Consider the following 55299-nt stretch of genomic DNA (forward strand, 5'->3'; position numbering starts at 1 on the left):
GCGAGCGCGACAACCGCTTCCGCCGCGACGACAAGCCGCAATGGCATGATCGCGCCCCGCGCGAAGACCGCCCGGCACGCGAAGAGCGCGCCCCGCGCAAACTGTTTTCCAAAGCGGGAGAAGAGGCGCGCGACAACCGCTTCCGCGACGAAGCGCGCGGCCTGCAGCCGCTGAAGGACAACCATCGCCTGGATCACCCGCAACGGCGTTTCGAGCAACATTCCTTCGACCGCCAGCAAGAGCAGGAGCAGGCGCCGCGCATCGAACGCAGCGTAACCGGCCGCATGGATAGCCGGTTGGCGCTGTTCGCGCCTTGCCCGCGCGGCCTGGAGCAGGTGCTGGCCGATGAGCTGCTGGCGCTGGGCGCCGGCGACATCGCGCCCGCCGACGGCGGCGTGGCCTTTGCCGGCGACGCGCGCCTGATGATGGCGGCCAACCTGCATTGCCGCACCGCCAGCCGCATTCTGCTGCGCCTGGCCCACGGCGGCTACCATGCCGAGCAGGACATCTACCGGCTGGCGATGAGCGTGGACTGGCCACGCTGGTTCGATGTATCGCGCACCATCAAACTGAAGGCCGACGGCATCGCCGCCCGCGTCAAGAGCCTGGACTACATCGCGCTGACGGTGAAGGACGCCATCTGCGACCGTTTCCGCCAGGCGCAGTTGGGCCGCCCCAGCGTGGACACCCGCAATCCGGACGTCCGCATCAATGTCTTCCTGACCGCCGATACCGCCACCGTTTATCTGGACACCAGCGGCGAGCCGCTGTTCAAGCGCGGCTGGCGCGAGGAAACCGGCGAGGCGCCGCTGCGCGAAAACCTGGCCGCCGGCATCTTGCTGCTGGCTGGCTATGATGGCAGCCAGGCGCTGCTGGACCCGCTGTGCGGCAGCGGCACCTTCCTGGTGGAGGCCGCCGACATCGCGCTGAACCGCGCGCCGGGCCGCAGCCGCCGCTTCGGATTCGAGGCGCTGTCGAGCTTCGATTCCGCGTCATGGGAAAAACTGCAACTGGGCGCGCGCAAGGCAGAGTTGCCGGCGGCATCGTTACCCATCCGCGGCTCGGACCGTTCGCAAGCCATGGTCAACATCGCCCGCGCCAATCTGGAACGCGCCGGCCTGGGCGACCTGGTGGAAGTGAAGGCGGCCGACGTGGCGGACACCCGCCCGCACGCCGAACACGGCCTCATCGTCACCAACCCGCCTTACGGCGTGCGGCTGGAAGAACAGGATCAGCTGGCCACCTGGTATCCGGAACTCGGCGACTGGCTGAAGGCCCACTTCGCCGGCTGGACCGCCTGCCTGTTCAGCGGCGACCTGCGCCTGGGCAAGCTGATCCGCCTGGCGCCGAAGCGCCGCACCCCGCTGTTCAACGGCTCGCTGCAGTGCCGCCTGTTCGTCATCAATATGGTGGAGGGCAGCGCGCGCAAGCAGAAGGACGGCGAAGAAGCCGCCGACGTTGAAAGCGGCGGCGACGAGCAGTAAGCCACAACCGCTTCAGCCACGAAACCCACGAAAAACACGAAACAACAGGCACTCCACCGATATTTTCCGTGTCGTTTCGTGGGTTTCGTGGGTTTCGTGGCGCGAATCACGATGCCGAGCGCCGCAGCACAACACCATCTTTTTACCACGGGCCGCACGAAAAACACGAAACAACGGGCACTCTACCGATATTGTCCGTGTCGTTTCGTGGGTTTCGTGGCGCGAATCACGATGCCGAGCGCCGCAGCACAACACCATCTTCTTACTGCGAGACGCACGAAAAACACGAAACAACAGGCACTCCGCAAATATTTTTTCGTGTCGTTTCGTGGGTTTCGTGGCAAATGATGAAGTTGGACAAATCATGTCGTCGCTGCTCGCCGGAACCCCATCGGCATGCGATAATCGCCGGCTGCTCCACCCACCTGGCAATACCGATGCAAACCTCCTTCCTGTCCGCCACCATTCTGCTGATCCTGATCACCGACCCGCTGGGCAATATTCCGCTGTTCATCGCCGCGTTGAAGCAGGTCAAGCCAGAGCGCCGCAAACGGGTGGTCTACCGCGAATGCCTGATCGCTTTCCTGGTGCTGACCATCTTCATGCTGTTCGGCCGCAACTTCCTGGACCTGATGCACCTGACCGACGAATCCATGCGCATCGCCGGCGGCGTCATCCTGTTCCTGATCGCCATCAAGATGATCTTCCCCGGCGAGGGCAGCGTGTTCGGCGGCGACAAAATGAGCGGCGAACCCTTCATCGTGCCGATCGCCATCCCGCTGATCGCCGGTCCGTCCGCCATGGCCACCGTGCTCCTGCTGTCCACCCGCGAACCCGGCCGCATGCTGGAATGGATGGGCGCGCTGACCATCTGCATGCTGGTCACCACCGTGGTCTTCCTGTTCTCCAGCCGTCTGCAGAAGCTGCTGGGCGAACAGGCCATCACCGCGCTGGAACGCCTGATGGGCCTGGTGCTGACCGCCATCTCCGTCGAGATGCTGCTCAGCGGTTTCGCGTCCTATCTGAAGCAGCTGCACTGAGCAAGACCGATTTCGCCACGAAACCCACTATAGAGCCGCTAACGAAACCTCGTTAGAGAACCTGAGCCAAGGCGCGCCGACGCAGACAGTACTTGAGTACGGCAAGGAGGCGCAACGCAGGATCAGGGGTTTTGTTAGCGGGTCTAAAAACACGAAAGCCTCTCGCAGCTCGCCACAATCCAAGCTCCCTTGTTTCGTGTCTTTCGTGGAGTTCGTGGCAAATGGCTTTTTATCATGCAAATCAGATATCGCATCAGGGTTATCCCCGATAGGGATATCGCCTATGCCCCCGGCTGACGACAGTTGTTAGCATCGGATGCAAATGGACCGTCCAAGAGTCCGCATCCGAAGCAACCAACGCCAGTCGGGAGAACCATGCAAACCAAAACCCCATTCTTTTCGCGCCTGTACGTGCAGGTGCTGATCGCCATCGCACTCGGCGTCACGCTCGGCGCCGTCGCGCCTGACCTCGGCGCCAAGATGAAACCGCTGGGCGACGCCTTCATCAAGCTGATCAAGATGATGATCGCGCCGATTATCTTCGCCACCGTCGTCGTCGGCATCGCCAAGATGGGCGACATGAAGGAAGTGGGCCGCGTCGGCGTCAAGGCGCTGTTCTACTTCGAGGCCGTCACCACGCTGGCGCTGGTGATCGGCTTGATCGTGGTCAACCTGCTGCAGCCGGGCGCGGGCCTCAACATCGACCCGCACACCCTGCACGCCAAGGACATCGCCAAGTACACCGCCGGCGCCAAGGAAATGAACACGGTGGACTTCCTGCTGCACATCATCCCGGATACCGTCGTCGGTGCCTTCGCCAGCGGCGAGATCCTGCAGGTGCTGACCTTTTCCGTGCTGCTCGGCCTGGCGCTGACCAAGATGGGCGACAACGGCAAGACCATCGTCCACATCCTGGACGAGTTCTCGCACGCGCTGTTCGGCGTGATCAATATGCTGATGAAGCTGGCCCCGATCGGCGCCTTCGGCGCGATGGCCTTCACCATCGGCAAGTACGGCATAGGCTCGCTGAAGCAGCTGGGCTTTTTGATGGCCTGCGTCTACCTGACCTGCTTCGCCTTCGTCTTCATCGTGCTGGGCGCCATCGCCCGCTTCTCCGGCTTCAGCCTGTGGCGCTTCCTGGTCTACATCAAGGAAGAAATCCTGCTGGTGCTGGGCACGTCTTCGTCCGAATCCGCGCTGCCGGGCATCATGAAGAAGCTGGAAAACCTGGGCTGCGCCAAGCCGGTGGTCGGCATGGTGGTGCCCACCGGCTACTCCTTCAATCTGGACGGCACTTCCATCTACCTGACCATGGCGGCGATCTTCATCGCCCAGGCCACCAATGTGAACCTGACCCTGGGCGAGGAGCTGGCCATCATCGGCGTGCTGCTCTTGACCTCCAAGGGCGCGGCGGCGGTGACCGGGGGCGGCTTCATCACCCTGGCCGCCACGCTGGCGACGCTGGGCGGCAAGCTGCCGGTGGAAGGCCTGGCGCTGCTGATCGGCATAGACCGCTTCATGTCCGAAGCGCGCGCCATCACCAATCTGATCGGCAACGGCGTGGCCACGGTGGTGATCGCCAAGTGGGAAAAAGCGCTGGACGTGGAGCAAATGAACCGCGTCCTGGCCGGCGACCAGCCATCCGAACCGCCGCCGCAACCGCGCGAGCAGCCGGTGCCGCAACTGAGCTAAACGCAACACCCCGCCCCCCGCCAAGGCGGGGGTTTTTGTTGGCATTAGGATCAATACTTGATTTTGCCCCTCCCGCGTCCACGATGAATACTGAGGAGGGGTCACATCATGACTGATTTCTGGCTGCAATACGGCGACGAGATGCTGCCGGTGATAGGCGACTTTCCCAGGGTCGGCGACTATCTGCCGAGTTTCATGCTGGTGGATGACCAAAAGCGCGACGCGGCGCTGGAAAGCTACCTTGGCCCCAAGGTCATCGTCACGCTGCTGTCTGTCGACGAGGAGGAGCACGGCGGCATTCTGCTGCTGCGCGAAACCCGCCGCTGCCTGGATCGATGGCCGCACCTGAAGCTGATCGTCATCACCGTGGACTCGCCATCTTCGCTGGCCCGGGCGCGCCACGAGCACGGCCTGCCCCACACCACGCTGCTGTCCACCCTGCGCGGACGCGACTTCCACAAACGCTACGGCGTGCTGATCACGGAATTTCCGCTGAGCGGCTACACCGCGCCGGCCATCATCCTGGCCGACGCCAACAATGTGGCGCACTACACCGAACGGCTGGTCGATACCCGCGCCATGTTCGACTTCGACGCCATCGACGCCTTGCTGCAGCAGGGAGAACAGCAGGCGCTGGAAGCGGAACGCGCCGCCGAGGAAGCGCGGCAACAGCAATTGGCCGAGCGCGAGCTGGGCACCGAGCGGCTGGTGGAGAAAGCGCGCCAGATTGAGCAAACCCCGCCCAAAACCAGCTACGGCAACCGTTGATGCTTAGATAAAACAAAACCGCCCGTTTCCGGGCGGTTTTTCATGCACTGATGGATGGCCGTCAGCCTTAGCTGTTCAGTTCCTTGGCCAGGTACAACCAGGTTTCCACCACGGTGTCCGGGTTCAGCGACACGGTCTCGATGCCCTCTTCCACCAGCCACTTGGCGAAGTCCGGATGGTCGGACGGGCCCTGGCCGCAAATGCCCACATACTTGCCCAGCTTGCGGCAAGCCTGGATGGACATATGCAGCATGGCCTTCACCGCCTCGTTGCGCTCGTCGAAAGTGCTGGCGATCGGGCCGCCGGAGTCGCGGTCCACGCCCAGCGTCAGCTGGGTCATGTCGTTGGAGCCGATGGAGAAGCCATCGAAGTGCTGCAGGAATTTTTCCGCCAGCACCGCGTTGGTCGGCAGCTCGCACATCATGATCAGGCGCAGGCCGTTTTCGCCGCGCTTCAGGCCATTTTCGGCCAGTATCTCGACCACCTTCTCGGCTTCGGCCAGCGTGCGGACAAACGGGATCATCACTTCCACGTTGGTCAGGCCCATCACGTCGCGCACCTTCTTGATGGCGCGGCATTCGAGCTCGAAACAGTCGCGGAACGATTCAGCCACGTAGCGCGCCGCGCCGCGGAAGCCTATCATCGGGTTCTCTTCGTGCGGCTCGTACAGCTGGCCGCCGATCAGGTTGGCGTACTCGTTGGACTTGAAGTCCGACATACGCACGATGACCTTCTTCGGGTAGAACGCCGCAGCCAAGGTGGACACGCCTTCGGCGATCTTGTCGACGTAGAAGTCCACCGGGCTGGCGTAGCCGGCGATGCGGTCGGAAATGGTTTCCTTCAGCTCCGGGCTCAGCTTGTCGAATTCCAGCAGCGCTTTCGGGTGGATGCCGATCTGACGGTTGATGACGAATTCCATCCGCGCCAGGCCCACGCCTTCGTTCGGCAGCTGGGCGAAGTCAAACGCCAGCTCCGGGTTGCCGACGTTCATCATGATCTTGACCGGGGACTTGGGCATCTTGTCCAGTTCCAGGTCGATCACTTCCACGTCCAGCAGGCCGTCGTAGATGTTGCCGGTGTCGCCCTCGGCGCAGGAAACCGTCACCTGCATGCCTTCCTTCAGCACCTGGGTGGCGTCGCCGCAGCCGACCACGGCCGGGATGCCCAGCTCGCGCGCGATGATGGCGGCGTGGCAGGTGCGGCCGCCGCGGTTGGTCACGATGGCGGCGGCGCGCTTCATCACCGGTTCCCAATCCGGGTCGGTCATGTCGGTCACCAGCACGTCGCCCGGCTTGACGCGGTCCATCTCGGACGCGTCCTTGATGGTGCGCACCACGCCCTGGCCTATCTTCTGGCCGATGGCGCGGCCTTCGCACAGGATCTCGGACTTGCTGTTCAGGCGGTAGCGGCGCAGGGTGTCCTTGCGGTCTTCCTGCGATTTGACGGTTTCCGGACGCGCTTGCAGGATGTACAGCTTGCCGTCCACGCCGTCGCGGCCCCACTCGATGTCCATCGGGCGGCCGTAGTGTTTTTCGATGATCAGCGCGTACTGAGCCAGCTCGGCCACTTCGGCGTCGCTGATGGAGAACTGCTTGCGCAGCGCCGGCTCCACATCCACGGTCTTGACCGAGCGGCCGGCTTGCGACGCGTCGGTGAATTCCATCTTGATCAGCTTGGAACCCATGGTCTTGCGCAGCACGGCCGGACGGCCGGCCTTCAGCGTCGGCTTGTGCACGTAGAACTCGTCCGGATTCACGGCGCCCTGCACCACGGTCTCGCCCAGGCCGTAGGAAGCGGTGATGAACACCACGTCTTCAAAGCCGGATTCGGTGTCGATGGTGAACATCACGCCAGCAGCGCCCTTGTCGGAACGCACCATGCGCTGCACGCCGGCGGACAGGGCCACCACGTCGTGGGCGAAGCCCTTGTGCACGCGGTAGGAGATGGCGCGGTCGTTGTAGAGGGAAGCGAAAACGTGCTTCATCGCATCCTTGACATTGTCAAGGCCGCGGATATTCAGGAAGGTTTCTTGCTGGCCTGCGAACGAGGCATCGGGGAGGTCTTCGGCGGTGGCGGACGAACGGACGGCGACGGAAATGTCAGCGCCGCCGGCATCGGCCACCATCTTGTCCCAGGCTTCCTTGATGTCGGCATCCAGCTTGGCAGGGAACGGCGTATCGATAATCCACTGACGGATTTCCTTGCCGATGCGAGCCAGCTCGCTTACGTCTTCAATGTCCAGCTTGGCCAAAGCGGCATTGATCTTGTCCGCCAGGCCGTTATGCTGAAGGAAATCGCGGTAGGCTTGCGCGGTCGTCGCGAAACCGCCGGGAACGCGCACGCCGGAACCGGCCAGCTGACTGATCATTTCACCAAGGGAGGCGTTCTTGCCGCCTACCTCTTCCACATCGGTCATGCGCAGTTTCTCGAACCAGATGACGTAGTTCTCTGCCATCACTTCACTTCCTGTGTTGGGATTGGGACGATGCGCCGCATTCTAGCCGAATTACGCGCCGATTGCGTAACAACTTTTGCAGCGCACAAGATTTTTTGCGACAGACGGAATGTCAAAACCAGCAGAATCAATCAGTTGCCAAAGCCCCAGCCGGCCAAAGTAAGAAAATGTCATGTAATGTTGTGATTACATGACGAAAATGAATCCCTGCCAAGCCGATACCATCAGCCCCTGCGCCGGTATACACTTTGCACAGACAAACCCATAGCAAGCAAGGTCTTCCATGCCGCACCATCGCTCCGCCTTCTTCATTTCCGACCGCACCGGCATCACCGCCGAATCGCTGGGCCATACGCTATTGACCCAGTTCGACAGCCTGGACTTCCAGCGCGAAACCGTGCCCTTCGTCGACACCGTGGAAAAAGCGCAAACGCTGGCCGAGCGCATCAGCGCCGTGGCCGAGCGCGACCATCTGCGCCCGCTGGTCTTCACCAGCATCGTCAATCCGGAAGTGCGCGAGGCGCTGCGGCTCAACAACGTGATCCTGATCGACTTCTTCGAGACTTTCATCGGCCACCTGGAGCTGGAGCTGGGCCAGAAAGCCTCGCTGACGGTAGGCAAGGCGCACGGCATGATCAACGAGGAGAAATACGATCACCGGATCGAAGCGGTGAACTTCTCGCTGAACCACGACGACGGCGTGAAGCTGAAAGACCTGAACGAGGCCGACGTGATCCTGATCGGCGTCTCCCGCTCCGGCAAGACGCCTACCTGCCTGTACCTGGCGCTGCAGTACGGCATACGCGCCGCCAACTATCCGCTGACGCCGGAAGACCTGGACAGCCCCACCCTGCCCAAGATCCTGCTGCCGTTCAAGGACAAGATGTTCGGCCTCACCATCGATCCGAACCGGCTGCACCACATCCGCTCCGAACGCCGCCCCGATTCCAAATACGCCAGCATGGACAACTGCCGGCGCGAGGTGAACGAGGCGGAGTCGATGTTCCGCCATCACGGCGTGCCCTTCATCAGCACCACGCACAAATCGATAGAGGAAATCGCCTCCACCATCATGCACAAGGCGGCGCTGGGCAGGAAATTCTAAGAACGTGTTCACCATCTTTGGCTTTTAGGCCTGACTGGTGAAAAACAAACACGTTTTCGATGCCCCCACATCCCTTCAAGCCTGCCGCTGGGTGGCAGGCCCGAGGTTTTAAGCGGCTGCCTGTTTGAGCCCCGCGACGTTAGGGGCTGTTGACGTTTGGTGGGCGGTCGCGCCGGGATGCGTTTTGCGGCGAATCGAGGCGTTTCGCGCGCCGCATAGTCATTCTCTGCCAGCGCGGAACAACGAAGAGTCGGCGCGAAAGGCGCCCGGCCCTGCGGGTTTGGCCGCTTTGGGCCGGAAGCCGCGTTGCCCAGCCCTTGCATAGAATGACTATGCGTCGGACTGTGCGCCTTGCTTCCGGCCCAAATCGGCGCAAACGCGATCCACTCACCAAACGTCAACAGCCCCTAGCGCGCATCGCTGAGCGAATCTCTACGTGCGAGGCTTCGCCTCGCCCAGCGAGAGATTCGCACGCAGAGAGTTCAGCCGCGCCTCGGGCCTGACGGGAACCGGCGGGAAGCCGCAGACCAGGCTTGCAGGGTGGCTTTATAGGGGTGGAGGGGATATTTGGCCAAGCAAATATCCCCTCCCTGCCGCCGGCAGTCCGGCAATGAAAACGGCAATCCGCGCAGCGGATTCAAGTTCCAAGCACCGCTAGCCCCCGGCCCGCTTGGTCTTGAATCCCAGCTTGACCAATTCGGCGACCACGGTTTCCACGTGGTCGCCCTGTATCTCCAGCACGCCCTCTTTGACAGTGCCGCCGCTGCCACAACGCGTCCGCAGCAGTTTGCCCAGCTTGGCCAAGGCCTCGCCCGCCAGCGGCACGCCCTTCACCACCGTCACCGCCTTGCCGCCCCGGCCCTTGGTCTCGCGCGAGACCCTCGCGATGCCATCGCCTGCGGGCACGGTCGGCTGGCCGCATTGACACTGGTCTATGGGCTGCCGGCAAACGGGGCACATCCGGCCATGCTCGGTCGAGTACACCAGCCCGCCGCTCTGTTTTGCTTTCATCATCAGCGCTCTCCTGCAAAGACGCCATGGTCGCGTCAAAACCGCATCAGAACAAGCATAGAAAGCGGGCGCTCCGCGCCCCGGCTGCTCTGATTTTGATGCCAAGCCTGGGCGGATTAAGCCCCCTAACAAAATTCATAAAAACTCACAAAACACAAATAACATTGTCAATATGTAAAATTTGTGAAAATTACCGAACGAAAGCAATTGTTCGCTCTCAAACCATCAACCCTATTTGAGAGCGCTCGCATGAACATCCCCGACTTCAACCTGCCACCTATCCAGCTGATCCGGCCTTGGCCGCAACAGCTAGCCGGTGTGCAGTCCAGCCGGGGGAGCAGCGCAGAGCCGCAGCATGAGTTCGCCGAGATGCTGTACCGCAACGTGCTGCAGAACCCCGCGCATACCCTGCCGGCGCTCGCGCCAGCCTTCCTGCCGCCTGCCGTGCTGAGCCAGCCGCAAACCCGCTCCTCGCGCCCGTCTCCGTCGCAGGCCCGCTCCGCCGCGCGCGCCTATTCGCCCTCATCCCGGCCGACCGTCGGCACTCTGCTGCAAACCGAGGCTTGACGGCGCGGCCGCAGCCATGGTTTGATGGTTTCATGAATACCGCATCCGCATTCGCAATCCGATTTTGGTGGTGGCGCCTCTTCTAGGCGGCACCGGCGAACGCGCACGCAAAAACCCGGAGGCTGCCGACAAGGCGCACCGGGTTAACTTTTAGCCTCACCCCTCCCAGTCCACCCTGTCGGCTCCCTCCCCGAACTCCACGGAGAGCGATATGAATCTGGACACCATCACCAGCCAAGACATCATCCTGACCGGCGACCGCACCACCGGCCAACTGCACCTGGGCCATTATGTGGGCTCGCTGCGCAACCGCGTCATCCTGCAGGATCGTTGCAGCCAATTCCTGCTGCTGGCCGACGCCCAGGCGCTGACCGACAATATGGGCAACTACCTGAAGGTGCGCGACAACGTGCTGCAGGTGGCGCTGGACTATCTGGCCGTCGGCATCGACCCGGCCAAGAGCACCATCTTCATCCAAAGCCTGGTGCCGGAACTGACCGAACTGGCGTCCTATTACCTGAATCTGGTGACGGTGGCGCGGCTGGAGCGCAACCCCACCATCAAGGACGAGATCAAGCAGCGCGGCTACGAGCGCGACATCCCGGCCGGCTTCCTGACTTATCCGGCCGCCCAGGCCGCCGACATCACCGCCTTCAAGGCCACCATCGTGCCGGTGGGCGACGATCAGATCCCGATGATAGAGCAGACCAACGAAATCGTGCGCCGCTTCAACGCCAGCGTGGAACAGACGGTGCTGGTGGAAGCCAAGGCCGTGGTGCCGGAAGTCGGTTCGCGCCTGCCCGGCATAGACGGCAAGGCCAAGATGTCCAAGTCGCTGGGCAATACGCTGACGCTGTCCGCCAGCCCGGACGAAATCCGCCAGGCGGTCAAGATGATGTACACCGATCCGAACCACCTGCGCGTGGCCGACCCCGGCCAAGTGGAAGGCAATGTCGTCTTCACCTATCTGGACGCCTTCCACCCGGACCAGGAGCTGGTGCAGGGCCTGAAAGCGCATTATCAGCGCGGCGGCCTGGGCGACACCGTGATCAAACAGCATCTGGAAGACTGCCTGCAAGAGATGCTGGCACCGATCCGCGCCCGCCGCGAACGCTATGCGCAAGACCCAGCCGCCGTGCTGGACATGCTCAAAACCGGTACCCGCCGCGCCCGCGACGTGGCGGCGCGCACGCTGGCCGAGGTGAAGGCGGCGATGGGCCTCAACTACTACTGAGCAGGAGGCAGACATGGAACAGCTCTACCAATGCCAGACCCTGGACGAAGTGCGCGAACAGATTGATCGCATCGACCGCGCGCTGGTGGCGCTGATCGCCGAACGCGGCATCTACGTGCGCCAAGCCGCGGCGTTCAAACACAGCCGGGACGAGGTGGAAGGCGGCAAGCGGGCGGACCAAGTGATGCGCCGGGTGGAGCGGCTGGCTGGCGAGCTGGGCGGGGACGCCGCGCTGACCGCGGCGGTCTATCGGACGATGATCGAATACTTCGTCGCCGACGAAATGGCGGTGTTTCGCCTCAGGCAACAGCCGCGCATCGATTGAGCCGATGGGCCGGCTTCCCTACAATGCCTACGGCCTCGCCGCTGCCCGGCGGCGGCTCGCCCTGCATTCCGCACTGGAGAATCTATCGATGAAAACCATCGCGCTGCTGTTGCTCGCCAGCCTAACCTCCCTCGCCCACGCCGAAGAAGTGGGCGAGGTGTCCACCACCTTCAAGCTGCTCAGCCCCAACGACAAGGTCATCGTCGAAGCCTTTGACGATCCTTCGGTGCAGGGCGTGGCCTGCTATGTGTCACGCGCCAAGACCGGCGGCTATCAGGGCGCGCTGGGCCTGGCCAAGGACCCGTCCCGTTTCTCCGTCGCCTGCCGCCAGGTTGGCCCCATCCGCTTCAGCCAGCCGCTGCCGCCGCAAGAGCAGGTATTCAAGGAGAGCGCATCTTTCGTGTTCAAGCATGTGCGGGTGGTGCGCATGGTGGACGCCAAACGCAATGTGCTGACCTACCTGACTTACTCTGACAAGCTGGTGGATGGCAGCCCGGACAACGCCATCACCGCCGTGGCCGTGCTGGACCAGAAAATCCCGCTGAAAAAGTGATCAAGCCAAGCTATTGATAGTCATGATCTTTTTAAACATGATGACCATCATGCAATGGCTAATTCGGCCCGCCAGCCATCGAAACCGACTTCCACCCCGGGCGGGCATTGCGCGCCGAGCGCCTGGTACCCCAGCTTGTGCGTCATGTGGATCAGCACCGTGCGGCGAGCCCCGATACGGGCCGCCCACTCGAATGATTCTGCCACACACAGGTGGGACGGGTAGGGATCGGCATTGAGGCAATCCAGGAACAGCAGGTCCAGCCCTTCCAGCAGCGGCAGGCTGCTATCCGGGATGTGCGACAGATCGGTCAGCCAGGCCATATTGCCGATGCGCCAGCCCAGGCAGGGCCAGCTGCCGTGCAGCAGCGGAATCGGCGTCAACGCCACGCCCTGGTGCTGAACGGGTCCGCTCACGGTCTCCGGCAGCAGCACCGGCTTGTCCCACATCCTGGACGGCGCTTGCAGCGCATAGCCGAAGCGCTCGCGGATATTGGCCATGGTGAACTCGTTGCCGTATAGCGAGATCGGCCCCTTCTTCAGATAGCAGAAGGCGCGCAGATCGTCGATGCCGTTCAGGTGGTCGGCGTGCGGATGGGTGTACAGCACGGCATCCAGTCTGTCCAAGCCCTCGCGCAGCGCCTGCTGGCGCAGGTCTGGCCCGGTATCGATCAAAAAACCCAGTTCGCCGACGCGCACATAGGCGCTGGCGCGGGTGCGCTTGTTGCGCGGATCGGTCGAAACGCAGGTTTCGCAGCGGCAGCCTATGGCCGGCGTGCCGGAGCTGGAACCGCAACCGAGTATGGTGACTTCTAGCTTATCCACAGCGTCCCTTGTCGTTCATTGGCACAATGGCGGCCGCACCGCCGGCACCACCGTAGACCCGCCCTCGCACACCACTTGGCCCGCGGGGCCGACATTGCAGCTGCCATTAGGCGCGGCCGCGCAATGCGGGGCGCCATCCGGCCCCAGCAGGCAAAGGCCCGGACCGGCATAGAAACTGCCATTGGCGAAGATGGCGCCGCCACCGGGATACGGCGAACAAAACAGATTGCCGAACGAATCCACCACGCAGGCGCCGGCGCTGCAATAGGCCTGGCCCTGGTGCAGCACCGCCTGCCCGCCCGGCGGCGCGCAAAAGCTGCGCCCGGCCAGGTTGACGCAATTGGCCAAAGCCGGCGCGGCGGCCAGCATGCCGGCCAGACACAAGGCGACAAGCCGCATGGCAGCCTCCGTTTCAGCGCGCCGCCTTGGCGAACAGGCGGAAGAAATTGTCCGTGGTGGCCTGGGCAACCTGTTCGAAGGCGATGCCGCGCAGCTCGGCGATGAATTCGGCCACATGCCGCACATAGGCCGGCTCGTTGGTTTTGCCGCGGAACGGCACCGGCGCCAGATACGGCGAGTCGGTTTCGATCAGCATCCGTTCCAGCGGCACTTTCTGCGCCACTTCCTGCACCTGCTTGGCGTTCTTGAACGTCACCACGCCGGAGAAGGAGATATGGAAGCCCAGCGCCAGCGCGGCTTTGGCCACTTCCCAGGTCTCGGTGAAGCAGTGCATCACGCCGCCGCATTGCTCGGCATGCTCTTCCTGCATGATGCGTATGGTGTCGGCGGCGGACTCGCGGGTATGGATCACCAAGGGCAGATTCATGCGCTTGGCGGCGCGGATATGGGTGCGGAAGCGCTCGTGCTGCCATTCCAGATCGCCCTTGCACCAGTGGTAGTCGAGGCCGGTTTCGCCTATGCCCACCACGCGCGGGTGGGCAGCCAGCTGCACCAGCTCTTCCTCGGAATACTCCTCGGCGTCGGGATCGTCAGGATGCACGCCGACGGTGGCGTACAAATTGGGATGCGCTTCTGCCAGCGCCAGCACCTGCGGGTACTTGGGGCGGCTCACGCCTATCACCAGCGCGTGAGTGACCTGGTTCTGGCGCATCTTGGCCAGCACGTCGGGCAGGCGCTCGGCCAGGTCGGGGAAATTGATGTGGCAGTGGGAGTCGATCAGCATGGCGGATGGTGAATCTGTCTAACAGACTACAGCATACCATGCCGGCGGACCGCCTTGCCGCGCGGCCGCGTTACATCGTGTGCGTGGGGCGGCTGGAATTGAGCACGCCGCCCAGCAGCGTCTCGATCTTGTCCTTGGCCTGCTTGCCGGCGTCGCCGGAAACGAATTCCACGCCCACGCCTTGCACCCGGCTGTTGTTGGCGCCGCTGGGCGTGATCCACACCACCTTGGCCTGCACCGCGATGCGCTGCGGATCATCCATTAGCGTAAGCAACAGAAACACTTCCTCGCCCAGCTGCATTTCCTTGCTGGTGGGGATGAAAATGCCGCCATTGCGGACGAAGGGCATATAGGCGGCGAACAGCGCGCTGCGCTCCTTGATGTGCAGCGACAGCACGCCAGGGCGATTGGGGTTGGTCAGATCCGGCCGGGAATTCGCGGCATCCATAGCGGGGCTTGCCCTCTCCGTCTTTAACCGGCCTTGGCGCCGGCGAAGATCTTCAGATAGTCCATCAGCACCGCCTCCAGCTGCAGGCGGTTATTCAGCGTATGTTGCGCAAACGGCGCCAGCTCGGTCAAGCTTCTCTGGCAGGCCATCAGCTGCGTCGCGTCGCAGCGCGCCGCCAGCGCGGACAGCGCGCGCTCCTGATCGGGATAATAACGGAGCCGGCCGGCCAGGCACAGCGCGGCCAGGTCATGCAGCCATTTCTGCAGCCAGGACAGGGGCTGCAGCAGCGACAACTGCTTGTTCTTGTCCACCAGCTCGGCCAGTTGCAGCATGCCGGCGAAGCTAGGCTGCCCCAGGCCGCGGACGAACTGGGCGCGCAGCGCCGCCAAATCCGGATCGTGATCGAACAGCGGCGCGCCACCGTTGTGCGCCAGCTCCACCTCGGCGTTGGCAATGCCCTGCTCCCTCAGCCAGGCCAGGGCGGCAGCCTCGGACGGACGGGTCAGCGCAAACTGGCGGCAGCGGCTGCGGATGGTGGGCAGCAAGCGTTGCGGCGCATGCGATACCAACAGGAACAGCACCGCCTCCGGCGGCTCCTCCAGGATTTTCAGCAAGGCGTTGGCGGCGGCCAGGTTCAGGTTCTCCGCCGGCTCCACCAGGATCACGCGCCGTCCGGCGCGATGGGCGGTCAGGTGCGCGAAGTCGATCACCTCGCGCACCGCCTCGATCTTGATTTGCGGCAGCTTGCGGGTGGTTTTGCTCTCCTTGCCCTCCTCGTCCTCGTCCGAGAACGGCGACAGGCGGCGAAAATCCGGATGAGTGCCGCTGGCGAACCAGCGGCAGGCCTGGCACTGGCCGCAAGGCTGATGGCCCGCGCCGGGGTTTTCGCACAGCAGGGACTGTGCCAGATGCTCGGCGAAGGCCAGCTTGCCGATGCCCGCGCCGCCGGTCAGCAGCCAGGCGCCGGGCATCCGTTCGCGCTCGGCGTTCAGCCGCTGCCAGTCTTCGCTCTGCCACGGATAAAGCATCAGCCGCGCTCCAGCAGGTTTTGCAGATGGCCGGCGATATCGGCCTGGATCTCGGCGATGCCGCGGCTGGAATCCAGCACAGCGAAGCGCTGCGGCTCCCGCTCCGCCCGGCGCAGATAGGCCTCGCGCACGCGCTGATGGAAATCGGCGGCTTCCTGTTCGAAGCGGTCCAGCTGGCGGGTGCCGGCCATGCGTCCGGCGGCCACTTCCAGCGGCAGGTCGAACAGCAAGGTCAAATCCGGCTGCAAGCCGCGCTGCACCCAGTCCTCCAGAACGCCGATACGGTCGAACGACACGCCGCGGCCGCCGCCCTGGAAGGCATAAGTGGAATCGGTGAACCGGTCCGACACCAACCAGCGTCCGGCGCGCAGCGCCGGCTCGATCACATCGGCGATGTGCTGCTGGCGCGAGGCGAAGGCCAGCAGCGCCTCCGCGTCCAGCGAGACGCGGGTTTCCGGCGCCAGCAGCAGCTCGCGGATCTTTTCGCCCAGCGGCGTGCCGCCGGGTTCGCGCGTGAACACCGCGTCGATGGCATGGCCAGCCAGCCAATCGCGGATGAAGGCCAGATGGGTGCTCTTGCCTGCGCCGTCTATGCCCTCAAGCGTGATGAATCGGCCGCGCGGGGCCTGCTGCTGACTGCTCATTGCTTGCCTTTCTTCAGGATGTACTTGCGCACCGCCTGGTTGTGCTCTTCCAGGGTGCTGGAAAACTGCGAACTGCCGTCGCCGCGGGCGACGAAATACAGCGCGGTGGACTCCGCCGGCTGGGCGGCGGCATACAACGCGGCCCGGCTAGGCAGCGCGATCGGCGTCGGCGTCAGGCCGGCGCGGGTATAGGTATTGTACGGGGTATCGCGGCGCAGGTCCGCCTTGCCGATATTGCCCTGGTAGCGGTCGCCCATGCCGTAGATCACCGAGGGGTCGGTCTGCAGCCTCATGCCCAGCTTCAGCCGGTTGACGAAGACCGATGCCACCATGGGCCGATCCAGCTCGTTGGCGGTTTCCTTTTCGATCAGGCTGGCCATGATCAGCATCTCGTAGGGCGTGCGGTAGGGCAGATTCGGCTTGCGCGATTCCCAGGCCGCAGCCAGTTGCTGCTGCATTTTCTCGAACGACAGGCGATACAGATCCATATCGGACGCGCCCGGCGTGAACAGATAGGTGCTGGGGAAGAACAAGCCCTCCGGGTCCGCGCCCGGCAGGCCCAGCTTGCTCATCAGTTCGGCGTCGCTGAGCTTCTGCGCGTCATGGCTCAAGTCCGGGCTCCGGTCTATCGCCTGGCGGAACTGGCGGAAGGTCCAGCCTTCAATCGTGGTCAGGCTGGCCTCGTCCGGCCGCCCTTCGCGCAGCCTCTGCAACACATCCAGCAGCGATTGCGGCCCCTGGAAACGATAAAGGCCGGCCTTGATCTTGCGGTCCGAGCCGGACAGCCGCGCCAACGCCACCAGCAGCTGCGGGCTGCGCACGGCGCCATCCTCGCCCAGCGTGCGGGCGATCTGCTTCATGGTGCGGTTAGGCCCGACCAGCAAGCGGTAGCCGGCATCCGGCAGCGATACCGGCATCAGCGCGGCCCAGCCCAGCCAGCCGATGGCGCACAACAGGAGCAACAACAGAATGCCGGGTAATCTTCTCATAAGGCTCAGCAACGATGATTGGTTTCACAGCCGTCCAGGCGGCAAAGGCGGAATCATACCAGCAAGCAGCCCTGTCCGACATGACAGGCCCATCGCGCTGGAGTTCTCATAGTTTGTCCCACATCAACAGCAAGCGCCGCGGTTTTGCCTATTTTCCAGCTGCAAGCATGCCGTTTCGGCAGGCGCCGCCGCGTCGCTCCAACGACCGGCCATCTTAACCACTGCGAGCACGGCCCGAAATGAAACCTTTCTTCAATCTAGGATGCGCGCTGGTCGCCTGGAACGAATTATGCCGGGTCAGCCGGACCCGCGGCCGTTCGGAAGGCGCCACGCCGCTGCCATTCCAGCAAGGACGGGACAAACGGCAATTCATCTGCCACGAAACCGCGCCGCGGCTGGCGAGCTACCATTCGCTGCTGCTGGAGCCGCTCTGGTTGCTGAATCATAACGTCAATGGCCGCTGGCAATTGACAGCCACCGCGCTGGGCAACGGGTTGAACCTGCGGCTGCAGACGTTGCTGCGCGCCTGGCTGCCGGAGATGCCGCTGGCGCCGGTAGCCGGGCCGGGCGTCATGCGGATGCGCCTCGCGGTGCGCGGCTATCTGGTCGACATCGGCGCGCCGCCGCCCTTCCTGCACCCGCCGCGCGCCATCGACGCCCGCTCGCCTTTGCTGAGCGGCATCGCGCCCTATCTGGAACAAGTGGCCAGCGTGGTTCAGCTGTCCGATGCGCAAAGCGGAGAACTGCTGGGCGGCGGCGTCAATCTGCTCGACGTCCGGCTGCCGCCGGAACCATCGCAAGCCGGCAGCTGGCAGGCCTTACTGGCCTGCGACTGGCCGCGCTTGCTGCAAGCAGGCGAAAGCGCCTTGGCCGCTGGCTAGCATGCGCTGCTTGGCGGCATAATGACAGGCAGCTCAACAGAAACCTTGGAATCCGCCATGCCGCGCCTGCGCCTCGCCGTGCTTTGCCTGCTCCTCTCACCCTTCGTCCTGGCCGATACGGTCGCGGTGGCAGTGGCCAGCAATTTCCAGCAAACGTTGGACAAGATCGCCGTCGCCTTCAAGGCCGCCACCGGCCATGACATCAAGGCCAGCGCCGGCGCCTCCGGCAAACTGGCGGCGCAGATTCGCCAAGGCGCGCCGTTCGACGTGTTTCTGTCCGCCGACGACGAGCGGCCGGCCGAACTGGCCAAAGCCGGCGTAGGCGTGCCGTCCAGCCAATTCACCTATGCCTATGGCCAGCTGGCGCTGTGGAGCAAGCAGCGCGACGACCCCGGCGAGGCCGCGCTGCGCCGCGGCGACTTCAACAAGCTGGCGGTGGCCAACCCAAGCACCGCGCCATATGGCCGCGCCGCGATGGAAACCTTGGCCGCGCTGAAACTGGACGCCGCGGTCAAACCCAAGCTGCTGACCGGCGACAATATCGGCCAGACCATGCAGTTCGCCCAGGTGGGCGGGGCCGACTTCGCTTTCGTCGCCTATTCGCAACTACTGGAACAAGGCATACACAGCCATTTCTGGCTGGTGCCGGAAAAACTGCATCAACCGATCCGCCAGGATGCGCTGCAGCTCAAGCCCACGCCGTCCGCCGGCGCGCTGATGGCTTTCCTGAAGGGCGAACAGGCGCGCGCGCTGATGGCCCAGGCCGGCTACCGCTTCAAACCGTGACCTCGCAAGACTGGAGCGCCATCGCGCTGACTTTGCGCCTGGCCGGCATCAGCACCCTGCTGCTGCTGGCGCTGTGCATTCCGCTTGCCTGGTGGCTGGCGCGCGGCCACTCGCGGCTGCGTCCGCTGGCGGAGGCGGCGGCCATGCTGCCGCTGGTGCTGCCCCCCACCGTGCTGGGCTTCTATCTGCTGCTGGCCTTCGGCCCTCACGGCCCGGTAGGCTGGCTGACCTCGTCTCTGGGCCTGCCCGGCCTGGCCTTCACCTTTGCCGGCCTGGTGATCGCTTCGGTGCTGTACTCTCTGCCCTTCGTGTTGCAACCGTTGCTGGCCAGCTTCCGCGCGGTAAGGCAGGAAGAGCTGGAAAGCGCCCTGCTCTTGGGCGCCGGGGCCTGGCAGCGTATGCGCCACGTGATCCTGCCGTCCTGCCGCAGCGGCGTGCTCAGCGCCGCCTGCCTGGGTTTTGCCCATACCGTAGGCGAGTTCGGCGTGGTGCTGATGATAGGCGGCAATATTGACGGCGTAACCCGGGTGATATCGATCGCGCTGTACAATCAGGTCGAACAGGCCGACTACGCCTCAGCCCATCAATTGGCGCTGATGCTGTTGCTGTTCTCGCTGGCGGCCCTGTCGCTGGTCTACTGGCTGAATGCCAGACAGAAAAACGCGGAACACTAGGGGCTGTTGACGTTTGGTGAGTGGATCGCGTTTGAGCCGATTTGGGCCGGAAGCAAGGCGCACAGTCCGACGCATAGCCATTCTATGCAAGGACTGGGCAACGTGGCTTCCGGCCCAAAGCGGCCAAACCCGCAGGGCCGGGCGCCTTTCGCGCCGACTCTTCGTTGTTCCGCGCTGGCAGAGAATGACTATGCGGCGCGCGAAACGCCTCGATTCGGCGCAAAATGCATCCCGGCGCGACCGCTCACCAAACGTCAACAGCCCCTAGACTCAGCCCTTGAAACGGGCATTCACTCCGGAGATAGAAACATGCGCAAATCCCTGCTTTTTGCCGTCCTCGCCGTATTCAGCGCCAACCTGGCGCTGGCCGACGCCGCCTGCGACGCCAAGGCCGCCGAAAAGAAATTGGCCGGCGCCGCCAAGCAAAGCTTCCTGAAGAAGTGCGAGAAAGACACTGCCGCCGCGCAGGCAAGCTGCGACGCCAAGGCCGCCGACAAAAAACTGGCCGGCGCCGCCAAGCAAAGTTTTACCAAGAAATGCGTGAAGGATGCGATGGCCAAGTAAGCCCCCGCCACAATCGCAACGGCATGGCCAAGGCCATGCCGTTTTTTCTACGCCAATCAAGCAAACTACGGCCAGTACGCAAAAACCACTTAGTCGCCAATGACTTGGCGACAATGGTCTACACTTGTACAAGACATGGCTTGCAAGTGTTGGCGATGAACTCCCTGTCCGGATACAACTCCACTCTCTCGTCTTTCGACAGTTTGCTGCCGAACTTGAGCAGTTTATTGTCTGGCGGCTTGCTGCTTGGCTCGGCCAATGGGACAAGCAATGCATCCAGCAGCGCGCCGAGCGACCCGATTCAAGTGGAGTTGTCCACGCTGGGACAGCTGATGTCCGTCCTCAACACCTTCCAGAGCAGCCTGCAGCAGATCTACGCCCCATACAATCGCTTCAACAACACCAGCGCCAGCAGCAGCAATCCCGCCGTGGCCAGCGTCAGCGCCTCGGCCAGCGCGCAGACATCCAGCTACCTGCTGAATATCTCTCAATTGGCGCAGGCGCAAAGCGCGACAACGGCGTTTTCGCTGCCGGACAGCGGTAGCACCGTGGTGGGCAGCGGCAGCCTGACCATCACGACCGGCACCTATGCCTACACCAGTTCGACCTCGGCCTCCAGCTTCAGCGCCACCGGCACGCCCACAACGGTCAGCATCAGCAACGGCACGCTGTCCAGCATCGCCAGCTCGATCAACGGCGCCGGCGCCGGCGTGGTAGCCAATGTGATCCAAAACTCGTCCGGCAACTATCAATTGCAAATCAGCCAGGCCAATACCGGCGCCAGCAACAACTTCCGCATCACCGTCAGCGACAACGACGGCAACAACACGGACCAGAGCGGACTGTCGCGCCTGGCCTTCGACCAGACCCTGGCCGTCGGCAGCGGGCAGAACCTGACCCAGACCCAAGCCGCGCAGAATGCCAGCTACACCGTCAACGGCGCCTCCGGCTCCAGCGCCAGCAATCTGGGGATTCAGCTGGGCAGCGGCGTATCGGCCAATCTGCTGGCCACCGGCAGCAGCAATATCGCCGTCAATGTGGACTTTGGCCTGCTCAACAGCAATGCCCAGTCGCTGGTCAGCGCCTTCAACACCGCTCAGGGCAGCATCAATGGCCTGCTGGGCAACCAGGTCAAACCGGGCAATGACCCGATCGCCGCCCAGTTGCCGCAGCTGCTGAATCAACAGGCTCAGGCCAGCTACAACAATGGAAGCTCCACGCTGACCCTGCTCAGCCAGCTGGGCCTGCTCTATCAAAGCCCGTCGCAATACGGGCTGGGCGGCACGCTGAACCTGAATGTCAGCTCGCTGCAGGCCGCCTACAACAGCGACGCCAGCGGCGCGGCCAATCTGATCTTCACCGCCGCCCAAGCGCTGAACACGCTGGCCAATAGCTACACCACTTATGGCAACGGGACGCTGGTCAATGAAACCAATGCCTTGCTCGCGCGGCAACGCACCAATAATCTGGTGATCCACACGCCTTCCCTTCCCGACCGCTTTCCCTACAACCTGCAGAATCTGCTGAGCTATCCGTCCAGCAATAGCGCGTTGACGGCGCAACAAATCGCCGGCATTGCCAGTTATGCGCTGGTCTATTCCATCGGCGCGCCTTACGCGCTGGAGTCGCTGCTGGTAGGCCAAGGGCTGGGCCTGCCCGCATCGGGTGGCTTCTCCGCCACGGCTTGAGTTTCCTCCGCTTTCATCGGCGGCATTTTTCGCGTTACAATTCATCGGATGATTGGATGTATTGGACACGCCCTATGCTCCCCGCAGCCGCCAAACGCTCGCTAGTCGACATCGCGTTGGAAAATTTGAGCCAACAACTCGCCGCCGGCCGCTGGCCGCTGGGCAGCCGCATGCCAACGGAGCCTGAGCTGGCCGAGGAACTCGGCATCAGCCGCAACACCGTGCGCGAAGCGATTCGCGTGCTGTTGTACGCCGGCCTGCTGGAAGTGCGACAGGGCGATGGCACCTATGTGCGCGCCGTGATCAATCCCGGCGAGGCGATGCGCTCCATCAGCCGCGCCAGCCTGCGCGAACACCTGGAGGTGCGCTGCCTGCTGGAAGAAAGCGCGGCCAGACTGGCTGCGGAACGCGCCGGCCCGGGCGAGCTGGCCCGCATCGCCGCCACGCTGGAGCAGCTGCGGCCGCAGGATGGCGAAACGCCGGAACGCTATGCCGAGCGCGACCTGGATTTCCACATATCCATCGCCGACGCCTGCGGCAACCAGGCGCTGGCCAGCCTGTACCGCTATTTCTCCGACGCGGTGCGGCAGAGCGTGCAGGACTCGATACGCGACGAGGCCCTGCCCGACCCGGACTTCGCCGCCCATGCCGCCATCTATGAGGCCATACGCGACCGCAAGCCGGAACATGCCGGCCAGGCCGCCGCCGCCATCACCCGTCCGCTGCTGGCCACACTGGACCGGCTGCTGCACAAGCAACGATAAGGAAGCATCATGCAAGAGAACACGAATCGGTCCAAACCGATCGCCGATGAACTGCTGATCGACGACGACACGCCTGCCGCCGCCCTGGAGGGCAGCCGCGTCCGCACGCTGTTGCTGCTGTTGGGATTGGTGCTGGTAGGCCTCAACCTGCGCCCGGCGCTGTCCAGCCTGGCCCCGGTGCTGGGCATGGTCAGCCGCGATACCGGCCTGACACCGACGCTGGCCGGCCTGCTGACCACGCTGCCGGTGGCCTGTTTGGGTATTTTCGGCCCGCTGGCGCCGCACCTGGCCCGCCGGCTGGGCAGCGAGAAAACCATCGCGCTGGTGCTGATGGCGCTGGCCGCCGGCATCGTGCTGCGCACCGTGTTTGGCACCTTCGGCCTGTTTGCCGGCTCGGCCTTGGCCGGCGCCGCCATCGGCGTGATCGGCGTGCTGCTGCCCGGCATCGTCAAGCGCGACTTCGCCAGCCGCGCCGGCCTGATGACCGGCGTCTACACCATGGCCTTGTGCCTGGGCGCGGCGCTGGCGGCCGGCTTCACCGTGCCGGTGGCCGAGCATTTCGGCCACGACTGGCGGCCGGCGCTGGCGCTGTGGGCGCTGCCGGCCGTGCTGGCGCTGGCGGTATGGTGGCCGCAGCTGAATACCCGCCACGCCGCGGCCCAGGGCCAGTGGCAGGTGCGCGGCCTGCTGCGCGATCCGCTGGCTTGGCAGGTTACCTTGTTCATGGCCCTGCAATCGTCGCTGGCCTATATCGTGTTCGGCTGGCTGCCGTCCATCCTGATCGACCGCGGCCTGACGCCGATGCAGGGCGGCCTGATGCTGTCGCTGTCCACCATGGTGCAGGTGCCGGCCTCGCTGCTGGTGCCGATGCTGGCGCATCGCTGCCGCAACCAGCGCCCGCCCATCATCGTCACGCTGCTGATGGTGATCAGCGGCCTCCTGGGCATGCTGTACGCGCCGACCGACAGCCTGATCCTGTGGGCGGCGCTGCTCGGCTTCGGCCAAGGCGGCCTGTTCAGCACCGCGCTGAGCCTGTTGGCGCACCGCTCGCCGGATCAGCATGTGGCGGCGCATCTGTCCGGCATGGCGCAGGGCATAGGCTATATGCTGGCCTCGCTTGGACCGTTCGCCGTCGGCCTGATCCGCAGCCACAGCCATGCGATGTGGCCGCTGGCGCTGCTGTTCAGCCTGATCGCCGCGGCGGCATTCAGCGTGGGCATGCTGGCAGGACGCAAGCGGCTGGTGGGCGTCAAAGCCAAGCCCATCTGACCAAGCGATCACGCCATGACAAAGCCCGCCATCAGGCGGGCTTTGTCATGCAGCGGCCATCCCCTCACTTGGGCCGCGCAACGATGCCATAGCGCGATTGCAGCGCCGGCAAGGTTTCGCTCGCCAGCGGCAGCACGGCTTCGGCCAGCTTCAGCGTCGTCGGCAACGCCGCCATGTCGCCATCCCAGCCAGGCAGCCCTTCGTCCAGCAGCGACGGCAGATCGCGATCATCCACCACGGCCAGCTCGCCGCCGATCTCCAGCAGCAGCACGCCATCCGGCGTCAGCCAGGCCGAGCGCGCCGGCACATCGTCGTCATACGGCTGCGTGCTCCATCCCTTGGGCGTGCGCCTGGCAACCAGCGGAGCGGCGTCCAGCGTCACGTACACTTTCTGCGGGCCGTTCTGCACATAGCAGCGTCCCTGCCCGTCGCGGCTGTAGTTGCGGTTGAAGAACTCCGCCATGCCCTCGTGCTGCAGCCGTTCATCCTTGATCCACCACTGCCCGCGCGCGTCCAGCCTGAGCCAGCCGAATACCGCCGGCACATTGGGCCATTTGGCCATTGCGGCCAATACTATTGCGTCCATCGTTCTCCTCCCGCGGGTGGCCCGCTTATTCATTATCCATCGTTTATCTATGCAATGGTAATTGCTTCAAGCAAGGTCTCGCAAAACCGTCAACGGCGGCGTGCGCGTCACCTTGCCCACCAGCGGCCAGCCCGCCAGCGTCACCACCAGCACGCCGCTGGCGATGCCTATCGGCAGCAACCACCCGTTCAAGAGCAGCGGCAAGGAAAACAGCTTGACCGCCGCCAGCACGCCTATGCCCATCGCGCCCAGCGCCGCCAGCAGGCCGGACACCGCGCCCAGCCAGATCAATTCGGCCAGCACCACGCGGCGCACCTGCTTGCGCGACGCGCCCAGCGCCCGCATCAGGCCGATGTCGGCCAGCCGCTCGTCGCGGGTCGCGGTCAGGGAGGCCCACAGCACCAGCACGCCGGCCGCCAGCGCCAACAGGAACATCGCCTCGATGGCCCGCGTCAGCTTGTCCACCATCGCCCGGACTTCGGCCAGGATGCTGCCGACGTCGATCACCGTCAAATTGGGGAAACGCTGCACCAGCCGGTCGGCAAAGGCCTCGTCGGCAGGCGCCAGCCGGAAGCTGGTGATCCAGCTGGCCGGCTGCTGACGGAACTGCCCCGGCGTGCCGATCACGAAAAAGTTGACGCGGAAGCTGTCCCACGGCACTTCGCGCAGGCTGGTCACCTTGGCGCGGTAGGTGGTGCCGGCCAGATCAAAGGCCAGCGTGTCGCCCAGCCGGATGCCCAGGGTATTGGCCAAGCCGCGCTCCACAGAGAACTGCGGTTTCACCCGCCTGCCATCTTCCCACCATTTGCCGGACACCACCTGGTTGCCCGGCGGCAGCTCGGCGCGCCAGGACAGATTGAACTCGCGCTCGGCCAGACGGCGCGCCTGCTCGCTATCATACGCGGCCGGCCGCACCGGCTGCTCATTGATGGCGATCAGCCGCGCGCGGACCATGGGCGACAGCTCCGGCTGCGGCCGGCCTTCCACGGCAAAGGCGTCGCGCACGGCATCCAGCTGATTGGCCTGAATATTGATGACAAACTTGTTGGGCGCGTCGGCCGGCACGCTGCGCTGCCAGGCCCCGATCAGGTCGTCGCGCACTACGGTCAGCGTCAGCAAGGCCATCAGGCCCACCGATAGCGAGGCGATCTGCAACACCGCCAGCCAGCGCCGCCGCGCCATATTGGCGATGCCGAAGCGCCAGCCTATCTGCCCGCCGCGCGGCAACCGCCGCATCAGCAGCACCAGCCCCATCGCCAGCCCGCCGGACACGGCGAGGAAACCCAGCATGGCCAACAGCAGCCAGGCGGCCAGCGTCCATTCGCCCACCTGCCACGACGCCAGCCCCAGCAGCGTGGCCAGCGCCAGCACCGGCGCCACCACGCCTTGCCGCGTCGGCGGCAGCTCATTGCGCAGCACGGCGGCCGGGGAAACATCGCGTATCCCCATCAGAGGCGGCAGCGCCAGGCCCGCCAGCAACAGCAGCGAGGCCAGCGGGCCGATCAGCCATGGCAGCCAGTCCGGGTCCGGCAGCACCTCGCCGACATAGCCGCTGAACAGCCGCATCAGGCCCAGCTGCACGGCAAAGCCCGCCAGCGTGCCGAGCAGGCCAGCCAATACGCCCAGCAGCAGGAACAGGCTGACGAACAGCCCCCACACCTCGCCGGACCCCAGGCCCAGACAGCGCAGCACCGCCACCTGCTGCCAGTGCCGCTGCAGATAGCGGCGCACCACCAGGGCGACCGCCGCGGCAGCCAGCGCCACTGTCAGCATGGCGGTCAAGCCCAGGAAACGGCGCGCGCGCTCCAGGCCGGTGCGGATTTCCGGCCGCATTTCTTCGACATTCTCCAGCCGCGCGCCCTTGGGCTTGTGCTGGCGCAGCCAGCCGCGGAAATCGGCGATCTGGCGATCCTCGCCGGCGAACAGCAGGCGCCAGCGAATGCGGCTGCCCTCCTGCACCAGCCCGGTGGCCGACAGATCGGCGCTGTTGAACATCAGCCGGGGAATGAAGTTGTAGATATCCATGCTGCCGTCCGGCTCGCGCACGATGACGCCGGACAGCTTGAGCCGGGCATTGCCGACGCCGATCTCATCGCCTAGCTTCAGCTTGAGCCGCCCGATCAGCCGGGCATCGGCCCAGGCGCTGCCCGGCGCCGGCTGCAGCCGGCCGCTCTGCTCGCTGCCGTCCGCCAGCCTCACGGTGGTTTCGCCGCGCAAGGGGTAGCCGGCGCTGACCGCCTTGTACTGCGCCAGCGTGGCCTGGCCGCCGGCGAAGGCCATGGACGGGAAGGTGATGTTGTCGGCCGTCTGCAGGCCGCGCCGCCGCGCCTCGGCGCGTATCGCCTCCGGCGCCGGCTGGTTGCCGCTGAGCACCAGATCGGCCGCCAACAGCTGGGTAGCCTGGGTGGTCAGCGCTTTCTCCACCCTGTCGGAGAAGAAGGCGACGCTGCTCATCGCCGCCACCGCCACCAGCAAGGCCAGGCCGAGTATGGTCAGCTCGCCGGCGGCCAGTTCGCGGCGGATGAAGCGGGTCACCAGGCGGAAACGTCCAAGCAGGGTCATGCCGCGCGCGCTCCGTTCAGCTTGCCGTCCACCAGCCGGTAGATGGCGTCGCAGCGGCTGGCCAGTTCGTTGTCGTGCGTCACCAGCACCAGCGCGGTGCCTTGCTCGGCATTCAACTGGAACAGCAGGTCTATGATCTGGCGGCCGGTTTGCGGATCGAGGTTGCCGGTGGGTTCGTCAGCGAACAGCAGGCCGGGATGGATGACGAAGGCGCGCGCCAGCGCCACGCGCTGCTGTTCGCCGCCGGACAGATGGCGCGGATAGTGCCCCAGCCGCGCCGCCAGCCCCACCCGCTCCAGCATCTGCCGCGCCGCCTCGCGCGCGTCGTTGCGCCCGGCCAGCTCCAGTGGCAGCATGACGTTTTCCAGCGCCGTCAGTTGCGGCATCAGCTGGAAGTTCTGGAACACGAAGCCCACTTTGTCGCGCCTGAGCAGCGCGCGGGCGTCCTCGCTGAGCCGCGACAAGGGCTTGCCGAACAGCGCCACCTCGCCGTCGCTGGGATGATCCAGCCCGGCCAGCAAGGACAGCAGCGTGGACTTGCCGGAACCGGAAGTGCCGACGATGGCCACGCTCTCGCCGGGATACAATGTCAGCGTCGCGCTGCGCAGGATGTGCAGCACATCGCCACGGAAGTGGACTTGCTTGGCCAAACCATTGGCGGCCAGCACCGCCGTCTTTTTCACTGGATCGTTCATGCGTTCAATCGTCTGCAAGATGCTTTTCCCCTTGTTGCTGCTATGGCAGCTACCCACCCTCGCCGCCACCGTGCTGGTATTCGGCGACAGCCTGTCGGCCGGCTACGGCCTGGCGCCGAATCAAGGCTGGGTGTCGCTGCTCGCGCGCGAGCTGGCGCCGCGCCACCAGGTGGTCAACGCCAGCATCTCCGGCGAAACCAGCGCCGGAGGCCTGTCCCGGCTGCCTGACGCGCTGTCCCGCCACAAACCCGACGTGTTGGTGCTGGAGCTGGGCGCCAACGACGGCCTGCGCGGCCTGCCGATGGCCGAGATGCGGCGCAACCTGCAGCGGATGATAGACCTGGCGCGCGCGCGCAAGACCCAGGTGCTGTTGGTGGGCATGGCGCTGCCACCCAACTATGGCCCCCGTTACGGCGCCGAGTTCCGCGCCGTGTATGACGATCTGGCCAAAAGCAACCGCCTGGCCTACGTACCGCTGCTGGTGGAGGGCTTCGCCGGCGACTTGTCCGCTTTCCAGCCCGACGGCCTGCATCCACGCGCCGAGATGCAAGCCACCATGATGCGCACGGTGAAGGCAAAACTGCCAGTGAAATAATTCAGCAAACCGGTTGACGGGATATTGTTTTAAATGAAATATAATTCTTTAGCATAATTATATCGCCCTCCGCGTCCCGCCTGGCCGGACGCGCGGCCCCATACGCCATGCCCACTCCCCTAAGCCGCATGCTGCGCCCCTACCGCGGCCTGCCCGCCAGCGTCTACGTTCAAATCGTCTGCAGTTTCATCAACAACGTCGGCGGCATGTCCAAGCTGTTCCTGCCGCTGTACCTGCGCGAAAACTACCAGCTGCCCTACAGCCAGATCGGCCTGTTGATGGCTTTTTACGGCATGGGCATGCTGGCCGGCTCGTTCAAGGGCGGCAGCTTGACCGACCGCTTCGACAGCCGCAAGCTGGCCGTCATGGCGCTGGCCTTATCCGGCCTGTGCATGCTGCTGTTGGCGCTGCAGCTGCCGGTATGGCTGTTCATACCCTTGCTGGTGATAGGCGGCATGGCGGATGGCGGCTTCAAGCCGATCAACCAGCGGCTGGCGCTGGAACCGTGCGCACCGCAGCAGCGCCCCGTGGCGCAGGGCATGCTGCGGGTGGCATTCAATCTGGGCGTGGCCATCGCCGGCGTCACCGCCGGTTTCATCGCCGCGTGGGGTTATCAATGGATTTATGTCGCCAATGCTGCCGGCACGCTGCTGGGCGCCGCCTGGATGGCCTGGTCCTACCTCAGGCTGGGCGAACAGGCGCGCCCCCAGGCCGCGCGGAATGCCGTAGAGGACGCCAGCCTGCCGGGCCCGTGGCGCGACAGGATGTTTCTGCGCGTCATCGCCTCGCTGATCCTGGTCACCCTGGTCTTCGATCAGATGTATGTGACGCTGGGGCTGTTCCTGCGCGAACACTATCAGCTCGGCCCGCAATGGATAGGCTATCTGTTCACCATCAACGGCCTGATGGTGGTGGGGCTGCAAATTCCGATCAGCCGCCGCATCCTGCGCTGGGGCGTGGCGCGCTGCATCCAGCTGGGCGCGCTGCTGACCGGCTTCGCCTTCCTGTGGCTGAACGCGGGGCAAGGCCCCATCTGGGCCATCTTGATGATGATCACGCTGACGCTGGGCGAATTGCTGCTGTCGCCAACCTATTCCCAATTGGTGATGCATCGCTCGGAAGGCCGCTTACGCGGCAGCTACCTCGGCCTCTACAACGCGGCCTGGAGCGGCCGGACCCTGGTAGCCCCGGCGCTGGGCACTTTTCTTTACGGCCACGTCGGCGGCCCGGCGCTGTGGTGGCTGTGCGCGCTGGCCGCCTGTTGCAGCGCGGCGCTGCAGCATGTGCCGCTGAGACGCATGCTGCGGCCGTCGGAATGCGAGCCAAGCGGACAGCAGGCCTTGAAAAGCGGCTGAGCCGAGTGGAAGCCGGCTTGGAATGACAAACCCCGCCGGCTTGCGCGGGCGGGGTGTTGGACAGATCCGGCGCTAGACGCGGATTACAGGTCCTTGGCGTTCTCGGCCAGGTAGGAAGCCACGCCTTCAGCGGACGGCTTCATGCCCTTCTTGCCCTTGTTCCAGCCAGCCGGGCACACTTCGCCGTGCTCTTCGGTGAATTGCAGCGCGTCTACCATGCGCAGCATTTCATCGACGTTGCGGCCCAGCGGCAGGTTGTTGACAACCTGGTGCTGCACCACGCCGGAGCGGTCGATCAGGAAGGAGCCGCGGAAGGCGACGCCGCCATCGGCTTCAACGTCGTAGCCCTTGCACAGGTCATGCTGGATGTCGGCCACCAGGGTGTAGCCAACTTGGCCGATGCCGCCCTTGTCGACCGGGGTGTTGCGCCATGCGGCGTGGGTGAATTGGCTGTCGATGGACACGCCGATCACTTCCACATTGCGCTTCTTGAACTCTTCCAGGCGGTGGTCGAAGGCGATCAGCTCGGACGGGCACACGAAGGTGAAGTCCAGCGGGTAGAAGAACACCACGGCGTACTTGCCGGCGGTAGCTTGCTTGAAGGAGTAGTTGTCAACGATCTCGCCATTGCCCAGCACGGCGGAAAAAGTCTTTTCACCTGCGAAGAACGGGGCTTGCTTGCCAACGAGTACGGCCATGTGGATCTCCTTAAAGGTCTTGGTATGACAGCGCATCCCGGAATCGGGCATCCTGAATGCGCGGCGGATTGCGAAGCTTTATAAAACACCACGCCCAGGCCCGGCAAATTGTAAATCGATATCGTGACGATAAAGTTTTGCAATGGGCGCAGGGCCAGCCAACTGTTGTCAGATGGGGCCTTTGCGCCGAAGTTTCAAGCTTGGCCCGTTTTTAGTTCTTCTCGCGCAGATGGTGGCTGTGGCTGGCGTCCAGGTTCAGGCCATACACCTCTTTCAGCTGGCGGATCTTGGCCAGCGACTCCTCGCCGAACGGCGTTTTGCCATCGAAGGCATGCAGCACGATCCCTTCCAGCAGGTCGCCCAGCGAAATGTCATGGTACTCCGCCATGCCCTTCAACACCTTCAGGATGCGCTTCTCGATCTTGACCCCGGTCTGGGTCCGTTCCACCAGGATGTCTTTCACTTCGCTCTGTTGCGCCATTGCCCTCTCCAATCTTATCCATATACATAAACACAAATTTATTGTACACATGTACATAGATAATTTAAAGGGCAAAAAAACGGACAGCATGCTGTCCGTTCTCGATAAGGCATTTACCGCCGGCCTGGCGTAGGGCGGAAGCCGGCTCAGCCGGCCTTCCGCCATCTCGTCGCAAGACAATGGCGGAATGCCCCGCAGGGGCTTCCGCCCTACCTGGTCAATCAGGCGGTCGGCTCGGCCTTCTGGCGCAGGCGCAGGTTCAGTTCGCGCAGCTGCTTGTCGTCCACCGCGTTCGGGGCGTTGGTCAGCAGGCACTGGGCGCGCTGGGTCTTGGGGAAGGCGATCACGTCGCGGATCGATTCCGCGCCGCACATCAGCGTCACCAGACGGTCCAGGCCGAAAGCCAGGCCGCCATGCGGCGGCGCGCCGAACTTCAGGTTGTCCAAGAGGAAGCCGAACTTGTTCTGCTGCTCTTCCGGGCTGATCTTCAGCGCGCCGAAGACCTTCTCCTGAATGTCGGCGCGGTGGATACGGATGGAGCCGCCGCCGATCTCCCAGCCGTTCAGCACCATGTCGTAAGCGCGGGCCAGACACTTGCCCGGATCGGTGGCCATCAGGTCCTCGTGGCCCGGCTTCGGGCTGGTGAACGGATGGTGGCAGGCGGTCCAGCGGTCTTCTTCCTCGTCGTGTTCGAACATCGGGAAGTCCACCACCCACAGCGGGCGCCATTCCTTGACGAAATAGCCGTTTGCCAGGCCGTGTTCGTGGCCGATCTTGATGCGCAGCGCGCCGATCGCCTCGTTCACCACCTTGGCCTTGTCCGCGCCGAAGAAGATGATGTCGCCGTTTTGCGCGCCGGTGCGGGCGATGATTTCCTTCAGGCCATTGGCCGACAGGAACTTCACGATCGGGGACTGCAGGCCTTCTTCGTTCAGTTTGCTCGCGTCGTTGACCTTGATGTAGGCCAGGCCCTTGGCGCCGTAGATGGCGACGAACTGGGTGTAGTCGTCGATTTCCTTGCGGCTGAACGACGCGCCGTTCGGCACGCGCAGGGCCACCACGCGGCCGTTCGCCATGTCGGCGGCGCCGCGGAACACCTTGAACTCTTCCGACTTCATCACGTCGGTCAGCTCGGTGAATTTCAGCGAAACGCGCATGTCCGGCTTATCGGAGCCGTAGTAGAACATCGCGTCGGCGTAAGTCATGCGCGGGAATTGCGGCAGCGTCACGCCCAGCACGTCCTGGAAGATCTCCTTGGTCATGCCTTCGGTGATGTCCATGATCTCGTCCTCGTTCAGGAACGAGGTCTCGATATCGATCTGGGTGAATTCAGGCTGGCGGTCGGCGCGCAGGTCTTCGTCGCGGAAGCACTTGGTGATCTGGTAGTAGCGGTCGAAGCCGGCCACCATCAACAGCTGCTTGAACAGCTGCGGCGATTGCGGCAGCGCGAAGAATTCGCCCGGATGCACGCGGGACGGCACCAGGTAGTCGCGCGCGCCTTCCGGCGTGGAGCGGGTCAGCATCGGGGTTTCGATGTCGATGAAGCCCTGCTTGTCCAGGTGGTTGCGCACGCCCATCGCCACCTTGTAGCGCAGGCGCAGGTTCTTCTGCATCGCCGGGCGGCGCAGGTCGATCACGCGGTTGGTCAGGCGGACGTTTTCCGACAGGTTCTCGTCGTCGATCTGGAACGGCGGCGTGGCCGCGGCGTTCAGGATTTCGATTTCCTTGGCCAGGATTTCGATCTCGCCGGAGATCATCTTGCTGTTGGCGGTGCCGGCCGGACGCTCGCGCACGATGCCGGTGATGGACAGCACATACTCGCCGCGGCTGCTGTCCGCCAGCTTGAACGCTTCCGGGGTGTCCGGATCGATCACCACCTGCACCAGGCCTTCGCGGTCGCGCAGGTCGATGAAGATCACGCCGCCGTGGTCGCGGCGACGATGCGCCCAGCCTTTGACGGTCACGGTTTGACCTAGATATTTTTTGTCGATAAGTCCGCAGTAATCGGTACGCATTGGGTAAACCTTTTTATTGAATCCTTGAAGCTCCCCTGAGGGAGACGGCGTGATTAGGGGCTAGACAGGGTGACGGCCTAGCCCTGCCGATTATGTTCGTCGTTGAGGCGCGGACGCTGAGCCTGCGGCGGCGGGTTCGGTACCACTACCCCCATCGAGATGACGTACTTGAGCGCCTCGTCGACGCTCATGTTCAGGTCGCGGGTGTCGCTGCGCGGCACCACGATGAAGTAGCCGGAAGTCGGATTAGGCGTGGTCGGCACATAGACGCTGACCAGCTCCTCGCCGTCTTCGGCGCACTGCAGGATTTCCTGGGCCGGCGTGCCGGTCTGGAAGGCCACGCTCCAGGCATTCTGATGCGGCCAGCGCACCAGCAGGGCGTTCTTGAAGGCGTTGCCGGAATCAGACAACAGCGTGTCGCTGACCTGCTTGACGCTGTTGTAGATCGAGCTGACCACCGGCGTGCGCGACAACAGGCCATGCCAGAAACCCACCAGGCGGCGGCCGAGCACATTGGCGGCCAGCATGCCGGTGCCCATCACCACCAACACCGCGAACACCACGCCGAGGCCGGGTATGTGCATGCCGAACACGGCCTCCGGCCGCCACTCCACGGGCAGCAAGGTCAGCGTCTGGTCCAGCGATCCGATGATCAGGTTCAGCACCCAAAGGGTGATCGCCAGCGGCAGCCAGATCAGCAGGCCGGCGATCAGGTAACCCTTCAGGGTCATCTTGATTCTTGGGGAGACCGACATCAGTCGCAACCGCAGCCGGCGCCGCAGCTATGGCCGCCGGCGCTGGGCGTGCTGCTGGAAGAAGCGGACGAACCGCCCTTGAAGTCGGTGGCATACCAGCCGGAACCCTTCAGCTGGAAGCCGGCAGCGGACAGCTGCTTGTGATAGTCCGCGCTGCCGCACTCCGGACAGGCCGCTACCGGCGCATCGCTAAGTTTCTGCAGATGTTCCTTGGCGACACCACAGGCGCCGCAACGATATTCATAGATCGGCATAGCTTTACTTTCCCGCCAATTGACCACAATGGCATAATACGCATTATTGCTGCACCGCACCACATCCGGAACTAAACTCCAGACAGAGGTGACACAGGTACAGATGCGGTCCGCCGCCCGAAACTTCAAGCGCGCCGCAAACCCATGATTATATCCAACTGAAACGGCAATACAAAAAACACTTTCACATCATCCTGCTGCTGCAACGCTCTCCCGGAGGTCTACATGGTTTACCAAGAAGGTCAGATGGACAGCATCCGCAACATTCTCGCCGGCAAGAAAGGCCTGATCGTCGGCATCGCCAACGAAAACAGCATCGCCTACGGCTGCGCCAATGTGTTACACCAGCTCGGCGCTCAATGCGCCGTCACCTACCTGAACGACAAGGCCGAGAAGTACGTGCGGCCGCTGGCTGAAGGCTTGCAATCGCCGCTGATCCTGCCGCTGGATGTCGAGCAGCCGGGCCAGTTGCAGAAAGTGTTTGCCGAAATCGAACGCACATGGGGCTCGCTGGATTTCATCATCCATTCCATCGCTTACTGCCCGGCCGAAGACTTGCACGGCCGCGTCACCGACTGCTCGCTGGAGGGCTTCCAGCAGGCGATGCGCGTGTCCTGCTATTCCTTCATCGAAATGGCCCGGCTGGCCGAACCCCTGATGAAGAACGGCGGCAGCCTGATCACCATGAGCTACTACGGCGCCGACAAGGTGGTGGAGCACTACAACATCATGGGACCGGTCAAATCGGCGCTGGAGAGCGTCAGCCGCTACCTGGCCAACGAGCTCGGCCCCAAGCGCATCCGCGTGCACGCGGTGTCGCCCGGCCCGCTGAAAACGCGCGCCGCCTCCGGCATCGCCCATTTCGATCAATTGATCGAAGACGCCATTTCCCGCGCGCCGCAAAACCGGCTGGTGGAAATCGAGGAAGTCGGCATGACCTGCGCCTTCCTGATCTCCAACGCCGCCAGCGGCCTTACCGGCCAGACCATCTACGTCGACGGCGGCCAACACATCAAGGCTTGAGGAGAGCGGCATGATTCACGATACCCACGCATTTGACGACATCGTACAACAGGCTCGCGCCTTCGGCCCGCTGCCGATGGCCGTGGCCCATCCCTGCAGCCGCGAGGCGCTGCTGGGCGCGGTGGAAGCCGCCGACAACCAGATCGCCACCCCCATCCTGGTGGCGCCGCTGGCCAAGCTGAAAAAGCTGGCGGACGAGCTGGAAGTGGACCTCCGGCGCTTTGAGTGCATAGACGTCGAACACAGCCACGCCGCCGCCGAGCGCGCCGTGCAGCTGACACGCGAAGGCTACGCCGACATCCTGATGAAGGGCAGCCTGCACACCGATGAATTCATGAGCGCCGCGCTGGCGCGCAACACCGGCATCCGCACCGACCGCCGCATCAGCCATGTATGGGTCATGAAGGTGGAAAGCTATCCGCGCTACCTGTTCATCACCGACGCGGCCGTCAACATCGAGCCGGACCTGATGACCAAGCGCGACATCTGCCAGAACGCCATCGATCTGACCCACGCTCTGGGCATCGCCCGCCCCAAGGTGGCCATCCTGGCGGCGGTGGAAACCATCAACCCGGAAATGCAGGCCACGCTGGACGCCGCCGCGCTGTGCAAAATGGCCGATCGCGGCCAGATCACCGGCGCCATCCTCGACGGCCCGCTGGCCTTCGACAACGCCATCTCCAAGGAAGCGGCCGACAGCAAGGGCATCGTTTCAGCGGTAGCCGGCGACCCGGACATCCTGCTGGTACCCAATCTGGAAGCCGGCAATATGCTGGGCAAGCAGCTGACCTATCTGGCCCAGGCCGCCTCCGCCGGCATCGTGATGGGCGCGCGCGTGCCCATGGTGCTGACCAGCCGCGCCGACGACGCCAGCGGCCGCCTGGCATCCAGCGCCATCGCCAGCCTACTGGCCCACAAACGCCGCCAGGGAGGATGTGCATGAACCGATGCCTGCTGGCCATCAACGCCGGTTCGGCCACGCTGAAGTTCCGCGCCTTTTCTTCCGATGGGCAGACCCTGCTGGCGCGCGGCATGGTGGATCGTTTCGGCAGCAAAGACGCCCGGCTCACGCTGGCCGATGCCAATGGCCAGCCGCTGGCCGAACGCGGCTTGGCCGACGACGGGCACGTCTCCGCCCTGGCCGCGGTGCTGAACAGCCTGGCCGATCAAGGTCTGGAAGCGCGCGCGGTAGCCCATCGCGTGGTGCACGGCGGCAGCCGCTTCCGCCAGCCGGTGCGCATCGACCCTGAGGTGCGGGCTGCGCTGGACGACTACATCGCGCTGGCGCCGCTGCACCAGCCGGTGAGCCTGGAAGTGATAGACGCCTTCAGCCAGCTGGATGCGCTGTTGCCGCAAATCGCCTGCTTTGACACCGCTTTCCACGTCACCCAGCCGGTGGTGGCTACCCGCTTCGGCATCGCCCGCCACTGGCACGACGAGGGCATCCGCCGTTACGGTTTCCACGGCTTGTCCTATGCCGCCATCGCGCGGCGGCTGCCGGATGTTGGCCTGGCACACGGCAAAGTGGTGGTCTGCCACCTGGGCAGCGGCGCCAGCGCCTGCGCCATCGAGTCCGGCAAGAGCGTGGCCGCCAGCACCGGATTCTCCGCCGTGGACGGCCTGATGATGGGCACCCGCCCCGGCTACATCGATCCGGAAGTGATCCTGTACTGGCAGGAGCACGAAGGCATGGGGGTGAAGGATGTGCGCCGCGAGCTGTACAAGAACTCCGGCCTGCTGGGGGTCTCCGGTCTCTCCGCCGACATGCGCGAGCTGGTGGCCAGCGAGCTGCCGACCGCGCGCGAGGCGGTGGAATTGTTCTGCTACCGGACCGCGCGCGAAGTCGCCAGCCTGGCCGGCGCGCTGCGCGGCCTGGATGGGCTGATCTTCACCGCCGGCATAGGCGAACACTCGGCCGAAGTGCGCGCCCGCGTCTTGCAGCAGCTGTCCTGGCTGGGCTTCGAACTCGACCACGCCGCCAACCTGGCGCATGCGCGCCGTCTCACCACCGCCGGCAGCCGCCTGCCGGCCTATGTTTTGCCCACCGACGAAGAAGGCGAAATGGCCCGCCAGGTCGCCCCTCTGCTGTAAATCCCCGCACTTCCCTCCTCGGCATGCCGCTCGTCGGCATGCCGCTTTAGCGCGCATGCAGCAGGCATTATGTTGCGAATACGACACTCTCTCTTGGCATACAACTAGCAAAAATATAACAACATCATATATGATGAACCAATAATATCTTATTTGTATTATTTGTTTCTTGCATATTTCGTTTTGGTAACAGCAGCGTCCCGAGCGCGGGTTTACCCGCCAAGTTTTTTGCACAACATCCAAAAGAGAGAGCGCTTCCGATGAATCACTTAGACCAAACCATGAGCAAGCTGTCCAATCACTGGCGCAAACGCGCCGTGGTCAACAATGGCGGCGACCCATCGTTCAACATCGCGCTGGAGGAGGATAGAGAAGACTTCCTGCTGGAATTGCTGCCGTTTCACAACACCCCGCAGTGGCGCGCCGCAGACCCGAAAATGCAGCGCGATGTCCTGTCCTATGCCTGGGTCCTGTACAACCACAAGACCGTATACGTCGAATCCGAGCTGATCACGCCGGTATGCGAAGACCTGCTCAAGGGCCGCTACCCCATCAGCAGCGCGTTCAAGACTCAGGAAATCATCGCGCAGGCCATGGTTGACGAAGCCGTGCACACCCAGATGTCGATCAACGCCGGCAATGCGGTGCTGACCTTCCGCAACCTGCCCAGCCCGGAATACCATCGTTTCTTCATGACGTCCCGCCGCGACTTCCTGCTGTCGCAGCAGAGCGATCCGCACCGCAAGCGTCTGGTTGCCTTAGGCATTGCCTGCGCCAGCGAAACGCTGGTCACCGACTATCTGGACAAGATCGCCACGGCAGACACCATCCAGCCGCTATGCCGCCAAGTCACTGCGGCCCACGCCAATGATGAGCTGGCCCACTCCAGCGTCTTCACCATCGTGTTGGAAAATGTGATCCATCATCTGTCGGAAGAGGAGAAGCAGCTGGTGGTCCGCTCCATCTTCGAATCGGTCGCGATGTTCGCCAACAAGGAACTGGACGTCTGGCACAGCGTGCTGAAACAGATCGGTTTCCCTGACTTCGAGGCGATGCTGAACGACAGCAATGAAGAGCCGGATACGACGGTGTATACCAACGGCGTCAGCAATCTGCTCGAACGCACCGGACTGACGCGCTATCAAGAAGCCATCGCCGCCTGATTCATGGCCTGGCCCTGCGTGGAGCCCGCCAAACCGCGGGCTCCGCTTCCCAGCCTTTCTTCGCCACCCCTCCGCAAGCGGCGGCACGAACTCGCAAAGCCTTACCGATGACCACTACCGCTAGATGCATTGCTGCCATACCGCAGACCCGAGACGTTTCGCTATTCCACTTTGAGCTGCCCGGAGCCAAGCCCGACATCGGCCAGCACATCACGCTGTCAGGCTTTAACCAGGGCTATCATTGCGAAGGGACTTACACGGTGATAGACCGCCAGGTCGACGGCTCGGTCACAGTGGCGGTCAAGCATACCCGCCGCGGCGGTCTGGCCGATTTGCTGCATGCCGGCGTGCGCGAACTGCAATACGAGGGCTACGCCGGCCTAGCGCTGCCTCGCGGCAAGAAAATGCTGCTGATCTGCGGCGGCATCGGCGTCACGCCCGCCCTGGCCCTGCTGCGCCGGAAAGCCCAGCACTATCCGGACAGCGAACTGCACATCATCCTCAGCGCGGAAACGCTGGCCGACCTGCCATTCCTAGCTGAATTGCTGCAGTACCATATCGAGGACAACCATATTCGCCTCGACATTTTCCTGACCCGGCAAACTCTTAACCGGCAACACGCGCCCTTCCATCAGGGACGGCTCAGCGCCGAAGCGCTGCATAAACTGTGCCCGGACCTAAACGATCACGCCGTGCATATTTATGGCTCCAACGCCTTCAGCGGCGCCGTCAAGAGCATGGTGAACGCGCTGCGCGAAGCAAAATCCAGCCAGCCAAACTGCGCCGGCCTGCTGGTGGTTGGTGAGCGCGAAATTCGCCACGATGGCCAAACCTCGGTGCTTGACCTGCTGGAAAAGGCAGCGCTGCCAATCAAGAGCCGCTGCCGCATGGGAATTTGCGGCACATGCCGCGTCAAATTGCGCAGCGGTCACGTCGCCTCCGACGATGACTCCATCCTGTCCCAGATCGATAAGGATCAGGGCATTATGCTGGCCTGCTGCTCCATTCCGCAAGGCGACGCCAGCATCGAACTGATGGCGTAGAAAGACAGACCGCCCGCTGGATAAGCAGCGGGCAGTTTGACTGTTGCCTTCAACCCGCCGCGACTACAGGGGAGAGGCTCGATGCCATTGCGAAGGATGGGCGATTTCCTCCTGCGCCCGCATCAGCTGCAGCTCGTAGGCTCCCGCCTGATGGGTGACGCGCATCACGCCGTCGCCAGCGGACAAGGCATGCTCGAACGCCGCCACCGCATCTCCCCCCTGCAACAGGCTGGCCAAAAAGACGCCGGATAGCAGGTCTCCCACGCCCACCGGGGGCAAATCGAAAGGGTATAAGGGGCGAGTGCCGTGCCAGATGCCGTCGCGGCTGACCAACAGCATGTCAAAACGGCTACCCGGCTTGCCGGCGAACTGCAGGTGCTTGACCAGGACCATGGCCGGTCCGCGCGCCAAGAGCGCCTGGCACGCCGCTATCGCCTGCTGCATGGTGTCGATTGGAGAGCCGGCGAAGCGCTCCAGCTCGACGTGATTGGGCGCCAGGATATCGGCCACCTCCGGCATGCGCTCCAGCAGAAAACGTTCAATGTCGGAATCCACCACGCAGCGCTTGGCGCTGTGGCTCATCACCGGGTCGCACAAATACAGCGCGCGCGGATTCACGCGCTTCACCAGCCGAACCGCCTCCACCACCCGCTCCGCCTGCCTGGCCGAACCAAGATAGCCGGTCAGCACGGCATCGCAGCCGGACAGCACGCCAATCTCGTCCAGACCCTGCGGCAACAGGCTGATGTCTTCGTCAGGCAGCGCCTGGCCGCGCCAACGGCCATATTGGGTATGATTGGAAAACTGCACGGTATGGATCGGCCAAACCTGCACGCCCAGCCGCTGCATCGGAAACACCGCTGCGCTATTGCCGGCATGGCCATACACGACATGAGACTGGATGCTCAACACGCTTTTCACCGCTCATCCCCGCTAGGCTTGTCTACCCAGGGCTGGAAGATCGGTTCGCGCGCCAGCATGCGCAGGCGGCCGCACGGCCCCGTCTCCAGAATGCGCCGCTCGTCCACCTCCACCTTCACGTCGACGCGATAGCCCTCTGCCAGCGGGAAGCGCCGCAGCACATCCCGCAAGGCCAGTTCGGCACGGGGATGCTCGACATCCACCGCGCACCAAGCCTGGCCATCTTTCATGACTTCAATCCGATAATGCTTCGCCATCCCTACTCCCATTCCTTCCGGGACGGAGACGCCGGAGGCGGCACACCTTCCAGACGCGCGCTCCAGTCCTCAACCTGCGCAGTGGCCAAGCGCTTGGCCACCAGTTGCTGCCACGACTCGACCAGCGGCAGCTTGCTGGCCTGCTCCAACAAATCCCGGTCCAGGCAGCGGTGATAAAACAGCTCGATCAAACGCATCAACGGCCACTCTGGATACGGGCGCTCCAGCAAGCAGATATCATCATGAGCCTGGAATTCGCCTTCCTTGAGCACGCGGCAGTACCAGCCGGTGCGGAAGCTGTTCTGCAAACGCTTGGCCATGTCGGGGACATCGAAACGGTCGTTCAGCTTCCAGCATGGCTGCCGGCCTTGCGACACCTCCAGCTCCACGCTGCCGATGCGCAGCTTGTCGCCGATGCAGACATTGCGCTCGGTCAGGCCGCATGTGCTGAGGTTCTCGCCAAAAGCTCCCGGCCGCAGCAGGATAGGCCGCTCGCCCAGCTCTTCGCGCCAGGCTGCGTAATGCTCGCTGGCATACAGGTGGACGGCCTTGTAAATGCCGCCGTGGTGGCGACGGTCGCCCTGTTCGTCGCCCTCCAGACCGAGCGCCCCGACGCGAACCCGCCCGCTCACCATCTGCTTATGGATGCCGCTGAGCGAGCCGGGCCGGGTATACGGCACGGCTTTTCCAGTCAACACCATCAGCACCGAGCCGATCTGACGGGGCTGCGTCATGCTCAACGCTCCAGCTGGGCCAGCCAGTCGCTGAAAATCCGCTCGGCGGCAATCTTCAACGCCGGGCCGTGCTTGGCGCCTTGCGCGCGCAAGGCCTGCGGTTCGATGCCGGCCGCGGCGAGTTCGCCGGTATGGCCGATCAGCCATTGCTCCAGCCGCCGCGGGTCCGCCTCCAGATGGAACTGCAAGGCAAGCGCGTTCTTGCCCACGGCAAACGCCTGATCCGGACACAGATTGCTGCTCGCCAGCCGTTGCGCTGAAGCCGGGGTCTCATAACGATCGCCATGCCAATGCAACACCATCGGCGACTGTTGCAGCGGCGCCAGGGCCGATTGCAAGCCGGCTTCAGTCAGTTGCAATTCGCCGAAGCCTATTTCCTTGTACCCCATGCTGCCGACCTTGCCGCCCAGCGCGCGCGACATCAGCTGCGCGCCCAGACAGATGCCCAGGATAGGGCGCTGCGATGCCAGCCGCTGCTCAATCAACCGCATTTCCTCGGCCAGGAAAGGATACTGCTCATCGTCGAACGCTCCGATCGGACCGCCCAGCACCACTAGCAAGTCGATCTTGTCCAGATCCATGGTCCACAACTCATTCACGCCTGCGTCATAGTAGTGGATGTTGTAGCCATTGTTGCGCAGCACGGGCTCCAGAATGCCCAGATCCTCAAATGCCAGATGGCGAATAGCGACCGCAGTTTTCATAAATCAATCACTTTCATTATGATGAATTGATAAAAACATACAAGACTTCACTAAAATATTCAAATTTATTTGATCCCACACAAAACATATCTTTGCTTACAGTTTTATTAGTACAAACAGCCTGTCTGCTTCCCTTCTAAAGCGGCGTTCCCGCCGCTGTCGGCCACTATGCCGCCTTGGCGGCTGAAAATAAAAAATGCCAAGGGAAAATTGGATATCGAGCCGAGAGAGACCTGGCTGCGCCAAGCCTGCAGCAATCGGATTGATTGGGTAGCCGCGAGGGGCCGGTGAGCGGGACGGCTCAAGGAAACCATGCGGCACAGCCAGCGGCCAACGGCTCACGGGCTGGCGTGATAGGAAGGAGAAGACGCCGCGGGCGCGGCGTCAGGGGAGGCTCTGCGCATTCCAAAGCCAAACGACAAACCATGCTGATGACTATGGGACCAAGCCTGCAGCGCAGGCTCTGTCGGCGCGTCGCTTGGAAACAACGCTCCCGGCCGCGAGGACTCCGCAGCATCAGGCGCTAAGCGCTATCGACGATGCCATCAGCGGCTCAGTTCGGCGCGGTACTTGTCATCCTCATCCTCGAATACTTCGTCGCCGCCCAGCGAGAACGCTTGCTTGAGCAGCTCGCGCGCGGCGTCGGCGCGGCCCAGCTCCAGCTCGCACTGGCCCAGGCGCAACAGGATGAAGGGATTTTCCTCGCCCTGCGGGCACTGCCGGGCCTGCTCCAGCGCCTGCCTGCCATTTTGCCATTCGCCCATCTGGAAATAGGTGTCGCCGATGGCGGTCAGCAGCCAGGTCGCCGCTTCCCAGCGCTCCACTTGCGGCGGCAGCAGCTCAAAAGCCTGCAGATAGCGGTCCAGCGCGGCATCGAACGTGCCCTGGTCGAACAACGCGTCGCCTTCGTCAAGCAGGGCCTGGATGGGTTCGTGCAGTATGGAAGGCAAGGCGGTCATCTCGAGTATCCCGAATCAACAATGAAAAGAGGCCGGCCCATGGCGGCGGCCTTGGCTGCCACCATCATATCGCAGCCAGGCCAGGCGCGCGATTTTAGCCGCGGCAGAAACACAAAAGGCCCCGCGTTGCGGAGCCTTTGCGTATTCTTTGTCAGCCTGGGCTGAAGATCAGGCCATAGCCTTGATCTGAGCGGACAGACGGCTCTTGTGACGAGCAGCCTTGTTCTTGTGGAACACGCCCTTGTCAGCAATGCGGTCGATCACTTTTTCGGAAGCGTGGAATACTACCTTAGCGGCAGCCTTGTCACCGGCTTCGATTGCCTTGAGCACTTTCTTAACTGCGGTACGGAACGCAGTACGCAGGCTGGCGTTGTGCGCGCGCTGCTTAAGGGCTGTGCGTGCACGCTTGCGAGCTTGTGCGCTGTTAGCCATGAATCTTTCTCCTGATAGCGGAATCTGAAACCCGCGATTCTAAGCCCTAAACACAGGTTTTGCAACAAGAATCCGGCCGGCGTAAACTAGCGGGCTTGCTCAATCCGCCTCTCGTTGTACGACAGAACAAAATGAACCTGCTCAAGGCCCTGGCTGCAGTCAGCAGCATGACCATGGTGTCGCGTGTGCTCGGCCTGGTGCGCGACACGCTCGTCGCGCGCATCTTCGGCGCCGGCATGTCTGCCGACGCCTTCAACGCCGCTTTCAAGATTCCCAATATGCTGCGGCGCCTATTCGCGGAGGGCGCTTTTTCGCAGGCTTTCGTGCCTATTCTGGGCGAATACAAGCAAAACAAGACGCATGAGGAAACGCGCGAGTTCGTCGCCAAAGTGACCGGCGTGCTGGGCTCCGTGCTGTTGCTGGTCACCGCCATCGGCATGCTGGCGGCGCCGGCCATCATGTGGATCTCGGCGCCGGGCTTCTACCGCGAGCCGGCCAAGGCCGCCTTGTTCGCCGACATCCTGCGTGTCTCTTTCCCGTATATTTTCTTCATCTCGCTGTCGTCAATGACCGGCAGCGTGCTCAATAGCTGGGGAAAATTTTCCATCCCGGCCTTCACGCCTACCTTCCTGAACCTCAGCTTCATCGTGTTCGCGCTGGCCTTCACCCACTACTTTCATCCGCCCATCATGGCGCTGGCCTGGGCGGTATTCGTCGGCGGCCTGATCCAACTGGTATGGCAGCTGCCCTTTCTGAAGCAGATCGGCATGCTGGCCAAGCCCATCTTCGCCTTCCGCGACCCGGCGGTGTGGCGCGTGATCCGGCAGATGGGCCCGGCCATCTTCGGCGTGTCGGTGGCGCAGATTTCCTTGCTGATCAACTCCACCTTCGCCTCCTTCCTGCCCACCGGCAGCGTATCGTGGATGTATTACGCCGACCGGCTGATGGAGTTTCCGTCGGGCGTGCTGGGCGTGGCGCTGGGCACCATCCTGCTGCCCTCGCTGTCCAAGCACGCCGCCAGCAAGTCCGACGCCGAATTCAGCGTGCTGCTGGACTGGGGCATCCGCCTGTCGCTGCTGCTGGCGGTGCCGGCCACGGTAGGCCTGGGCCTGCTGTCTGGCCCGCTGCTGTACACCATGTTCATGTACGGCAAATTCACCGCGCACGATGCCTGGATGTCGCAGCAGGCTGTCATCGCCTATTCCCTGGGCCTGCTGGGCCTGATTCTGGTCAAGGTGCTGGCGCCTGGCTTCTACGCGCGCCAGGACATCAAAACGCCGGTGCGCATCGCGGTGAAAACGCTGATCGCCACCCAAGTGATGAACCTGATCTTTGTATTCCCGCTGAAGCACGCCGGCCTGGCGCTGTCCATCGGCCTGGCATCCTGCATCAACGCCGGCCTGTTGATGCACACGCTGCGCCAGCGCGGCATCTACCGGCCGGAAGCGGGTTGGCGCAGCTTCCTGCTCAAGCTGGCCACCGCCATCCTGGCGATGGCGGCGGCGCTGCTGGCCTGCCAGTGGTGGCTGCCGATAGATTGGCACGGCCACGCCTGGCAGCGCGCGCTGTGGCTGCTGCTGCTGGTCGGCGTCGGCGCGGCGGTTTATTTCGCCGCGCTGTTCGCGCTCGGCTTCCGCCCGCGCCATTTCATGCGGCGCGAGATGTAACATGCTTTTGCCACGAACAGCGTCCCCCATATTGGAAACGGCCACGCTCCAGACAAGATGTCAGCGCCATTTCCTTTTCGAGCCCATTCGCGGGCTTCGTGGCGAAAACCGTTTTTAGAAGGCGTATATGATGCAAAACCTCACCCCCGAACACTCGCCGCTGGGCAAAACCGTCAGCTACCAGGACCAGTACGATCCTTCCCTGCTGTTCCCGATCGCGCGCCAGACCAAGCGCGAGGAGATAGGCGTGGAGGAAGCGGCGCTGCCGTTCGCCGGCGTAGACATCTGGACCGGCTTCGAGCTGTCCTGGCTGAATCCGCGCGGCAAGCCGCAGATCGGCATCGCCACTTTCCGCATCCCGGCCGCCAGCCCGCGGCTGATCGAGTCCAAATCGTTCAAGCTGTATCTGAACAGCTACAACCAGACGCGCATGGACAGCGTGGACGCGCTCGCCGCCCAACTGGCGCGCGACCTGTCGGCCGCCGCCGGCGCCGAAGTGGCTGTCAGCATCGCGCTGCCGCCGGCCTTCGCCGCCGAGCAAGTGCGCGAGCTGGCCGGCGAGTGCATCGACGATCTGGACATCGCGGTGGACAACTACGCGCCCTGCCCCGAGGTTTTGAAGGCCGACGCGACGGAAATCGTCAGCGAAACGCTGTGCAGCAATCTGTTGAAGTCCAACTGCCTGGTCACCGGCCAGCCGGACTGGGGCAGCGTGTCCATCCGTTACACCGGCCCGAAAATCGACCGCGAGGCGCTGCTGCGCTACCTGATCGGCTTCCGCCAGCACAACGAGTTCCACGAGCAATGCGTGGAACGCATCTTCGTCGACGTGCTGCGCGCCTGCGCGCCGACGCGGCTCACCGTCTATGCCCGCTATACGCGCCGCGGCGGCCTGGACATCAATCCATGGCGCAGCAATTTCGAAGCCGCGCCGCAGGACAATATCCGCACCGCGCGCCAATAATCATAGCGGGGCCCCGCCGCTCCGCTTGCTTTATTTCCCCATCATTGATATCCATGCAAATCCAAACCTTGGACATAAAAGGATAGCAATGAAAACCACCCCGCACCTGTTCGCCCAACGCCTGAGCAAGGCGCTGCTCGCGCTGTCCATCGGCCTGTTCGGCCTGATGGTGGCCAGCGGCAACCTGCTCGACTACGACTCCAATTGGCAGTTTGTCCGCCATGTGCTGAGCATGGACACCATGCAGCCGTGGTTCCACGGCGACGCGCTGCGCGGCCGCGCCATCCACAGCGAAGCTTTGCAGCGGATGGCCTACGCGGCCATCATCGCCGGCGAACTGGCCGTTGGCCTGCTGTGCGCCGCCGGCGGCGCCATGCTGCTGCTCGCGCTGCGCCCCACAGGCCGCATCTGGCTGCCGCGCGGCAAAGCCTGCTTCACGCTGGGCGCTACGCTGGCCGTCCTGGTCTGGCACACCGGTTTCGCGGTGATAGGCGGCGAATACTTCGCGATGTGGGCTAACCAGTTCAACGGCCAATTCAGCGCCTACGCCTTCACCGGCATTGCGCTGTTGGCGCTGATCTATGTGAACCAGCCGGAATCGTCGGCCGATTAACAGAAAAAGCCGCATCCTTCACAGATGCGGCTTTGACGATAAATCTCTTCGTCAGAACGGCGGCGGCGCCTCGAATTCCATCTCTTCGAAAGTCACCGGGTGGCGCAACACCAGCCTGGATGCGTGCAACAGCAGACGGTCCGCCTTGGCCAGCGCCTCCGGCGGGGCGTAGATGTCGTCGCCAAGAATGGGGTGGCCGGACTCCAGATGCAGCATGTGCATGCGCAGCTGGTGAGCGCGGCCGGTCAGCGGGTCCAGCTCCATCCTGCTGACGTTGCGCGCGGTGTCGCGCAGGATCACCCGGTAGCGGGTAATGGCTTCCTTGCCTTCCTCGAAGTCCACCTTCTGCCGCGGCCGGTTTGGCCAATCTATGATCAAGGGCAGGTCTATGATGCCGCTATTGCTTTCCACGATGCCGTCCACCACCGCGATGTAGCGCTTCTTGACCTTGCGATCCATGAAGGCGATGGACAGCGCGCGCTGCATTTCCGGGCCGCGGCCCATCACCACCAGGCCGGAAGTGTCCATATCCAGCCGGTGCACCGTCAGCGCGTCTGGGTAGGCTTTCTGCGCGCGGCTGATCAGGCAGTCGGCCTTGTCCTCGCCGCGCCCCGGCACCGACAGCAGGCCGCTGGGCTTGTCCAGCACCAGCATGCAGTCGTCGACGTAGACCACGTTGAGGCCGGTATCCGGCGGCGGATTGTAGTGTTCCAGATTATGTCTTTGCATCGTAAAGCGGCTTTTAAAATCGATTGGCGGCGATTATCGGCGTTAAAGCCTTGCCCGACAAGCTGTTACCGTCGATTGCGCGCGATGCTGTCACTTGAAATCGCCCCGATTCGCCATCAATCTGTCATGACAACAACAGACAAGGACGCATCATGCCGGAACAGTTCTACCAAGACCCGTACCAGACCCGCCTCGCCACCCGCGTGCTGCGCCACGACGATGCCGGCTTGGTGCTGGAGGATACCCTGTGCTACCCGCTGGGCGGCGGCCAACCCGGCGACAGCGCCACGCTGACGCTGCCCAACGGCGGCACGCTGCGCATCGCCGACACCCGCCGCGACCGCGAAACCCGCGCCATCCTGCATCAGACCGAAGGCGACATCCGCCTCGCCCCCGGAACCGAAGTCAAGCTGGAACTGGATTGGGACCGCCGCTACCGCCATATGCGCATCCATACCTGCATGCACCTGCTGGGCGTGGTGATCAAGGCCGGCGTCACCGGCGGCAACATGACGGCCGAGTCGGGCCGGCTGGACTTCTCGCTGCCGGAAGGCATGGAGCTGGACAAGGAACAGATCGAGGCCGAATTGAACCGGCTGGTGGCGGCCGATCTGCCGGTGACGGTGAAGATGACCAGCGGCGCAGCGCTGCAGGCGCAACCGGAGCTGATCCGCACCATGTCGGTGACGCCGCCCCTGCATCTGCCGGAAATCCGCCTGATCGAGATACAGGGCGTGGACTTGCAGCCCTGTGGCGGCACCCACCTGGCGCGCACCGGCGAAGTGGGCCGTGTCAGGGTGAAGAAGATCGAGAACAAGGGCGCGCGCAACAAACGCGTGGTGCTGGAGCTGGCGGATTAAGCCGCACCGCCAACAAAAACGGGGACCAAGCGGTCCCCGTTTTCACTTCATGAATGCCGCGCTCAGCGCGCGTCCAGCGCCATTTCGTGCTCCGGATGCGCCGGTTTCTCGTCCAGCGTCATGCGATGCAGCCACGGCGCGATGAAGATCGTCAGCACGGCGATCACGCCGGTCACCACCCCGATCTGGGTGAACACGCGGCTATAGATTTCCAGGGTAACCAGCGGGTCGGTCACATTGTCCGGCGCGGCGGTCAGGCTGGCTACCTTGCCGGCGATCACCGACGACGCGGCCGAAGTCAGGAACCAGGCGCCCATGATGAAGCCCATCAGCCGCTGCGGCACCAGTTGCGCCACCATGGCCAGGCCCAGGCCGGAAATCAGCAACTCGCCTATGCTTTGCAGCAGGTAGCTCAGCACCATCCAGTTGGACGACACCATGCCCTGGGCATTGGCGTACTTGGCGCCCAGCGGCAGCACCAGGAAGGCGCAAGCGCACAACACCATGCCGATGGCGAACTTGTGCGGCATGGGCAGGCGGTTGCCCAGCTTGTTGTAGCAGATGGCGAGCAGCGGACTGGCCAGCATGATCCAGAACGGGTTCAGCGATTGGAACTGCTCCGGCTGCACCGGAATGCCAAACAGGGTGTGCTCGGTATTGTGGATGGCGAAGAAGTTCAGCGACAACGGCATCTGGTTGTACAGCACGAAGAACACCGTCGCCTGCAGCATCAGGATGGCGGCCACGATCATCTTCTTGCGGTCCGCGCCCTTCAGCAGCAGGGTCTCCTTGACGAACAGCCCCACCACGCCGATCGACAGCACCGCCAGCACCACATTGGCGATGATCTCGTGCTTCAGCAGCAACGCGGCCAGCAGGCAGGCCACCACCACGCCGGCCAGCACCGCCAGCCAAGTGCTCAGTTTCGGCGTGCGGAAATCCGCCTCGGAACCGTATTCCTTGACCCAGCCGCGCAGCAGCAGGAAGTTGGCTACGGTGATCAGCATGCCGACCACCGACAAGGCGAAGGCGTGGGCGTAGCCGAACTGGTCGGCCAGCCACGGCGTGGCCAGCATGGACAACAACGAGCCGACGTTGATCGCCATGTAATACATGGTGAAGGCGCCGTCCAGCCGCGGATCGTTCTCCTCATAGCACTTGGACAGCAGCGACGAAGGATTGGCCTTGAACAAGCCATTGCCGACGGCAATGGTGCCCATGCCCAGATACAGCAGGCTGATCTGGTCGGCCGACGCGGTCACCATGGCGTAGCCGGCGGTCAGCACCAGCGCGCCCAGCAGGATGGTGCGGCGGGTACCCAGCACCTTGTCGCCCAGCCAGCCGCCAACCGACACCAGGCCGTACACCATGGCGATGAAGGCGGAGAACAGCGTGAAGGACTCGACCTCGCGCAGGCCAAGCTCCTTAACCAGATAAACAGCCAGAATGCCTTGCAGGCCGTAAAAGCCGAAACGTTCCCAAAACTCGATCGAAAAGATCAGATAAAACGGCTTGGGTTGCCGCAAGGGGTTGAGCGCGCTTTGCGTCATGACGGGTTCCTTGTGAAATCAGAACTGCTGCGGACCCAGGAAATTCCTGATGGCGAGACGGCGGATGGACAGCGCGGCACGCGCCAGCCAAAGCCAGTCGCGCGGGGTGAGACAGACAGTGGTCACTACTGGAAATGAGGCTAATTTGCAGTTATCAGGCCGCAAGTCCATGCAAATTCATGACCTTGCCGCAACATTGATAGCATTCAGAAACTATTGATGAAGCAAGTTCGGCTTGCTGTCAAATCACTTGACGCAATACAGCCCCATTCATGACAAGGGCAAAGCACAGAATAGGAAGAAAATCTTACATACAGACAACAATCATGAACATATCTATATATGAAATATCTAAATGCTTATAATGATGATTTTTAGCAATTTAATTGCGAATGAAGCCAGAAAAGAAATGTTCTTCGCTTGCGCCGGCCATGAGCCGGCGCAAGCTCACCGCGCCAGCACGCTCTCCAAACGTTGCCCCACTTCCGCCACCTCCCGGCGCAGACAATCGATGAACAGCCCCGGCAGGGCCGAAGCGGGGCGGAACTGCGGCAACACCAGCCGCAGCGAAAACGGAATCGACGCCTCCAGCGGCCTGGCCACCAGCCCCGCCCCGACTTCGGCCAGCGCAGTCAGCGGATTGACGATGGCCACGCCCAGCTCTTGCCGCACCAGGGCGCACACCGCCGCCGCGCTATGGGTGGACAGCTGCAGCCGGCGGCGCACCCCGGCCTCGGCAAACCAGGCATCGACCTGCTGACGGTAAGGATCGCTGGGCGCCAGGCTGACGAAGGGCAAATCGGCGAAATCCTGCGCCGTCAGCCGCCGCTTGGCCGCCAGCGGATGCCCGGCCGGCATCACGCACAACTCGTCGCCCTGCCACAGCGGCAAAATCTGGCAACCGGCAGGCGCCTGGTCCTGTTCGATCAGCCCCAGATCGAAACGCTGCGCCGCCAGCCACTCCTCCAGCCACGGCGACTCCTGCGGACTGATGTCCACCCCCACCTCCGGCAGACGTTGCAGAAAGCGTCCGCAAGCCGCCGGCAACAAAGTCTGGGCGAACACCGGCAGACAGGCGATGGCCAGCTGCCCCCCGGAAAACTGGCGGATGGCCGTGGCGCTGCTGACGATGCGCTCCAGTCCGACAAAACTCCGCTCTACCTCGGCGAACAGCTGCAAAGCCTGTTGGGTAGGCCGCAGGCGGCCGTGGCCGCGCTCGAACAGTGTCAGCTCCAATAGCTGCTCGCAGCGCGCCAGCTCGCGGCTGACCGTGGGCTGTGAAGTATGCAGCAGCCGCGCGGCGCCGCTGACGCTGCCGGACGTCATCACGGCTCGAAACACCTCGATGTGGCGCAGATTGATCGCCATCTCTTCCTCCATGCGAAGTCATGGCCATATCAAAAATGAAAGCCATGTCGACATAATTCTATTTTATTTTTGTACGAATTAGTCGGATCATGGTCTGACATCCACAGGAAAGCCCTGCCATGCGCCCCTTCGACAACCGCCAACTCGCCGCCATCGCCCAACAGTACGGCTCGCCGCTATGGGTCTACCACGCCGACACCATCCGCAGCCGCATCGCCGAGCTGAAGGCCTTCGACACCATACGCTATGCGCAGAAGGCCAACTCCAACACCCACATCCTGCGGCTGATGCGCGCGGAAGGCGTGAAGGTGGATGCGGTATCGCTGGGAGAGATCGAGCGCGCCTTGGCCGCCGGCTACCATCCGGGCGCGGAGGAGCCGTCCGACATCGTCTTCACCGCCGACGTGCTGGACCGCGCCACGCTGGACAAGGTGGTTGAGACCGGCATTCCGGTGAACGCCGGCTCCATCGACATGCTGCGCCAGTTGGGCGAGCGCTCGCCGGGCCATCCGGTCTGGCTGCGCATCAACCCCGGCTTCGGCCATGGCCACAGCCAGAAGACCAATACCGGCGGCGAAAACAGCAAGCACGGCATCTGGCATGAAGACCTGCAGCAGGCGCTGCAAGCGGTGCGGACGCACGGCCTGAAATTGATCGGCGTCCACATGCACATCGGCTCCGGCGTCGATTACGGCCATCTGCAACAGGTGTGCGGCGCCATGGTGGAGCTGGTGGCGCAACTCGGCTGCGATATCGAGGCCATCTCCGCCGGCGGCGGCCTGTCCATCCCCTACCGCGATGGTGATGTCCGCATCGATACCGCCCATTACTTCCAATTGTGGGATGCCGCCCGGCAACGCATCGCAGAACAGCTGGGCCATCCGGTGCGGCTGGAAATCGAGCCGGGCCGCTTCCTGGTGGCGGAATCCGGCGCGCTGCTGGCCGAGGTGCGCGCCGTGAAGAATATGGGCAGCCGCCATTTCGTGCTGGTGGACGCCGGTTTCAACGACCTGATGCGGCCGTCGCTATACGGCAGCTACCATCGCATCAGCGTGCTGGACGCGCGCGGGATGGAAAAAAACGGCCGCATCGACACCGTGGTGGCCGGCCCGCTGTGCGAATCCGGCGACGTGTTCACCCAGCAGGAAGGAGGCACCGTGGAAACCCGGCCGCTGCCGCCGGCGCAAGTCGGAGACCTGATGGTGTTCCACGACGCCGGCGCCTATGGCGCGACCATGTCGTCCAACTACAACAGCCGCCCGCTGTTGGCCGAGGTGCTGGTCGATGGCGGCGCGGCGCGGCAGATCCGCCGCCGCCAGACCATGGCGGAACTGCTGGCGCTGGAAGCCTGAACGCTCAATGCAAAGAAGCCGGGCATCGCCCGGCTTCCTCGCACATTCCCTCGCCCAACAGCAGGATCAGCTCTTCTGTTCCATCTTGTTGATGACGAACTTCACGCCCGGCACCTTTTCCGCGACTTGGCCGGCCTTGAACATCTGCTGGTCATCGGTCATCGGACCCTCGATGGTCACCTCTGCCTTGCTGCTGCTCACCTTCAGATCCAAGGCTTTCAGTTCCGGATCCGCATCCAGAGCCTGCTTCACGGAGGCCGCCAATTCCGCATCAGTCGGCGCAGCCACAGCGACGGCGGCATCGGCATAGGCAGCCTGCACGGCGAAAGAGCCAGACAGGGCCAGGGCAGCCAGCAGCAGGGTACGGCTTGCAAGGTGTTTCATCATTTTCTCCAATTTCTCGCGACAAATGTCCAAGGCCACGACCCGCCATGCCAGCGGATCACACGGAATACCGCCATGTTAACGGGGAAACTTTTCAGTTTTGTTGCGACTCAATGACATCACACTAAACACGATGCCGGCGCGACACGCTCCCCGACGCGCGGGTTACAATCAACCGAACCACCCAATGACAGGGCCCAGAGCCTATAAGCATGAAGCAGAAACCGTTCTTGAAAAGCTGGCCATTGTGGCTGATGCTGCTGACACTGGCCGGCTGCGGCACCACCCCGCCGCGCACCGGCACCACGACATCCCCGTCCACAGCCTCCAACGCCAGTCCGGCCGCGCTGCCCAACTGGAACAGCCAGGCCCTGGGCGATACCCTGCAGGGCCTGCAGCAAAGCTGCCGCACCCTGCAGAAAAAACCGTCCTGGAGCGGCGTCTGCCGCGAAGCCGGCACCCTGCCGGCCAGCGATGCCGACGCGGTGCGCCGTTTTTTCGAAAACCGTTTCACCGCCTGGAAATTGCAGGACGGCGGCCGCGACAGCGGCCTGATCACCGGCTATTACGAACCGCTGCTGAACGGCAGCCGCACCCGCTCCGAGCGCACGCCCTGGCCGGTTTACGGCGTGCCGCGCGACCTGGTCAGCGTGGACGTGCCGATGAGCCAGCGCAATCGCGGCACGCTGCGCGCCAAGCAGGCCGGTCCCAACCGGCTGGCGCTGGCCGCCAATGGCAATATCGAGATCAATCCGGCCGACTTCGCCGCCGACCCGCGCGGCATCCGCCTGAAGGGCCGCTTGTCCGGCTCGCGGCTGGTGCCATACTTCACCCGCGGCCAAATCAACCAGGGCAGCATCGCCGGCAGCGCGCCGGTGATCGCCTGGGTGGAAGACCCGGTCGAGCTGTTCTTCCTGCAGGTGCAAGGCTCCGGCCGCATCCAGCTGGACGACGGCAGCTTCCTGCACGTGGGCTTTGCCGACCAGAACGGCTACCCCTATCAATCGATAGGGAAATGGCTGGTGGACAAGGGCGAGATGACGCTGTCCGACGCCTCGATGCAGGGCATCAAGGACTGGCTCGCGCGCAATCCGCAGCGCCGCGACGAGCTGCTGTCGGTCAACCAGAGCTACATCTTCTTCAAGCCGCTGTCCGGCGACGATGGCGGCCCGGTCGGCGCATTGGGCGTGCCGCTGACCGGCGGTTACAGCATCGCCGTCGATCCGCGCTACATCCCGCTAGGCGCGCCGATCTACCTCGCCACCACCTGGCCGCATTCGACCGAACCGCTGGTGCGGCTGGTGCACGCCCAGGACACCGGCAGCGCCATCAAGGGCGCGCTGCGCGCCGACCTGTTCTGGGGCTATGGCACCGAGGCCGGCATGTACGCCGGCCGCATGAAGCAGCAAGGCAGCATGTGGCTGCTGCTGCCCAAGGGGCTGACCCCCACTTCCGCGCTATGATCAAACGGGGCCTCGGCCCCGTTTTCTCCCTACAACGACACCAGCACCAGCACCAGCACCGCCATCCCCAGACACACCAGCACGGTGTAGATCAGCAGCAAACCCAGCGTCCGCAAAGCCACCGCCAACTTGCCGCCGCCATAGACCCGCCGCTGCGCCAGCCATAGATATACCGGCGTTCCGGCAAAAAACAGCCAGGCGGAAACCGTGGGCAAGGCCAAGCCCAGGCACAGCACCAGAAACAGCCACGCGTGGAAATGCAGGGTAAATACCAGATGCATCCCATACACCCGGTGCCGGCCGAAATACGCCAACAGCAGCAATAAGGCGAACAGCGGCATCAGGCCGAACAACACGTACGGCGCGTGGCCGCGCAGCGAATGCATCAACTCGGCATTGGCCTCTTCCGGCTGTTCGCGGAATCTCTTGAAATCGTGGCTCAGATGATCGCCCCAGCGCTTCAGCCAAAGGTCGGACAGCTTGTTGCCGGTGCGCATGGTGACCGAGCCGTGGCCGGCATCGGCCGACAGCAGATCGCCGAATACTGCCTGCGCCTCCGGATCGCTTGCCGCGGCTTTGGACAAGGCAGGCTTCAGAAGCGATGGATCAGCATTGTCAAAATGCACCATCGTTCCGCCCGCCAATCCAATCAGCACGAAAAAGATGAAACTGACGGTCAGATAGAGCTGAAACGGCTTGACGTAACGCTGGCGCCGCCCGAGCAGATATTCCTCGGTCAAACGGCCCGGCTGCGCCAGCAGCAGCCACAAGCTGCGTGTCAACGCGCCTTCCAAGCTGACGTAATGATGCAGATATTCATGAATGAACTCCCACAAAGTGGGAATTTCGATATGGGTCTTCTGCCCGCACTCCGGGCAGAAACGGCCGCAGACCGAATGATGGCAATTGGCGCAATGCTCCGGTTTGCTCACATGGCGATACTTGTTCATCGGGGACGAGGAAAAGGGAAAACCCGATCTTAGCCAGCTGCGCCATCCATGCCAATAACATTTTTCATCAGAACTATCTTGCCGTATCCGTGCTGTGCCA

Annotated in this window: 57 protein-coding genes; 29 read left to right on the forward strand and 28 right to left on the reverse strand. The window is 63.5% G+C overall.

What is annotated here, in order from left to right:
* The 4 genes from QUG01_RS12920 to QUG01_RS12935 form a co-directional block, all read left to right on the forward strand.
* Positions 1-1484: THUMP domain-containing class I SAM-dependent RNA methyltransferase (locus tag QUG01_RS12920; RefSeq protein WP_500830504.1), on the forward strand; the 1484-nt coding region annotated here is incomplete at its 5' end.
* Positions 1485-1921: 437 nt separating this feature from the next.
* Positions 1922-2524: a MarC family protein gene (locus QUG01_RS12925; RefSeq protein WP_500830505.1), complete on the forward strand. Its 603-nt coding sequence runs from the start codon at positions 1922-1924 to the stop codon at positions 2522-2524.
* A 375-nt stretch (positions 2525-2899) separates the two neighbouring features.
* Entirely contained in the window at positions 2900-4216 is a 1317-nt protein-coding gene (locus QUG01_RS12930; RefSeq protein ID WP_071109448.1) for a dicarboxylate/amino acid:cation symporter, read from the forward strand.
* A gap of 108 nt (positions 4217-4324) precedes the next feature.
* Positions 4325-4984, forward strand: a complete 660-nt coding sequence (locus tag QUG01_RS12935) for a thioredoxin domain-containing protein (protein WP_103320903.1) — start codon at positions 4325-4327, stop codon at positions 4982-4984.
* Positions 4985-5051: 67 nt separating this feature from the next.
* Here QUG01_RS12935 and ppsA read toward each other — a convergent pair whose 3' ends face one another.
* Positions 5052-7439, reverse strand: coding sequence for a phosphoenolpyruvate synthase (ppsA, locus tag QUG01_RS12940; protein ID WP_043621674.1), 2388 nt, complete (start codon positions 7437-7439; stop codon positions 5052-5054).
* Positions 7440-7722: 283 nt separating this feature from the next.
* Between ppsA and ppsR the strand changes: the two genes are divergently transcribed.
* On the forward strand, positions 7723-8544 hold the full coding sequence (ppsR, locus tag QUG01_RS12945; protein ID WP_500830506.1) for a posphoenolpyruvate synthetase regulatory kinase/phosphorylase PpsR: 822 nt from the start codon (positions 7723-7725) through the stop codon (positions 8542-8544).
* A 654-nt stretch (positions 8545-9198) separates the two neighbouring features.
* On the opposite strand, the gene QUG01_RS12950 is transcribed toward ppsR, so the two are convergent.
* Positions 9199-9558, reverse strand: coding sequence for a translation initiation factor Sui1 (locus QUG01_RS12950; RefSeq protein ID WP_500830507.1), 360 nt, complete (start codon positions 9556-9558; stop codon positions 9199-9201).
* A 246-nt stretch (positions 9559-9804) separates the two neighbouring features.
* On the opposite strand from QUG01_RS12950, the gene QUG01_RS12955 reads away from it, so the two are divergent.
* From QUG01_RS12955 to QUG01_RS12970, 4 genes are all read left to right on the forward strand, one after another.
* Entirely contained in the window at positions 9805-10122 is a 318-nt protein-coding gene (locus QUG01_RS12955; RefSeq protein ID WP_500830508.1) for a hypothetical protein, read from the forward strand.
* A gap of 211 nt (positions 10123-10333) precedes the next feature.
* Positions 10334-11356 (forward strand): tryptophan--tRNA ligase, encoded by a 1023-nt coding sequence (gene trpS / locus QUG01_RS12960; protein WP_500830509.1) that lies wholly within the window; start codon positions 10334-10336, stop codon positions 11354-11356.
* 13 nt (positions 11357-11369) lie between these two features.
* Entirely contained in the window at positions 11370-11681 is a 312-nt protein-coding gene (locus tag QUG01_RS12965; protein ID WP_500830510.1) for a chorismate mutase, read from the forward strand.
* An 88-nt stretch (positions 11682-11769) separates the two neighbouring features.
* The gene (locus QUG01_RS12970; protein WP_500830511.1) at positions 11770-12234 is read left to right on the forward strand and encodes a CreA family protein; all 465 of its coding nucleotides are present in this window, start codon (positions 11770-11772) and stop codon (positions 12232-12234) included.
* A 47-nt stretch (positions 12235-12281) separates the two neighbouring features.
* Here the strand turns inward: QUG01_RS12970 and QUG01_RS12975 are convergent, their stop codons facing one another.
* From QUG01_RS12975 to mltG, 7 genes are all read right to left on the reverse strand, one after another.
* The gene (locus QUG01_RS12975; protein ID WP_500830512.1) at positions 12282-13058 is read right to left on the reverse strand and encodes an MBL fold metallo-hydrolase; all 777 of its coding nucleotides are present in this window, start codon (positions 13056-13058) and stop codon (positions 12282-12284) included.
* 15 nt (positions 13059-13073) lie between these two features.
* Entirely contained in the window at positions 13074-13457 is a 384-nt protein-coding gene (locus QUG01_RS12980) for a hypothetical protein (protein WP_500830513.1), read from the reverse strand.
* Between the two features lie 13 nt (positions 13458-13470).
* On the reverse strand, positions 13471-14241 hold the full coding sequence (locus QUG01_RS12985; protein ID WP_500830514.1) for a TatD family hydrolase: 771 nt from the start codon (positions 14239-14241) through the stop codon (positions 13471-13473).
* 70 nt (positions 14242-14311) lie between these two features.
* A complete protein-coding gene (locus QUG01_RS12990; protein ID WP_043621644.1) occupies positions 14312-14689 on the reverse strand; it encodes a PilZ domain-containing protein in 378 nt (125 codons plus the stop codon).
* 23 nt (positions 14690-14712) lie between these two features.
* A complete protein-coding gene (locus QUG01_RS12995) occupies positions 14713-15717 on the reverse strand; it encodes a DNA polymerase III subunit delta' (RefSeq protein WP_500830515.1) in 1005 nt (334 codons plus the stop codon).
* On the reverse strand, positions 15717-16361 hold the full coding sequence (tmk, locus tag QUG01_RS13000; protein WP_500830516.1) for a dTMP kinase: 645 nt from the start codon (positions 16359-16361) through the stop codon (positions 15717-15719). Before tmk ends, QUG01_RS12995 begins: the two co-directional genes overlap by 1 nt.
* The gene (gene mltG, locus QUG01_RS13005) at positions 16358-17350 is read right to left on the reverse strand and encodes an endolytic transglycosylase MltG (protein WP_500830517.1); all 993 of its coding nucleotides are present in this window, start codon (positions 17348-17350) and stop codon (positions 16358-16360) included. Before mltG ends, tmk begins: the two co-directional genes overlap by 4 nt.
* 239 nt (positions 17351-17589) lie before the next feature.
* Between mltG and QUG01_RS13010 the strand changes: the two genes are divergently transcribed.
* From QUG01_RS13010 to QUG01_RS13040, 7 genes are all read left to right on the forward strand, one after another.
* Entirely contained in the window at positions 17590-18231 is a 642-nt protein-coding gene (locus QUG01_RS13010; protein WP_500830518.1) for a DUF3313 domain-containing protein, read from the forward strand.
* Between the two features lie 57 nt (positions 18232-18288).
* Positions 18289-19017, forward strand: coding sequence for a molybdate ABC transporter substrate-binding protein (gene modA, locus QUG01_RS13015; protein WP_500830519.1), 729 nt, complete (start codon positions 18289-18291; stop codon positions 19015-19017).
* Positions 19014-19691, forward strand: coding sequence for a molybdate ABC transporter permease subunit (modB, locus tag QUG01_RS13020; protein WP_500830520.1), 678 nt, complete (start codon positions 19014-19016; stop codon positions 19689-19691). Before modA ends, modB begins: the two co-directional genes overlap by 4 nt.
* Before the next feature lie 84 nt (positions 19692-19775).
* Positions 19776-20255, forward strand: coding sequence for a hypothetical protein (locus tag QUG01_RS13025; RefSeq protein WP_500830521.1), 480 nt, complete (start codon positions 19776-19778; stop codon positions 20253-20255).
* Between the two features lie 155 nt (positions 20256-20410).
* Positions 20411-21943 (forward strand): flagellar filament capping protein FliD, encoded by a 1533-nt coding sequence (fliD, locus tag QUG01_RS13030; RefSeq protein ID WP_500830522.1) that lies wholly within the window; start codon positions 20411-20413, stop codon positions 21941-21943.
* Positions 21944-22068: 125 nt separating this feature from the next.
* Positions 22069-22707, forward strand: a complete 639-nt coding sequence (locus QUG01_RS13035; RefSeq protein WP_500830523.1) for a FadR/GntR family transcriptional regulator — start codon at positions 22069-22071, stop codon at positions 22705-22707.
* Positions 22708-22716: 9 nt separating this feature from the next.
* Positions 22717-23976, forward strand: a complete 1260-nt coding sequence (locus QUG01_RS13040; protein ID WP_500830524.1) for a CynX/NimT family MFS transporter — start codon at positions 22717-22719, stop codon at positions 23974-23976.
* 64 nt (positions 23977-24040) lie between these two features.
* Here the strand turns inward: QUG01_RS13040 and QUG01_RS13045 are convergent, their stop codons facing one another.
* The 3 genes from QUG01_RS13045 to QUG01_RS13055 form a co-directional block, all read right to left on the reverse strand.
* Positions 24041-24562 carry a DUF2946 family protein gene (locus QUG01_RS13045; RefSeq protein ID WP_103320924.1) on the reverse strand — a complete coding sequence of 174 codons (522 nt, stop codon included), beginning with the start codon at positions 24560-24562 and terminating at the stop codon, positions 24041-24043.
* A 66-nt stretch (positions 24563-24628) separates the two neighbouring features.
* Complete coding sequence (locus QUG01_RS13050) at positions 24629-27124, reverse strand: ABC transporter permease (RefSeq protein ID WP_500830525.1); 2496 nt, start codon at positions 27122-27124, stop codon at positions 24629-24631.
* Positions 27121-27819 carry an ABC transporter ATP-binding protein gene (locus QUG01_RS13055; protein ID WP_071109130.1) on the reverse strand — a complete coding sequence of 233 codons (699 nt, stop codon included), beginning with the start codon at positions 27817-27819 and terminating at the stop codon, positions 27121-27123. The genes QUG01_RS13050 and QUG01_RS13055 overlap by 4 nt, the downstream gene beginning before the upstream one ends.
* Here QUG01_RS13055 and QUG01_RS13060 point away from each other — a divergent pair.
* Together QUG01_RS13060 and QUG01_RS13065 are read left to right on the forward strand one after the other, a co-directional pair.
* Positions 27818-28414 (forward strand): arylesterase, encoded by a 597-nt coding sequence (locus QUG01_RS13060; protein ID WP_500830526.1) that lies wholly within the window; start codon positions 27818-27820, stop codon positions 28412-28414. The two genes, QUG01_RS13055 and QUG01_RS13060, sit on opposite strands and share 2 nt — an antisense overlap.
* Before the next feature lie 107 nt (positions 28415-28521).
* Complete coding sequence (locus QUG01_RS13065; protein WP_500830527.1) at positions 28522-29769, forward strand: MFS transporter; 1248 nt, start codon at positions 28522-28524, stop codon at positions 29767-29769.
* An 83-nt stretch (positions 29770-29852) separates the two neighbouring features.
* Here QUG01_RS13065 and QUG01_RS13070 read toward each other — a convergent pair whose 3' ends face one another.
* The 5 genes from QUG01_RS13070 to QUG01_RS13090 form a co-directional block, all read right to left on the reverse strand.
* The gene (locus QUG01_RS13070) at positions 29853-30467 is read right to left on the reverse strand and encodes a peroxiredoxin (protein ID WP_500830528.1); all 615 of its coding nucleotides are present in this window, start codon (positions 30465-30467) and stop codon (positions 29853-29855) included.
* A 211-nt stretch (positions 30468-30678) separates the two neighbouring features.
* Positions 30679-30948, reverse strand: a complete 270-nt coding sequence (locus tag QUG01_RS13075) for a hypothetical protein (protein WP_103316603.1) — start codon at positions 30946-30948, stop codon at positions 30679-30681.
* Between the two features lie 221 nt (positions 30949-31169).
* Positions 31170-32963, reverse strand: coding sequence for an aspartate--tRNA ligase (gene aspS, locus QUG01_RS13080; protein ID WP_500830529.1), 1794 nt, complete (start codon positions 32961-32963; stop codon positions 31170-31172).
* A gap of 77 nt (positions 32964-33040) precedes the next feature.
* Positions 33041-33694, reverse strand: a complete 654-nt coding sequence (locus QUG01_RS13085; protein WP_500830530.1) for a DUF502 domain-containing protein — start codon at positions 33692-33694, stop codon at positions 33041-33043.
* A 23-nt stretch (positions 33695-33717) separates the two neighbouring features.
* Positions 33718-33972, reverse strand: coding sequence for an FmdB family zinc ribbon protein (locus QUG01_RS13090; protein ID WP_500830531.1), 255 nt, complete (start codon positions 33970-33972; stop codon positions 33718-33720).
* A gap of 225 nt (positions 33973-34197) precedes the next feature.
* Here QUG01_RS13090 and fabI point away from each other — a divergent pair, with 225 nt between their 5' ends.
* From fabI to QUG01_RS13115, 5 genes are all read left to right on the forward strand, one after another.
* Positions 34198-34995, forward strand: a complete 798-nt coding sequence (gene fabI, locus QUG01_RS13095) for an enoyl-ACP reductase FabI (RefSeq protein WP_223253553.1) — start codon at positions 34198-34200, stop codon at positions 34993-34995.
* Positions 34996-35005: 10 nt separating this feature from the next.
* Positions 35006-35938 (forward strand): phosphate acetyltransferase, encoded by a 933-nt coding sequence (locus QUG01_RS13100; RefSeq protein ID WP_500830532.1) that lies wholly within the window; start codon positions 35006-35008, stop codon positions 35936-35938.
* On the forward strand, positions 35935-37086 hold the full coding sequence (locus QUG01_RS13105) for an acetate/propionate family kinase (RefSeq protein WP_500830533.1): 1152 nt from the start codon (positions 35935-35937) through the stop codon (positions 37084-37086). Before QUG01_RS13100 ends, QUG01_RS13105 begins: the two co-directional genes overlap by 4 nt.
* Before the next feature lie 260 nt (positions 37087-37346).
* Positions 37347-38249, forward strand: a complete 903-nt coding sequence (locus QUG01_RS13110; RefSeq protein ID WP_500830534.1) for a diiron oxygenase — start codon at positions 37347-37349, stop codon at positions 38247-38249.
* 107 nt (positions 38250-38356) lie between these two features.
* Positions 38357-39292, forward strand: coding sequence for a 2Fe-2S iron-sulfur cluster-binding protein (locus QUG01_RS13115; RefSeq protein ID WP_500830535.1), 936 nt, complete (start codon positions 38357-38359; stop codon positions 39290-39292).
* Between the two features lie 63 nt (positions 39293-39355).
* On the opposite strand, the gene pdxY is transcribed toward QUG01_RS13115, so the two are convergent.
* The 6 genes from pdxY to rpsT form a co-directional block, all read right to left on the reverse strand.
* On the reverse strand, positions 39356-40213 hold the full coding sequence (gene pdxY / locus QUG01_RS13120; protein WP_500830536.1) for a pyridoxal kinase PdxY: 858 nt from the start codon (positions 40211-40213) through the stop codon (positions 39356-39358).
* The gene (locus QUG01_RS13125; RefSeq protein ID WP_500830537.1) at positions 40210-40470 is read right to left on the reverse strand and encodes a hypothetical protein; all 261 of its coding nucleotides are present in this window, start codon (positions 40468-40470) and stop codon (positions 40210-40212) included. The genes pdxY and QUG01_RS13125 overlap by 4 nt, the downstream gene beginning before the upstream one ends.
* A 2-nt stretch (positions 40471-40472) precedes the next feature.
* A complete protein-coding gene (locus QUG01_RS13130) occupies positions 40473-41204 on the reverse strand; it encodes an MOSC domain-containing protein (protein ID WP_500830538.1) in 732 nt (243 codons plus the stop codon).
* Between the two features lie 2 nt (positions 41205-41206).
* On the reverse strand, positions 41207-41908 hold the full coding sequence (locus tag QUG01_RS13135; protein WP_500830539.1) for a glutamine amidotransferase: 702 nt from the start codon (positions 41906-41908) through the stop codon (positions 41207-41209).
* Positions 41909-42453: 545 nt separating this feature from the next.
* Complete coding sequence (locus QUG01_RS13140) at positions 42454-42867, reverse strand: tetratricopeptide repeat protein (RefSeq protein ID WP_500830540.1); 414 nt, start codon at positions 42865-42867, stop codon at positions 42454-42456.
* Positions 42868-43035: 168 nt separating this feature from the next.
* Positions 43036-43299: a 30S ribosomal protein S20 gene (gene rpsT, locus QUG01_RS13145; protein WP_043627589.1), complete on the reverse strand. Its 264-nt coding sequence runs from the start codon at positions 43297-43299 to the stop codon at positions 43036-43038.
* Between the two features lie 131 nt (positions 43300-43430).
* Between rpsT and murJ the strand changes: the two genes are divergently transcribed.
* The 3 genes from murJ (at position 43431) to QUG01_RS13160 (ending at position 46543) form a co-directional block, all read left to right on the forward strand.
* The gene (gene murJ / locus QUG01_RS13150) at positions 43431-44966 is read left to right on the forward strand and encodes a murein biosynthesis integral membrane protein MurJ (RefSeq protein ID WP_500830541.1); all 1536 of its coding nucleotides are present in this window, start codon (positions 43431-43433) and stop codon (positions 44964-44966) included.
* 127 nt (positions 44967-45093) lie between these two features.
* Positions 45094-45930 carry an NADPH-dependent 7-cyano-7-deazaguanine reductase QueF gene (gene queF, locus QUG01_RS13155; protein WP_500830542.1) on the forward strand — a complete coding sequence of 279 codons (837 nt, stop codon included), beginning with the start codon at positions 45094-45096 and terminating at the stop codon, positions 45928-45930.
* An 88-nt stretch (positions 45931-46018) separates the two neighbouring features.
* Positions 46019-46543 carry a DUF2165 family protein gene (locus QUG01_RS13160; protein WP_500830543.1) on the forward strand — a complete coding sequence of 175 codons (525 nt, stop codon included), beginning with the start codon at positions 46019-46021 and terminating at the stop codon, positions 46541-46543.
* Positions 46544-46594: 51 nt separating this feature from the next.
* On the opposite strand, the gene QUG01_RS13165 is transcribed toward QUG01_RS13160, so the two are convergent.
* Positions 46595-47272, reverse strand: a complete 678-nt coding sequence (locus QUG01_RS13165) for a pseudouridine synthase (protein ID WP_500830544.1) — start codon at positions 47270-47272, stop codon at positions 46595-46597.
* Positions 47273-47424: 152 nt separating this feature from the next.
* On the opposite strand from QUG01_RS13165, the gene QUG01_RS13170 reads away from it, so the two are divergent.
* Positions 47425-48132 carry an alanyl-tRNA editing protein gene (locus tag QUG01_RS13170; RefSeq protein ID WP_500830545.1) on the forward strand — a complete coding sequence of 236 codons (708 nt, stop codon included), beginning with the start codon at positions 47425-47427 and terminating at the stop codon, positions 48130-48132.
* Positions 48133-48194: 62 nt separating this feature from the next.
* Here QUG01_RS13170 and dtpA read toward each other — a convergent pair whose 3' ends face one another.
* Positions 48195-49682, reverse strand: coding sequence for a dipeptide/tripeptide permease DtpA (gene dtpA, locus QUG01_RS13175; protein ID WP_103316623.1), 1488 nt, complete (start codon positions 49680-49682; stop codon positions 48195-48197).
* Between the two features lie 447 nt (positions 49683-50129).
* Positions 50130-51050 carry a LysR family transcriptional regulator gene (locus QUG01_RS13180; protein ID WP_500830546.1) on the reverse strand — a complete coding sequence of 307 codons (921 nt, stop codon included), beginning with the start codon at positions 51048-51050 and terminating at the stop codon, positions 50130-50132.
* Between the two features lie 119 nt (positions 51051-51169).
* Here QUG01_RS13180 and lysA point away from each other — a divergent pair, with 119 nt between their 5' ends.
* Entirely contained in the window at positions 51170-52402 is a 1233-nt protein-coding gene (lysA, locus tag QUG01_RS13185; protein ID WP_500830547.1) for a diaminopimelate decarboxylase, read from the forward strand.
* A 66-nt stretch (positions 52403-52468) separates the two neighbouring features.
* On the opposite strand, the gene QUG01_RS13190 is transcribed toward lysA, so the two are convergent.
* Positions 52469-52786: a BON domain-containing protein gene (locus tag QUG01_RS13190; protein WP_261174095.1), complete on the reverse strand. Its 318-nt coding sequence runs from the start codon at positions 52784-52786 to the stop codon at positions 52469-52471.
* 212 nt (positions 52787-52998) lie between these two features.
* Here QUG01_RS13190 and mltA point away from each other — a divergent pair, with 212 nt between their 5' ends.
* Positions 52999-54249, forward strand: coding sequence for a murein transglycosylase A (mltA, locus tag QUG01_RS13195; protein WP_500830548.1), 1251 nt, complete (start codon positions 52999-53001; stop codon positions 54247-54249).
* A 29-nt stretch (positions 54250-54278) separates the two neighbouring features.
* Here the strand turns inward: mltA and QUG01_RS13200 are convergent, their stop codons facing one another.
* On the reverse strand, positions 54279-55181 hold the full coding sequence (locus tag QUG01_RS13200; protein ID WP_500830549.1) for a DUF3667 domain-containing protein: 903 nt from the start codon (positions 55179-55181) through the stop codon (positions 54279-54281).
* Positions 55182-55299 lie beyond the last annotated feature (118 nt).

The sequence above is a fragment of the Chromobacterium sp. CCUG 76385 genome (genome assembly GCF_059916625.1).

What these genes read in the sequence shown, in the direction of transcription:
- QUG01_RS12925 (WP_500830505.1), top strand. Translation starts at nt 1,922, where the DNA reads ATGCAAACCTCCTTCCTGTCCGCCACCATTCTGCTGATCCTGATCACC.
- QUG01_RS12930 (WP_071109448.1), top strand. Translation starts at nt 2,900, where the DNA reads ATGCAAACCAAAACCCCATTCTTTTCGCGCCTGTACGTGCAGGTGCTG.
- QUG01_RS12935 (WP_103320903.1), top strand. Translation starts at nt 4,325, where the DNA reads ATGACTGATTTCTGGCTGCAATACGGCGACGAGATGCTGCCGGTGATA.
- ppsA (WP_043621674.1), bottom strand. Translation starts at nt 7,439, where the DNA reads ATGGCAGAGAACTACGTCATCTGGTTCGAGAAACTGCGCATGACCGAT.
- ppsR (WP_500830506.1), top strand. Translation starts at nt 7,723, where the DNA reads ATGCCGCACCATCGCTCCGCCTTCTTCATTTCCGACCGCACCGGCATC.
- QUG01_RS12950 (WP_500830507.1), bottom strand. Translation starts at nt 9,558, where the DNA reads ATGATGAAAGCAAAACAGAGCGGCGGGCTGGTGTACTCGACCGAGCAT.
- QUG01_RS12955 (WP_500830508.1), top strand. Translation starts at nt 9,805, where the DNA reads ATGAACATCCCCGACTTCAACCTGCCACCTATCCAGCTGATCCGGCCT.
- trpS (WP_500830509.1), top strand. Translation starts at nt 10,334, where the DNA reads ATGAATCTGGACACCATCACCAGCCAAGACATCATCCTGACCGGCGAC.
- QUG01_RS12965 (WP_500830510.1), top strand. Translation starts at nt 11,370, where the DNA reads ATGGAACAGCTCTACCAATGCCAGACCCTGGACGAAGTGCGCGAACAG.
- QUG01_RS12970 (WP_500830511.1), top strand. Translation starts at nt 11,770, where the DNA reads ATGAAAACCATCGCGCTGCTGTTGCTCGCCAGCCTAACCTCCCTCGCC.
- QUG01_RS12980 (WP_500830513.1), bottom strand. Translation starts at nt 13,457, where the DNA reads ATGCGGCTTGTCGCCTTGTGTCTGGCCGGCATGCTGGCCGCCGCGCCG.
- QUG01_RS12985 (WP_500830514.1), bottom strand. Translation starts at nt 14,241, where the DNA reads ATGCTGATCGACTCCCACTGCCACATCAATTTCCCCGACCTGGCCGAG.
- QUG01_RS12990 (WP_043621644.1), bottom strand. Translation starts at nt 14,689, where the DNA reads ATGGATGCCGCGAATTCCCGGCCGGATCTGACCAACCCCAATCGCCCT.
- QUG01_RS12995 (WP_500830515.1), bottom strand. Translation starts at nt 15,717, where the DNA reads ATGCTTTATCCGTGGCAGAGCGAAGACTGGCAGCGGCTGAACGCCGAG.
- tmk (WP_500830516.1), bottom strand. Translation starts at nt 16,361, where the DNA reads ATGAGCAGTCAGCAGCAGGCCCCGCGCGGCCGATTCATCACGCTTGAG.
- mltG (WP_500830517.1), bottom strand. Translation starts at nt 17,350, where the DNA reads ATGAGAAGATTACCCGGCATTCTGTTGTTGCTCCTGTTGTGCGCCATC.
- QUG01_RS13010 (WP_500830518.1), top strand. Translation starts at nt 17,590, where the DNA reads ATGAAACCTTTCTTCAATCTAGGATGCGCGCTGGTCGCCTGGAACGAA.
- modA (WP_500830519.1), top strand. Translation starts at nt 18,289, where the DNA reads ATGCCGCGCCTGCGCCTCGCCGTGCTTTGCCTGCTCCTCTCACCCTTC.
- QUG01_RS13025 (WP_500830521.1), top strand. Translation starts at nt 19,776, where the DNA reads ATGCAAGGACTGGGCAACGTGGCTTCCGGCCCAAAGCGGCCAAACCCG.
- fliD (WP_500830522.1), top strand. Translation starts at nt 20,411, where the DNA reads ATGAACTCCCTGTCCGGATACAACTCCACTCTCTCGTCTTTCGACAGT.
- QUG01_RS13040 (WP_500830524.1), top strand. Translation starts at nt 22,717, where the DNA reads ATGCAAGAGAACACGAATCGGTCCAAACCGATCGCCGATGAACTGCTG.
- QUG01_RS13045 (WP_103320924.1), bottom strand. Translation starts at nt 24,562, where the DNA reads ATGGACGCAATAGTATTGGCCGCAATGGCCAAATGGCCCAATGTGCCG.
- QUG01_RS13050 (WP_500830525.1), bottom strand. Translation starts at nt 27,124, where the DNA reads ATGACCCTGCTTGGACGTTTCCGCCTGGTGACCCGCTTCATCCGCCGC.
- QUG01_RS13060 (WP_500830526.1), top strand. Translation starts at nt 27,818, where the DNA reads ATGCGTTCAATCGTCTGCAAGATGCTTTTCCCCTTGTTGCTGCTATGG.
- QUG01_RS13055 (WP_071109130.1), bottom strand. Translation starts at nt 27,819, where the DNA reads ATGAACGATCCAGTGAAAAAGACGGCGGTGCTGGCCGCCAATGGTTTG.
- QUG01_RS13065 (WP_500830527.1), top strand. Translation starts at nt 28,522, where the DNA reads ATGCCCACTCCCCTAAGCCGCATGCTGCGCCCCTACCGCGGCCTGCCC.
- QUG01_RS13070 (WP_500830528.1), bottom strand. Translation starts at nt 30,467, where the DNA reads ATGGCCGTACTCGTTGGCAAGCAAGCCCCGTTCTTCGCAGGTGAAAAG.
- QUG01_RS13075 (WP_103316603.1), bottom strand. Translation starts at nt 30,948, where the DNA reads ATGGCGCAACAGAGCGAAGTGAAAGACATCCTGGTGGAACGGACCCAG.
- aspS (WP_500830529.1), bottom strand. Translation starts at nt 32,963, where the DNA reads ATGCGTACCGATTACTGCGGACTTATCGACAAAAAATATCTAGGTCAA.
- QUG01_RS13085 (WP_500830530.1), bottom strand. Translation starts at nt 33,694, where the DNA reads ATGACCCTGAAGGGTTACCTGATCGCCGGCCTGCTGATCTGGCTGCCG.
- QUG01_RS13090 (WP_500830531.1), bottom strand. Translation starts at nt 33,972, where the DNA reads ATGCCGATCTATGAATATCGTTGCGGCGCCTGTGGTGTCGCCAAGGAA.
- fabI (WP_223253553.1), top strand. Translation starts at nt 34,198, where the DNA reads ATGGTTTACCAAGAAGGTCAGATGGACAGCATCCGCAACATTCTCGCC.
- QUG01_RS13100 (WP_500830532.1), top strand. Translation starts at nt 35,006, where the DNA reads ATGATTCACGATACCCACGCATTTGACGACATCGTACAACAGGCTCGC.
- QUG01_RS13105 (WP_500830533.1), top strand. Translation starts at nt 35,935, where the DNA reads ATGAACCGATGCCTGCTGGCCATCAACGCCGGTTCGGCCACGCTGAAG.
- QUG01_RS13110 (WP_500830534.1), top strand. Translation starts at nt 37,347, where the DNA reads ATGAATCACTTAGACCAAACCATGAGCAAGCTGTCCAATCACTGGCGC.
- QUG01_RS13115 (WP_500830535.1), top strand. Translation starts at nt 38,357, where the DNA reads ATGACCACTACCGCTAGATGCATTGCTGCCATACCGCAGACCCGAGAC.
- QUG01_RS13125 (WP_500830537.1), bottom strand. Translation starts at nt 40,470, where the DNA reads ATGGCGAAGCATTATCGGATTGAAGTCATGAAAGATGGCCAGGCTTGG.
- QUG01_RS13130 (WP_500830538.1), bottom strand. Translation starts at nt 41,204, where the DNA reads ATGACGCAGCCCCGTCAGATCGGCTCGGTGCTGATGGTGTTGACTGGA.
- QUG01_RS13135 (WP_500830539.1), bottom strand. Translation starts at nt 41,908, where the DNA reads ATGAAAACTGCGGTCGCTATTCGCCATCTGGCATTTGAGGATCTGGGC.
- QUG01_RS13140 (WP_500830540.1), bottom strand. Translation starts at nt 42,867, where the DNA reads ATGACCGCCTTGCCTTCCATACTGCACGAACCCATCCAGGCCCTGCTT.
- rpsT (WP_043627589.1), bottom strand. Translation starts at nt 43,299, where the DNA reads ATGGCTAACAGCGCACAAGCTCGCAAGCGTGCACGCACAGCCCTTAAG.
- murJ (WP_500830541.1), top strand. Translation starts at nt 43,431, where the DNA reads ATGAACCTGCTCAAGGCCCTGGCTGCAGTCAGCAGCATGACCATGGTG.
- queF (WP_500830542.1), top strand. Translation starts at nt 45,094, where the DNA reads ATGATGCAAAACCTCACCCCCGAACACTCGCCGCTGGGCAAAACCGTC.
- QUG01_RS13160 (WP_500830543.1), top strand. Translation starts at nt 46,019, where the DNA reads ATGAAAACCACCCCGCACCTGTTCGCCCAACGCCTGAGCAAGGCGCTG.
- QUG01_RS13165 (WP_500830544.1), bottom strand. Translation starts at nt 47,272, where the DNA reads ATGCAAAGACATAATCTGGAACACTACAATCCGCCGCCGGATACCGGC.
- QUG01_RS13170 (WP_500830545.1), top strand. Translation starts at nt 47,425, where the DNA reads ATGCCGGAACAGTTCTACCAAGACCCGTACCAGACCCGCCTCGCCACC.
- dtpA (WP_103316623.1), bottom strand. Translation starts at nt 49,682, where the DNA reads ATGACGCAAAGCGCGCTCAACCCCTTGCGGCAACCCAAGCCGTTTTAT.
- QUG01_RS13180 (WP_500830546.1), bottom strand. Translation starts at nt 51,050, where the DNA reads ATGGCGATCAATCTGCGCCACATCGAGGTGTTTCGAGCCGTGATGACG.
- lysA (WP_500830547.1), top strand. Translation starts at nt 51,170, where the DNA reads ATGCGCCCCTTCGACAACCGCCAACTCGCCGCCATCGCCCAACAGTAC.
- QUG01_RS13190 (WP_261174095.1), bottom strand. Translation starts at nt 52,786, where the DNA reads ATGAAACACCTTGCAAGCCGTACCCTGCTGCTGGCTGCCCTGGCCCTG.
- mltA (WP_500830548.1), top strand. Translation starts at nt 52,999, where the DNA reads ATGAAGCAGAAACCGTTCTTGAAAAGCTGGCCATTGTGGCTGATGCTG.